At 37.8% G+C, this 57,671-nt stretch carries 56 protein-coding genes and 1 pseudogene (1 of these 57 running past the window's edge); 43 read left to right on the top strand and 14 right to left on the bottom strand.

Annotated features, from left to right (window positions below; genetic code table 11):
- Positions 1-161 precede the first annotated feature (161 nt).
- From ACQKMI_RS23160 to yhaM, 3 genes are read left to right on the top strand one after another with little or no spacing between them, the layout of a single operon-like run.
- Positions 162-1,376 (top strand): metallophosphoesterase family protein, encoded by a 1,215-nt coding sequence (locus ACQKMI_RS23160; protein ID WP_427492764.1) that lies wholly within the window; start codon positions 162-164, stop codon positions 1,374-1,376.
- Positions 1,377-1,381: 5 nt separating this feature from the next.
- Entirely contained in the window at positions 1,382-4,273 is a 2,892-nt protein-coding gene (locus ACQKMI_RS23165; protein ID WP_427492766.1) for an AAA family ATPase, read from the top strand.
- Positions 4,270-5,205 (top strand): 3'-5' exoribonuclease YhaM, encoded by a 936-nt coding sequence (yhaM, locus tag ACQKMI_RS23170; RefSeq protein ID WP_323649874.1) that lies wholly within the window; start codon positions 4,270-4,272, stop codon positions 5,203-5,205. Before ACQKMI_RS23165 ends, yhaM begins: the two co-directional genes overlap by 4 nt.
- Positions 5,206-5,341: 136 nt before the next feature.
- Here yhaM and ACQKMI_RS23175 read toward each other — a convergent pair whose 3' ends face one another.
- A complete protein-coding gene (locus ACQKMI_RS23175; protein WP_427492768.1) occupies positions 5,342-6,313 on the bottom strand; it encodes a peptidylprolyl isomerase in 972 nt (323 codons plus the stop codon).
- A 143-nt stretch (positions 6,314-6,456) separates the two neighbouring features.
- On the opposite strand from ACQKMI_RS23175, the gene ACQKMI_RS23180 reads away from it, so the two are divergent.
- Entirely contained in the window at positions 6,457-6,570 is a 114-nt protein-coding gene (locus ACQKMI_RS23180) for a YjcZ family sporulation protein (protein ID WP_370046387.1), read from the top strand.
- 183 nt (positions 6,571-6,753) lie between these two features.
- Here the strand turns inward: ACQKMI_RS23180 and ACQKMI_RS23185 are convergent, their stop codons facing one another.
- From ACQKMI_RS23185 to ACQKMI_RS23210, 6 genes are all read right to left on the bottom strand, one after another.
- Complete coding sequence (locus ACQKMI_RS23185; RefSeq protein WP_079563331.1) at positions 6,754-6,939, bottom strand: hypothetical protein; 186 nt, start codon at positions 6,937-6,939, stop codon at positions 6,754-6,756.
- Between the two features lie 70 nt (positions 6,940-7,009).
- Complete coding sequence (locus tag ACQKMI_RS23190; RefSeq protein WP_427492770.1) at positions 7,010-7,555, bottom strand: DUF3267 domain-containing protein; 546 nt, start codon at positions 7,553-7,555, stop codon at positions 7,010-7,012.
- Between the two features lie 176 nt (positions 7,556-7,731).
- Complete coding sequence (locus tag ACQKMI_RS23195; RefSeq protein ID WP_323649980.1) at positions 7,732-8,292, bottom strand: HTH-type transcriptional regulator Hpr; 561 nt, start codon at positions 8,290-8,292, stop codon at positions 7,732-7,734.
- A 156-nt stretch (positions 8,293-8,448) separates the two neighbouring features.
- Positions 8,449-8,844 (bottom strand): YtxH domain-containing protein, encoded by a 396-nt coding sequence (locus tag ACQKMI_RS23200; RefSeq protein ID WP_427415566.1) that lies wholly within the window; start codon positions 8,842-8,844, stop codon positions 8,449-8,451.
- A gap of 160 nt (positions 8,845-9,004) precedes the next feature.
- Positions 9,005-9,535, bottom strand: a complete 531-nt coding sequence (locus ACQKMI_RS23205) for a tryptophan transporter (protein ID WP_323649867.1) — start codon at positions 9,533-9,535, stop codon at positions 9,005-9,007.
- 133 nt (positions 9,536-9,668) lie between these two features.
- Complete coding sequence (locus tag ACQKMI_RS23210) at positions 9,669-10,085, bottom strand: HIT family protein (protein ID WP_323649866.1); 417 nt, start codon at positions 10,083-10,085, stop codon at positions 9,669-9,671.
- Positions 10,086-10,336: 251 nt separating this feature from the next.
- On the opposite strand from ACQKMI_RS23210, the gene ACQKMI_RS23215 reads away from it, so the two are divergent.
- Both ACQKMI_RS23215 and ACQKMI_RS23220 read left to right on the top strand, forming a co-directional pair.
- Positions 10,337-11,086, top strand: a complete 750-nt coding sequence (locus ACQKMI_RS23215; RefSeq protein WP_427492773.1) for an ABC transporter ATP-binding protein — start codon at positions 10,337-10,339, stop codon at positions 11,084-11,086.
- The gene (locus tag ACQKMI_RS23220; protein ID WP_427492775.1) at positions 11,070-12,254 is read left to right on the top strand and encodes an ABC transporter permease; all 1,185 of its coding nucleotides are present in this window, start codon (positions 11,070-11,072) and stop codon (positions 12,252-12,254) included. Before ACQKMI_RS23215 ends, ACQKMI_RS23220 begins: the two co-directional genes overlap by 17 nt.
- Positions 12,255-12,509: 255 nt before the next feature.
- Here the strand turns inward: ACQKMI_RS23220 and ACQKMI_RS23225 are convergent, their stop codons facing one another.
- Entirely contained in the window at positions 12,510-13,670 is a 1,161-nt protein-coding gene (locus ACQKMI_RS23225) for an amidohydrolase (protein ID WP_427492777.1), read from the bottom strand.
- 259 nt (positions 13,671-13,929) lie between these two features.
- Positions 13,930-14,448 (bottom strand): antibiotic biosynthesis monooxygenase family protein, encoded by a 519-nt coding sequence (locus ACQKMI_RS23230; protein WP_427492779.1) that lies wholly within the window; start codon positions 14,446-14,448, stop codon positions 13,930-13,932.
- A gap of 233 nt (positions 14,449-14,681) precedes the next feature.
- On the opposite strand from ACQKMI_RS23230, the gene hemE reads away from it, so the two are divergent.
- The 9 genes from hemE to ACQKMI_RS23275 all read left to right on the top strand — a co-directional run bounded on the left by hemE (position 14,682) and on the right by ACQKMI_RS23275 (position 25,259).
- Positions 14,682-15,731: a uroporphyrinogen decarboxylase gene (hemE, locus tag ACQKMI_RS23235; protein ID WP_427492781.1), complete on the top strand. Its 1,050-nt coding sequence runs from the start codon at positions 14,682-14,684 to the stop codon at positions 15,729-15,731.
- Positions 15,732-15,897: 166 nt separating this feature from the next.
- Positions 15,898-16,818 (top strand): ferrochelatase, encoded by a 921-nt coding sequence (hemH, locus tag ACQKMI_RS23240; protein ID WP_427492783.1) that lies wholly within the window; start codon positions 15,898-15,900, stop codon positions 16,816-16,818.
- A gap of 14 nt (positions 16,819-16,832) precedes the next feature.
- Complete coding sequence (gene hemY, locus ACQKMI_RS23245; RefSeq protein ID WP_427492785.1) at positions 16,833-18,257, top strand: protoporphyrinogen oxidase; 1,425 nt, start codon at positions 16,833-16,835, stop codon at positions 18,255-18,257.
- A gap of 409 nt (positions 18,258-18,666) precedes the next feature.
- Positions 18,667-19,632: a YncE family protein gene (locus ACQKMI_RS23250; RefSeq protein WP_427492787.1), complete on the top strand. Its 966-nt coding sequence runs from the start codon at positions 18,667-18,669 to the stop codon at positions 19,630-19,632.
- Positions 19,629-20,312, top strand: coding sequence for a response regulator transcription factor (locus ACQKMI_RS23255; protein WP_427492789.1), 684 nt, complete (start codon positions 19,629-19,631; stop codon positions 20,310-20,312). Before ACQKMI_RS23250 ends, ACQKMI_RS23255 begins: the two co-directional genes overlap by 4 nt.
- On the top strand, positions 20,309-21,697 hold the full coding sequence (locus tag ACQKMI_RS23260; protein WP_427492791.1) for a sensor histidine kinase: 1,389 nt from the start codon (positions 20,309-20,311) through the stop codon (positions 21,695-21,697). The genes ACQKMI_RS23255 and ACQKMI_RS23260 overlap by 4 nt, the downstream gene beginning before the upstream one ends.
- Positions 21,698-21,700: 3 nt before the next feature.
- Positions 21,701-22,234, top strand: coding sequence for a FixH family protein (locus ACQKMI_RS23265; protein ID WP_427492793.1), 534 nt, complete (start codon positions 21,701-21,703; stop codon positions 22,232-22,234).
- A 122-nt stretch (positions 22,235-22,356) separates the two neighbouring features.
- Positions 22,357-22,929 carry a TetR/AcrR family transcriptional regulator gene (locus ACQKMI_RS23270; RefSeq protein WP_323649843.1) on the top strand — a complete coding sequence of 191 codons (573 nt, stop codon included), beginning with the start codon at positions 22,357-22,359 and terminating at the stop codon, positions 22,927-22,929.
- Positions 22,930-23,060: 131 nt separating this feature from the next.
- Entirely contained in the window at positions 23,061-25,259 is a 2,199-nt protein-coding gene (locus ACQKMI_RS23275; protein WP_427492795.1) for a YhgE/Pip family protein, read from the top strand.
- 485 nt (positions 25,260-25,744) lie between these two features.
- Here ACQKMI_RS23275 and yhfH read toward each other — a convergent pair whose 3' ends face one another.
- On the bottom strand, positions 25,745-25,870 hold the full coding sequence (gene yhfH, locus ACQKMI_RS23280) for a protein YhfH (protein ID WP_012292204.1): 126 nt from the start codon (positions 25,868-25,870) through the stop codon (positions 25,745-25,747).
- 144 nt (positions 25,871-26,014) lie between these two features.
- On the opposite strand from yhfH, the gene ACQKMI_RS23285 reads away from it, so the two are divergent.
- The 8 genes from ACQKMI_RS23285 to ACQKMI_RS23320 all read left to right on the top strand — a co-directional run bounded on the left by ACQKMI_RS23285 (position 26,015) and on the right by ACQKMI_RS23320 (position 35,686).
- Positions 26,015-27,007 (top strand): lipoate--protein ligase, encoded by a 993-nt coding sequence (locus ACQKMI_RS23285; RefSeq protein ID WP_427492797.1) that lies wholly within the window; start codon positions 26,015-26,017, stop codon positions 27,005-27,007.
- A gap of 511 nt (positions 27,008-27,518) precedes the next feature.
- Positions 27,519-28,223, top strand: a complete 705-nt coding sequence (locus tag ACQKMI_RS23290) for a response regulator transcription factor (protein ID WP_323649834.1) — start codon at positions 27,519-27,521, stop codon at positions 28,221-28,223.
- Positions 28,223-29,206, top strand: a complete 984-nt coding sequence (locus tag ACQKMI_RS23295) for a sensor histidine kinase (RefSeq protein ID WP_427492800.1) — start codon at positions 28,223-28,225, stop codon at positions 29,204-29,206. The genes ACQKMI_RS23290 and ACQKMI_RS23295 overlap by 1 nt, the downstream gene beginning before the upstream one ends.
- Before the next feature lie 11 nt (positions 29,207-29,217).
- Positions 29,218-29,652 (top strand): hypothetical protein, encoded by a 435-nt coding sequence (locus tag ACQKMI_RS23300; RefSeq protein WP_427492802.1) that lies wholly within the window; start codon positions 29,218-29,220, stop codon positions 29,650-29,652.
- Positions 29,653-29,664: 12 nt separating this feature from the next.
- Positions 29,665-30,441 carry an ABC transporter ATP-binding protein gene (locus ACQKMI_RS23305; protein WP_427492804.1) on the top strand — a complete coding sequence of 259 codons (777 nt, stop codon included), beginning with the start codon at positions 29,665-29,667 and terminating at the stop codon, positions 30,439-30,441.
- Complete coding sequence (locus ACQKMI_RS23310; RefSeq protein ID WP_427492806.1) at positions 30,413-32,347, top strand: FtsX-like permease family protein; 1,935 nt, start codon at positions 30,413-30,415, stop codon at positions 32,345-32,347. Before ACQKMI_RS23305 ends, ACQKMI_RS23310 begins: the two co-directional genes overlap by 29 nt.
- A gap of 330 nt (positions 32,348-32,677) precedes the next feature.
- On the top strand, positions 32,678-34,225 hold the full coding sequence (locus tag ACQKMI_RS23315) for a fatty acid--CoA ligase family protein (protein ID WP_427492808.1): 1,548 nt from the start codon (positions 32,678-32,680) through the stop codon (positions 34,223-34,225).
- Positions 34,226-35,038: 813 nt separating this feature from the next.
- Positions 35,039-35,686: a VTT domain-containing protein gene (locus tag ACQKMI_RS23320; protein WP_427492861.1), complete on the top strand. Its 648-nt coding sequence runs from the start codon at positions 35,039-35,041 to the stop codon at positions 35,684-35,686.
- Between the two features lie 115 nt (positions 35,687-35,801).
- Here ACQKMI_RS23320 and ACQKMI_RS23325 read toward each other — a convergent pair whose 3' ends face one another.
- The 4 genes from ACQKMI_RS23325 to ACQKMI_RS23340 are packed head-to-tail and all read right to left on the bottom strand — an operon-like array spanning position 35,802 to position 38,482.
- Positions 35,802-36,509, bottom strand: coding sequence for a hypothetical protein (locus ACQKMI_RS23325; RefSeq protein WP_427492809.1), 708 nt, complete (start codon positions 36,507-36,509; stop codon positions 35,802-35,804).
- Entirely contained in the window at positions 36,506-37,234 is a 729-nt protein-coding gene (locus ACQKMI_RS23330; protein ID WP_427492810.1) for a hypothetical protein, read from the bottom strand. Before ACQKMI_RS23330 ends, ACQKMI_RS23325 begins: the two co-directional genes overlap by 4 nt.
- Complete coding sequence (locus tag ACQKMI_RS23335; RefSeq protein WP_427492812.1) at positions 37,218-38,111, bottom strand: ATP-binding cassette domain-containing protein; 894 nt, start codon at positions 38,109-38,111, stop codon at positions 37,218-37,220. Before ACQKMI_RS23335 ends, ACQKMI_RS23330 begins: the two co-directional genes overlap by 17 nt.
- Entirely contained in the window at positions 38,108-38,482 is a 375-nt protein-coding gene (locus ACQKMI_RS23340) for a GntR family transcriptional regulator (RefSeq protein ID WP_427492814.1), read from the bottom strand. Before ACQKMI_RS23340 ends, ACQKMI_RS23335 begins: the two co-directional genes overlap by 4 nt.
- 451 nt (positions 38,483-38,933) lie before the next feature.
- Between ACQKMI_RS23340 and ACQKMI_RS23345 the strand changes: the two genes are divergently transcribed.
- The 20 genes and pseudogenes from ACQKMI_RS23345 to whiA form a co-directional block, all read left to right on the top strand.
- Entirely contained in the window at positions 38,934-40,163 is a 1,230-nt protein-coding gene (locus ACQKMI_RS23345) for an EAL and HDOD domain-containing protein (RefSeq protein ID WP_427492816.1), read from the top strand.
- Positions 40,164-40,590: 427 nt separating this feature from the next.
- Positions 40,591-41,102, top strand: a pseudogene (locus tag ACQKMI_RS23350) (YitT family protein); the annotation flags it as partial.
- Between the two features lie 52 nt (positions 41,103-41,154).
- The gene (gene cccB, locus ACQKMI_RS23355) at positions 41,155-41,472 is read left to right on the top strand and encodes a cytochrome c551 (RefSeq protein ID WP_427492818.1); all 318 of its coding nucleotides are present in this window, start codon (positions 41,155-41,157) and stop codon (positions 41,470-41,472) included.
- A 202-nt stretch (positions 41,473-41,674) separates the two neighbouring features.
- A complete protein-coding gene (hprK, locus tag ACQKMI_RS23360) occupies positions 41,675-42,610 on the top strand; it encodes an HPr(Ser) kinase/phosphatase (RefSeq protein WP_323649812.1) in 936 nt (311 codons plus the stop codon).
- A 52-nt stretch (positions 42,611-42,662) separates the two neighbouring features.
- Positions 42,663-43,484: a prolipoprotein diacylglyceryl transferase gene (gene lgt, locus ACQKMI_RS23365; RefSeq protein WP_427492820.1), complete on the top strand. Its 822-nt coding sequence runs from the start codon at positions 42,663-42,665 to the stop codon at positions 43,482-43,484.
- Positions 43,485-43,496: 12 nt separating this feature from the next.
- Entirely contained in the window at positions 43,497-44,138 is a 642-nt protein-coding gene (gene ppaX / locus ACQKMI_RS23370; RefSeq protein WP_427492822.1) for a pyrophosphatase PpaX, read from the top strand.
- Between the two features lie 4 nt (positions 44,139-44,142).
- Positions 44,143-44,685 (top strand): acyltransferase, encoded by a 543-nt coding sequence (locus ACQKMI_RS23375; RefSeq protein ID WP_427492826.1) that lies wholly within the window; start codon positions 44,143-44,145, stop codon positions 44,683-44,685.
- 947 nt (positions 44,686-45,632) lie between these two features.
- Positions 45,633-46,805: an ATP phosphoribosyltransferase regulatory subunit gene (locus ACQKMI_RS23380; protein WP_427492830.1), complete on the top strand. Its 1,173-nt coding sequence runs from the start codon at positions 45,633-45,635 to the stop codon at positions 46,803-46,805.
- A complete protein-coding gene (gene hisG / locus ACQKMI_RS23385; RefSeq protein ID WP_427417014.1) occupies positions 46,798-47,421 on the top strand; it encodes an ATP phosphoribosyltransferase in 624 nt (207 codons plus the stop codon). The genes ACQKMI_RS23380 and hisG overlap by 8 nt, the downstream gene beginning before the upstream one ends.
- A gap of 62 nt (positions 47,422-47,483) precedes the next feature.
- Entirely contained in the window at positions 47,484-48,758 is a 1,275-nt protein-coding gene (gene hisD, locus ACQKMI_RS23390) for a histidinol dehydrogenase (protein WP_427492832.1), read from the top strand.
- Positions 48,759-48,762: 4 nt separating this feature from the next.
- Positions 48,763-49,362, top strand: a complete 600-nt coding sequence (gene hisB, locus ACQKMI_RS23395) for an imidazoleglycerol-phosphate dehydratase HisB (protein WP_427492834.1) — start codon at positions 48,763-48,765, stop codon at positions 49,360-49,362.
- Positions 49,359-49,991: an imidazole glycerol phosphate synthase subunit HisH gene (hisH, locus tag ACQKMI_RS23400; protein WP_427492836.1), complete on the top strand. Its 633-nt coding sequence runs from the start codon at positions 49,359-49,361 to the stop codon at positions 49,989-49,991. The genes hisB and hisH overlap by 4 nt, the downstream gene beginning before the upstream one ends.
- Positions 49,985-50,746: an imidazole glycerol phosphate synthase subunit HisF gene (hisF, locus tag ACQKMI_RS23405; RefSeq protein ID WP_427492837.1), complete on the top strand. Its 762-nt coding sequence runs from the start codon at positions 49,985-49,987 to the stop codon at positions 50,744-50,746. The genes hisH and hisF overlap by 7 nt, the downstream gene beginning before the upstream one ends.
- The gene (hisIE, locus tag ACQKMI_RS23410; protein ID WP_427492839.1) at positions 50,743-51,360 is read left to right on the top strand and encodes a bifunctional phosphoribosyl-AMP cyclohydrolase/phosphoribosyl-ATP diphosphatase HisIE; all 618 of its coding nucleotides are present in this window, start codon (positions 50,743-50,745) and stop codon (positions 51,358-51,360) included. The genes hisF and hisIE overlap by 4 nt, the downstream gene beginning before the upstream one ends.
- A 90-nt stretch (positions 51,361-51,450) precedes the next feature.
- Positions 51,451-52,974, top strand: coding sequence for a tetratricopeptide repeat protein (locus ACQKMI_RS23415; protein ID WP_427492840.1), 1,524 nt, complete (start codon positions 51,451-51,453; stop codon positions 52,972-52,974).
- Positions 52,975-53,141: 167 nt separating this feature from the next.
- Entirely contained in the window at positions 53,142-54,086 is a 945-nt protein-coding gene (trxB, locus tag ACQKMI_RS23420; RefSeq protein WP_427492842.1) for a thioredoxin-disulfide reductase, read from the top strand.
- Between the two features lie 630 nt (positions 54,087-54,716).
- On the top strand, positions 54,717-55,184 hold the full coding sequence (locus tag ACQKMI_RS23425) for an 8-oxo-dGTP diphosphatase (RefSeq protein WP_323649793.1): 468 nt from the start codon (positions 54,717-54,719) through the stop codon (positions 55,182-55,184).
- A gap of 9 nt (positions 55,185-55,193) precedes the next feature.
- Positions 55,194-56,087: an RNase adapter RapZ gene (gene rapZ, locus ACQKMI_RS23430; RefSeq protein WP_323649792.1), complete on the top strand. Its 894-nt coding sequence runs from the start codon at positions 55,194-55,196 to the stop codon at positions 56,085-56,087.
- Positions 56,088-56,091: 4 nt separating this feature from the next.
- Positions 56,092-57,066, top strand: a complete 975-nt coding sequence (locus ACQKMI_RS23435; protein WP_427417024.1) for a gluconeogenesis factor YvcK family protein — start codon at positions 56,092-56,094, stop codon at positions 57,064-57,066.
- 74 nt (positions 57,067-57,140) lie between these two features.
- Positions 57,141-57,671: the 5' portion of a DNA-binding protein WhiA gene (gene whiA / locus ACQKMI_RS23440; RefSeq protein ID WP_323649789.1), read on the top strand. It continues 417 nt past the right edge of the window; only the first 531 of its 948 coding nucleotides appear in the window; the start codon lies at positions 57,141-57,143; the stop codon falls past the right edge of the window.

Raw genomic sequence — 57,671 nt, forward strand, 5'->3', positions numbered from 1 at the left:
ATCCATGCGATAACGGCTAACTGACCTGCATCGGTAAAAACGCCACGTCCTGTGGCATTACCGAAATGACCGACATCGTGTCGGCCCTCGTGCAGACCTAAGCGCAAAGCCGATTCTGACGCAATAATGCCGAGGTATAATTGATTATTTGAGGTGATTGGATGTCAGCAATTCGTTTTTTCCACATGGCGGATTTACATTTAGATAGTCCATTTAAGGGCTTATTTGGTTTACCTGAGCAAAATTTCAAAAAGATTCGAACAAGTACTTTTGAAGCTTTTGATAAAATTATTCAAAAAGCTATTCAGGAGAAACCAGATTTCTTACTGATTGTCGGTGATATATATGATGGAGAAAATCGTAGCTTACAGGCACAAAGACGATTTCAAGAGGCTATGGAAAAACTCTTTCAACATAAGATCCCTGTCATTTTAAGCTATGGTAATCATGATCACTTAAATGGTGCTTGGACACGCTTTGCTTTACCAAGCAATGTTTATGAGTTACCAGCTGAAACTAGTGTTGTGCAATTAAACATACGTGGTCAGCTAGTCAATATTTATGGCTTCAGCTATAGTGATCGTCATATAACGGAATCAATGGTTGATAGTTATCCTGTTGCACAGGACCAGCATGTTATGCATATTGGTATGCTTCACGGTAGTGAGGCTAGCGATACTACACATGCTGTTTACGCTCCTTTCACAAAAGATCAACTTCTTGAAAAAAACTATCATTATTGGGCTTTAGGGCATATTCATAAGCGACAATTTTTACATCAAAATCCACCGATTGTTTATCCGGGCAATATTCAAAGCCGACATCGTAAGGAGCAAGGGATAAAGGGCTTCTATGACGTAACGTTGTCACAAACCTCTACTGATTTGGAATTTGTACCGACATCTGCTGTTGTTTATAACACGGTAGAGGTGGATTGTACAAATGTGTTCCATGCAAATGAACTTCTAAAAAAATGTGAAGAGGCGCTGATGCTTAATCGTCAGGAGTATGGGGCATCTGTTGTCGAACTCCATTTGAAAAATATAGATGAACAATCACAATCTTTATTTGAACATGCTTCAGTTGATGCATGGCTAGAAACTATTCGAGAAGCTGAGGATGGAATTGAACCGATGTGCTGGGTACAAAAGCTCGTGTTACATCAATCGTCAGTATTGTATGAACATACTGCTACGACTGAATCGGTGATGAATTTAATGGAGGAATGGGATATTTCTGAATGGAAGGATATTTTAAAGGAACTGTATCAACATGCTGGTGGTGCAAGGCTAATCGAGCCTTTAACAGAGCAGGACATTAAAAATTTAATGCATAACGCACAAGAATTATTAGCAGAAGAAATTCAAAGGGCGTGAATAACATGCTAACGATACAAAAAATCCAAATTTATGGCTTTGGCAAGCATGAAAACATCACCATTTCTTTGCGTGAAGGGGTTACCATTTTTTATGGTATGAATGAAGCGGGTAAAACGACCATTCAACAGTTTGTTTTACAAATGCTTTTTGGATTTCCTACGAGGCAGCAGGCACAACGTAAATATGAGCCGAAAGTATCGACTAAATTCGGTGGTCAGCTGACGATTTGGCATCCAACGTATGGGCAAGCCACGATCGAACGTATGAAAGGAAAGGCAGCAGGAGATGTCACAGTTTATCTAGAAGACGGGACAATGGGGCATGAGGAACTTTTAGCAAAACTATTATATGGTTATTCAAAAGCCTCCTTTGAGTCCATTTTCTCCTTTTCCTTACATGAGCTACAGGGCATTGAAAAAATGTCAGAGGAAGAGCTAACACATTTGTTACTTGCCTCTGGGACAACTGGGATTCAACAACTATCATCTCTAGAAAAGAAGTTGGACAAAGATGCTAGTGAGCTTTTTAAAAAAGCAGGCAAAGTGCCACTCATTAATCAAAAATTGGAGCAGTTAAAAAAGCTAGAACGTACGATTAAACAAGAGCAAGGTAATATTCAAACCTTCGAGGATAAATTATTACAATTACAGCAGTTCGATCAAAGGTTAGAGGGGTTATATAGTCAGCAAAAAACACAGCAGCAAAATTGGCAGCAGCTCACCATTCTTAAGCAGGCTATGCCACTTTTAAAACAGCAAAAAGCTTTCGAACAGACGCAAAAAGGCTATGAACATGTGCAATTTCCTCCAGAAGGGATCCGACGTTATGAGCAATTAAAGGATCGACTTATGCATGAAACACTACAAATGGAGCAGCTGAAGGAGCAGTTTCAGGGACTACAACAGAAGCTACAATTAACATTGGATGAGCAAATTATTACTGAAATGTCTCGTCTTGTGAACAAGGAAGCAACATGGAATCAGTTAGTTGTAAAGGAACAGAACTTAATGGATGAGCTGTATTTAATCGAGCAAGAAATAGAAGCTCAGTTCCGGTTGTTAGGTGTTCAGGAAAAAACAGCGCAGGATATTTTGCTTGAAGAAACCGTATCATTACAGCAAGAGGAACAATTTCAACAACAGTTAAGCCTATTAGAAGAAGCGGAAGAAGAGCTGAAATTTCATTTGCGTTCTTTGGAGCAACTACATGCAGAATTAGATACAATTGCTCAACTGAAACAACAGCTTCAACAAGAGTCATTAACTACGGAGGAAGAACATATTTTAGCACAGTGGCCACAGCGTAAGCGAAAGCTTGAACAATTGCGTTATGGAAGGTCACAACGCTCGAAACAACAACAACCAAGTATTTTTATATTTATTGTATTAGCCATAAGTGTACTTTCGTGTATCTATGGTGTTATGGAAAAAAATATAGCTGTTATCGTTGTAGGAGCGATTATGTCACTCATCATTATTTTATATTTAAAATTTGCTAGACAAGCTCATGAAGCGCCGAGTAAACAACAGAGTCAGCAAATACGTGAGTTAGAGCAGGAGGAAAATATTGCGCAAGCTATCCTGCTAAAAAAACAGAAACTTGAGGATCGCTTGTTACATGTAAATGAGCAACAGCAAGAAAAAGAACGCCAATATGTGAAACTTGAATATAAAATTCAACGGGCTGAGCAGGTATGTGAAGAGGCCACTCAGTTGCTTCACCATTTTTTAGGGCGCTATAGGCTAGAGGGAAATATACCGAAAACATTATTACCAGAGCTGTTTATGCGTATTCGTGGTGCTCAAGAGTTGGCAGCAAAAAAGAAGAGTACATTTACGCTTCTACAAACAGTACAAGCAGAGAAAACGGAATTACTAGCACAGATACAGCGAGTCTTAAAGACAGAGTATAGTGAGCAAGAAATCTTTATGCATTTACGTACTACATTCCTTACTTTACAGCAGGAGCAACAGATATCCGAACAAACAAAAGAGCAGTTGACTAGTCTTCAGACTAAAATGCAAGGAGTGCAATCGCATATAGATAGCTATGAGTCTGAAATTACTCAGTTATTTAATGCTGCGAATGTAGAAACAGAGAAGGGCTATTATGAAACACATGAACAATTTGAGGAACAACAACAAATAAAAACAGAACTTCAAGCCATTCAGAGTCAGCTAACTTCGCTAAATGTAGACAACAAGCAGTCATTACTAGACGAAGAACAGCTACATGAAAAACTGCTTACTTTAGAAGAAGAGCGAGGCACGATGCAGGTAGCGATCGATCATTGCTTAGAACAACGAGCGACACTGCAAATCCAAAAGGAGAATCTTCTAAATGACGAGAAATATGGCCAGTTGCTTCAACAGTTTGAAGAAGAGAAATCAGTGTTGCAACAGCTGATAGGGCAATGGGCTGCCAAAAAAGCATTGGCTACTGCGATACATGAAACATTGTTCCGCCTAAGAGAAGAAAAACTACCTCATGTTTTAACAGAAGTTAATGCAATATTTAATTTGTTAACAGGTGGGCGTTACGATAAGCTTTTAATTAACGATGAAGGCTATTTTGTTGCACAGGATGTTTCTGGATTACGTTATCAAATGGCAGAATTATCACAGGCTACAAAGGAGCAAGCTTATATTTCGTTGCGTATGGCACTAGCAAAAACGCTAACAACTTCTGCTCCATTTCCATTTATTATGGACGATCCTTTTGTCCATTTTGATCGAAACCGTACAGACAAAATGGTACAATTAATGAAAGAAGTAGGATATGAACGACAAATTTTATATTTTACTTGCCATGAAGCGATGCTCGAACATTGGCAGAAAGACCAAATTGTCGATGTAGGAGCACTAGCAAATGAAAGGGGAGTGGCGTCAACATGAAGGGTATTACGACGCTCCAGGTTGGAGAATCAGTTGATCAATTTTTATTAATTAAACAGGCGACAAAAGGGGTTACCACAGTAGGAAAGCCATTTATGTCACTATTATTACAAGATAAAAGTGGAGATATTGAAGCAAAGCTATGGGATACAAATGAAGATCATGAAAAAATGTATCACGCTGAGGCAATTGTCCGTGTAGGTGGAGAAATTCATGACTATCGTGGCAAAAATCAATTGCGTATCAAGGCAATCCGAGTTGCAAAACCAGAGGAGGGAATTGCTATTAATGATTTAGTTCCTTCCTCAGCAACTCCAAAAGAAGAATTATATGAAGAATTGACGCAATTTTTCTTTGATATTAAAAATCCGAATATATCACGAATTACACGTGCAGCTATTAAAAAACATCAGGATGCTATTTTAGTCTATCCAGCTGCTACGAAAAATCATCATGATTATGCGTCTGGTCTATTAGATCATATGGTGTCTATGTTGAAACTAGGAAAAGCGATTGCTGATTTATATCCTACATTAAATCGAGATCTGTTATATGCAGGGATTATTCTGCATGATATTGGTAAAGTAGTTGAGTTATCAGGACCTGTTGCAACTATGTATACGGTTGAAGGGAACTTGCTTGGTCATATTACTATTATGGTCAATGAAATTGCCAAGATTGCTAGTGAACTAGAAATCGAGGGCGAGGAAGTCATGCTATTGCAACATATGGTACTATCTCACCACGGTAAAGAAGAATGGGGCAGCCCGAAAAAACCGATGATTCAAGAAGCGGAAATCTTACATTATATTGATAATATTGATGCAAAGATGAACATGCTAACTCGAGCATTAGGTAAAACAGAGCCAGGTGAATTTACAGAAAGACTATTTCCGCTTGATAATCGATCGTTTTATAAGCCGACTATTTAGTAAATGTAGATTTGAGGTTCCTTATCAAAGGTTGGGGATTACATTCGTCTTCATTTAGCAGACATTTCTGTATAAAAAGGGTTACGCCTGTAGCGGCGTAACCCTTTTTCATATAGTAAAGTAACAACTAGTAAGATTATTTTTCAGAATCTTTTTCTTTGTCGTCTTTACTTGCTTTTTTAGCTTGTTCCTCAGCTTTTTTAGCTGCTTCTTCAGCAGCCTTAGCTTGCTCCTCACTTGTTGTTGTAAGGGCTTCTATAGCAGGTTTTAATTCTTTATCAGATGTTTTTACATCAGCATCTTTTGCCATTTTGGCAACGATATCTTTAAGAATTTGTTGATCTTGACCTGTTTGCTTTAATTTAGCTAGCATTTGTGTACGGATGTTTTTTTCTTCATCTTTGAATGAGCCAACACCTTTTACATCACGCTTTTCCGTAACTTCAATAACGTGGTAACCAAAGCTTGATTGAACTGGTTCACTTAATGTTTTTAAAGGAAGGGCATAAGCAGCATCGTTAAATTCATCTACCATTGAACCAACAGTGAACCAACCAAGCTCTCCGCCTTTTTCAGCAGAGCCAGTATCAGTTGAGTATTCTTTTGCTACATCTGCAAAAGAAGCGCCACCTTTAATTTTGGCAATGACTTCTTTAGCTGTTTTCTCATCAGCTACTAAAATATGGCGAGCATTTAACTCTGTTTTCATTTGCTCATAATGTTTTTTTACATCTGCTTCTTTAAAAGCTTTATCTTCTAAAGCCTTTTCTGAAAGAAGCTCAACACGTAAAGCATTTTTATAGCCTTCCTCAGTTAAGCCACTTTGAGCAAGTGCGTCGGCAAAGCTATCACCGAATTGTGAAGCAGTTGCGTCGTAGGCCTCTTTGATTTCTTTATCTGATACTTTGTATTTATCAGCTAATACTTTTTCAGTCATCATTTGTTGAAGTATATGAGAACCTGCTAAAGTTTTTGATGTTTTGTTAAAGTCAGCAACTGAAATGTCGCCCACTTTTGAAGTTGCAATTGTTTTGTTGTCTTCTCCGCTACAAGCACCAAGTGCTAATACTGAAGCAGCTAATGTTAAAGATAAAACTGTCTTTTTCATAGTGGATATTCTCTCCTTATATGGTTTCGTCCATTTTTTACTATAACATAAACGATTTAAAAACAAAATGGTTCCCCCTTGAGTATAGCCTATACTTCAAATTTGCAAGCGCATAGGATATAGAAAAGAAAGGGGGTGAAGTTATGAGCAGCGGAGGATACGGTGGCGGCGGTGGCTACGGCTCAGGCTCAGGCTTTGCTTTATTAGTTGTGTTATTTATTTTATTAATTATTGTTGGAGCAGCGTTCCTATACTAATTAATATAAAATGACGAAAAGCTAAGGGTTTAATTTCCTTAGCTTTTTTTAACAATGTAAAGGCATTCGTGCAGCCCGCTTGAGGTCACGTTCCATTAAATATGATTGATCAGATCGCGTGGTCACATAAGGTGTTCAATTTACCTCTGAACGTTGACTGGCGCAGATCACTTTTCTTTTTAACTATACTGCATATAAAACTTCAATATAAAATGAGACAAGTAAAATTGTAATAAGTATATTTATAGTTCGGAATACTTTTGGTTGGTTTTCTTCGGGAATTTCACGTCGCATGCACAGCGCATAAGTCATACGGTTTATTTGAAATAAATAGAATACCGAGAATAGAACTACAATCATTAACAGCAAGTCTATTCCTCCCCTCTTTCAATATTAATAGCATAACAAAAAACGTTAATAAAACACAAGTACAAGCAATTTAGGAAATAGTAGGTGGCACTAAAATTTCATAGCCTTTAGGCGTCTCCTCGATTTGGGAGTCTTTAGGCGAATTCAATAAGTATTTTACATATAGAATATCTATTACACATAGACTGCAATGGTAAGCTAAAAGTAATGTGCCATAATGGGTATACGCAGGGAATAGTAGTGTACCCAATAAAATGCTTGTATTTAGAACAACAAATGGTGTGAGTAAAGCTAAAATATAACGATTTTTCGATAAAGGTTCACGGATACGCATGTGAAGAACAGGAATAACAAAAAATTGTGTACGCACACGCAATTTTAAATGCTGACGTAAATCATATAATGCTAGAAAGTGCAAGCATTTATGAATTGGATAGATTGCAAATATAGCAATAACAAATAGCCAAAACAAACGATCTGTATAGTGCTCATCATTAAATAAATTACATGTCACATAGGAAAGAGAAAAGACAGTAAAAAAAACAAGTATAGACATGATCATAATACGCGTTGTTCCGTAATGATGTTCAAGATTTAATATTTTCCAACAATGCATGATTATCAACTCCGTAATATGAATGGTCTATTTAATTTAAATTGATTTATATTAGAATGCAAGAAAAAGGAGGTATCTCAGAAATATTTCTGAAATACCTCTTTAATTATAAGCTTTTACGGCCATTAGGTTCTAGATTACGAACAACTGACGCTAAAAGCCTAGTAGTTTCACTTTCATCCTTTTACAGTTGGACGTTCTTCAATCGTATCAAAGGAATCACGGAAGTGCTGGAAGGAACGCTCAAAAATGTCGATGAAGTCCTCTCCGTATATATTGCGAATAACAGCCATAACATCTAAAAATTCTGGGAAGCGACCGTATAGGTCTTTTAAAGCTAATGAACCTTCTAGCACAGAATGATACGTATTATGATAATTACTATTCATTTCAACAATAAGTTCTGTACCTGCTTCTGTTAACTCAACATACGTATTACGTTTGTCGTCATCACGCTTTGAAAACTTCAGGAATCCACGCTCTTCTAATTTTTTTGAAAAATTAAATGCAGTGGAGACGTGCATTACCCCAAATTTCGCCACATCAGAAATGGAAGCCCCTTTTAAATGATACGAAATCCATAAAATATGATGTTCGTTAATATTTAAATCGTAGGGTTTAATCCACTGCTGCCAATCTTTTTCAACTGCTTTCCATAAGGCTTTTGATATTTGCGCAATTCTTTGACTATAAAGCATCGCTTCTTTTTGAGTGTATAATTCCTCTGACAAAGCCATCACCTACTGCTTTCTTTAACATTTTAAAAATATTATAGCAATAAAGGAAAAAAGTTTAAAGTTAGAAAAATTAAAAAATTGAAAAGTGGTTAAAAAATAACATTTTATCAATTAGAACTAATAAAAATATAGAAATTTCATTAGTTAAAAAGGACTTTAGTCGCTAACTTTTTCTTGCGGTTTTTTCTTTTTTTCTGTAATTTGTGCAACGTTTTTCTCGATTTCGCTTATTGAATTCTGTAATGCTTCTATTTCTTGTTGTAAGTTATTTTTTGATGGCTCGATTTCTTCAGTGAATGTAGTAATAGTTTGTTTTAAATCATTTATTATTAGTGGTATATTATTTTTTATTTCATCAGTAAGCGAATGAACAGATTGTTTAACTGTACCTACTTGCTGTTTTACATCTAAAAGTTTGTCCTTTGTGCTTTCAGCATTTGATCGCAAATTAGCACGTAATTGTTGTCCTGATTGAGGAGTTGAAAAAAGTACAGCGATTGTACCGCCGATGATACCAGCTCCAAGTCCAAATAAAAATGGTTTTGCTTTCATATCGATTACCTCATTCCTGTAATTATCATGTGATACCTACTATTAAACCATGAAATGCACATATATCAAAAAGAAAAAAGAAACTAAACGAGTGATTTTGAATCACGGTTTAGTTTCTTGTGAAGATAAACGTGCATTTCCTAAATGTATGCACCTTTTATTAAATTGAAATAGCTGTTTGGAATTTAGAGCGCTTCACTAATTTTGCAACAATAGGATAAATAATTGCAAAAGCAATGACATTAAATGCTACAGCAGGTAATACAACCCCTACAAACAGAACAGCGAATGTTGCACCAACATTTGCATTGAATACAAAAAGTGCTACTGCTAAAAAGACAGTTCCAGATAAAATTGTTCCTAAGCCAACTAAGCTTGCAGATACTATAAAATTGCTTGCCAATTTTTTCAGCACAAGTAAGATAGCTAAAAAGACAAAGCCTGTTACTGCTTTATCGATAATATTTGGAACAAGACCTGCTGGAAACGTTGTAAATAATCCTGACAGTACACCGGTTGCTAAAGAAAGTAAGAATGTTTCTTTAACAGTAGGGAACAATAAAATGCCAATAAACATCATTGTTAGCATGAAATCAGGCTTCATGCCATTTACCATACCAGGTGTGACCACATAAAGGGTAGCACCAACACCGACCAAAAGGGCCATTAATACTAAATTCTTTGTATTCATTTCTCATCTCTCCTCGACTATGCTAATCTTTTTGTCTCCTAACGTGTCCTCATGACCGTTAGCGAAACTTATTTGTGATTGTACGATATAAATCTTAAAATTGCAATACAAAATTCTGATAATTTGAGTGACATTATTTAAGGTTAGCTTTAATGCTTTCCGCAACTTCAGTTAATTGCTCTGGTGTGTATTTTTGTGTTTGCCAAATTAAGCCCAAGCCTTCTTTTTCATCGTAACGAGGAATAAAATGTAAGTGATAGTGGAAAACAGTTTGTCCAGCTGCAGCCCCATTATTATTAATCGTATTAAGTCCAATTGGGTTAAAAGCAGCTTTTATAGCGTTCGCAATTTTGGGTGCTGCTGCATATAAATTACGAGCCACGTCCTCAGGCATTTCGAATAGATCCTTACAGTGATGTTTTGGGATTAGTAAGGTATGTCCTTTTGCTACAGGTGAAATGTCAGTAAAGGCATAAACATGTTCGTCTTCATAAATTTTTGTACTTGGAATGGATCCATCAATAATTTTGCAAAATAGGCAATCGCTCATTCGAAAATTCCTCCTTATTTTATATGTAAGTACATTCTATCATACTCATAACTGGATCATCATCAAAATGTGTGGTTGATTTCCGTTCCTCTATCGCTAATCCCCAAGGAGTCGCCCAGTCGTAACGAAGATCAACTTATTTACATAGAAAACGTTTTAACAAAAGTCATACACAACTTTTGGTGATGGACCTCATAACTGTATCATTTGCTAATTTTTGATAAAATATAAACGAGAAGAGGAGTGATGGCATGACGGTATTAGAGGTACAACATGTGACAGGTGGTTATACAAGAAAGCCGGTTATTAAAGATTTATCATTTTCGATTGAAAAAGGTGAGCTTGTTGGCTTAATTGGCTTAAATGGAGCTGGTAAAAGTACAACGATAAAGCATATCATCGGAACGATGCTTCCAAAAGAAGGAGACATACGTTTAAATGGTGTGACGTTAAAGGAAAATACGGACAAGTATCGTACAGCATTTTCTTATATTCCTGAAACACCTGTATTATATGATGAGCTAACATTACGGGAACATTTAGAATTAACCGCGATGGCTTACGGTCTAGATGAAGCAACACTTGCAGCTCGTTCACAATTATTATTAAAAGAATTTCGAATGGAAAAGCGACTGAATTGGTTCCCTTCGCATTTTTCAAAGGGGATGCGTCAAAAGGTTATGATTATGTGTGCCTTTTTAGTCAATCCAAGCCTTTACATTATTGATGAGCCTTTTGTGGGGCTCGATCCACTTGGAATTCAATCATTACTTGATCAGATGGATGAAAAGAAAAAAGAAGGCGCTTCTATCTTAATGTCTACGCACATTTTATCAACCGCTGAAAAGCATTGTGACCGCATCATTTTATTGCATGAAGGACGTGTGCGAGCACAAGGATCAATGGAGGATTTACGCAAGGCATTTGCGATGCCACATGCGACATTGGATGATTTATATATTGCAATGACAAAGGAGCGCGACCATGAAGAACTTGCGTGACGTATGGTCCTCTCGCTTCATGCACTATATAGGTGAAGTGCAAAAATATATGCGATTTATTTTTACAGGGCATTTAGCGATTGTACTAGTATTTCTTATTGGAGCAGGGGGCTATCAGTATAGTGAATGGCTGAAAAGTGTAAAGCCTGATTTTCCAGCAGAGGTATTAATCGCAGTGTTTGTAGGGATTTTACTTGCATTAAGTCGTCCAACTTCACTTTTGAGAGAGCCAGACCAAGTGTATTTATTACCATTAGAATCAAAAATGTCACAGTATTTTAAAAAGGCGTTAGCTTGGACGTTTTGGTCACAAGTTTGGATTGTGGCAATTGTTTATATCGTAAGCATCCCTTTACTAAAGGCTGTTACTGAATTAACAACATCTGAAATTTGGTCAGTGTTTCTACTTATTATTATATTGAAGTATTTGAGCGTTCAAGGTGAATTTAGTTATCGCTATAGTGAACGTGGTCAAATGATTTGGGTAGACAGGCTAATTCGAGCTGTTATCTTTAGTATTACTGTGTACATGGCGCTTCATATGCAGCTAATTTTAGCAATTGTTGCTGCTGCAGTTGGGTGTGTGTATATTGTAGTATTTAGAAAAAAATGTGCAGGTGAGCCTGTTCCGTACGAGCATTTTGTAAAGCTGGAACAAAATCGCATGATGAGTTTCTATCGCTTTGCTAATTATTTCACGGACGTTCCACATTTACGTGGTAGTATCCGTCGTCGTGGTTGGCTAGATTGGCTTTACAAATTTGTGCCATATAAGAAGGACAATGCCCAAAAGTACTTAGTGTTCCGTACATTCGTCCGAACAGATGATCATTTTTATTTATGGCTCCGATTAACAGTGATTTCAGCTGTTATTGCAGCCTTTGTAGATATCCCAGTCGTTACATGGATTATTGCAGGTGCATTGAGCTTTGCTACAACTATTCAATTAAAATCGGCTTTATTATCAAGCGGTGAATTTCGAATGGACATGCTTTATCCTTTACCGGATGAAGCACGTAAGGTAGCAGTCAATCAAATTGTGCGTCTTGCAATGATAACGCAAGCTATTATAGTAGGACTATGTGGTGTCACGCAGCCAATGTTTTATGTAACTTTTATAATCATTTTGGTTGTTAGTGAATTGACTGCTAGGGCCTCAAAATCTTGAATATAGTTAATTTTAGCTTATCGCCAAAGGTTAGAGGCATTTTGTTAAAACGTATGCCATGTGAATAAGTTGATTGGAGTGGAGGCTGGACGCCCCCAGGAAAGCGCCTAGCCGGTACGGAAATCAACCCACGTTATGGTGATCAGCAAATTATAGAAGCTCATTTTTCCAATAATAGAATTGGAGAAATGAGCTTGTTTTTGTTAAAGAAATTATTGAGTTTTAAGTGGTGGAGCGCTTTAGCACATTTGTCTTCTATTCTACTAATTGATAATCTAGTGCTGCTGTTAATAATACCTTTGCAGCAACGAGCATCCCTTTTTCATCTATATCGAATTTTGGATGATGATGTGGTGCATATTTAGCTGGCTTGGCTCCCGTAAAGAAGAATGTACCTGGCTTTTCTTCTAAGTAATAAGCGAAATCTTCAGCCCCCATAGTTGCTTCAATCTCAGTAACATCGCAAATATCCTGTGCGACGTTACGCACAAAGAGTGTTTCCTTCTCATGATTTATTACTGCAGGGTAGCCACGACGATAATTCAGTTCAATTGTACAATCATGCGCAATTTCTGTACCTTGGATAACCCGTTTAAACTCACGTTCCATCGTTTCACGAACATCTTTATTAAACGTTCGAATTGTGCCATTTAAATAGGCTGTATCGGCAATAATATTGTCAGCATTAGATGCCACGAATGAACCAACTGACAAAACAGCCGATTCGGTTGGGGCAATACGACGTGCGACAAGTTGTTGTAAATTTATAACAAGCTGAGAGCCAATAACAATCGCATCCTTTGTTTGATCCGGATGAGCGCCATGACCGCCCTGGCCTTGAATTTTCAGTTCAAAACTATCAACAGCGGCCATTGTTGGTCCTACGCGGTAGCCAATCAGCCCTGTTGGATGGTTAGAAGAAAGATGTGTACCAAAAATAGCATCAACGCCATTCAAAGCCCCAGCCTGTACCATCCCAATTGCTCCACCTGGATCAACCTCTTCAGCATGTTGATGAATTAGTACATATTCTCCTACTAACTCATCACGCATTTCCCACAATAGCTTCCCGACAATTAATAAAGTAGCTGTATGACCATCATGCCCGCAAGCATGCATAACACCAGACACAGTTGATTTGTATGGAACGTCTTTTTCGTCTTGTATAGGAAGAGCATCAAAGTCTGCCCGTAAGGCAATCGTTTTGCCAGGCTTGCTCCCTTTAATCCGCGCAATTAAACCGTGACCACTGACATTAGCTTCCACCGGTACGCCGAGATTCTTATAATATTGAATAATATAATTAGCAGTTTCTTGCTCCTGAAAGCTTAGCTCCGGATGCATATGCAGATGACGGCGAATCGCCACCATTTCGTCAAAGTGAGCATCAATTTTTTCAAGTAGATGTTGGTTCATAGTAAACCTCCTTAAACGGATTATCCTAGATTTTTATTAATAACATAATAGTTTTACAAACTGGATAAACAGAGGGTTAGCGCTACTCATGAAGAATATCCTTGCGAAAAGTAATGAATCTTCGCACGCCCGGGAGAATACCCGCGGAAGGGCAGTGAATACCCGCGCGCCCGGGGGAAATACCCGCGGAAGAGCAGTGAATACCCGCGCGCCCGAGAAGAATACCCGCGGAAGGGCAGCAAATACCCGCGCTCCTCAACTAATCTTCGTTTTCTTCCTTTGGAGCAGCACTATAGGTTGTGACATAGGAAGCTGCTGAGAAAATATTTTGTTGATTCACACCTGTTGGTTCTTTACGTTCAGCATGTGCTGATGCAAAGGCCTTTGAGCTTTTCCATGCTTCAAACGAATGAGGACCGTTCCATTGTGTCATGACAATGTATGCTTCACTATTTAATGGGCGGAGTAGTCGAAATGCTACAAAGCCTGGTTCATCTTCTATAGCACGTGCTCGATTTAAAAAGCGATGTTCAAAAACTGGTCGACCTTCATCTGTAACAGGAATATTGTTGAAAACAAAGAAGCCACGTTCTTCAAGATCATTTACTGAATCTAGCACTTCAAACTTACGAGGTGTGGCAAATACAGATTTTCCTTCGGCTTCATGTATAAGCACAGAGTTTCCCTCTCCGTGTATTAAAATCATCCCCTCGTTTGGATATTTATTCTTTAATTGTTCTAAAAAATCACCTGTACCAGAAGTTAAATAAATATACATAAAAATGCCCTCCTTATGAATTTTCAAAATATAGCGTGATTATTTCCATTTAAGAGTAAGTCTATAGCTTTGTCAAAAAAGAAACCCCTTAGAAAGAACAATTTTATGACATTTCCCTATGAAAACTATACAATAACAGAGGAAGCGTTTACTATTGAAAACGGATATCAATAATAACGGAATAAACAAGAGAATTTTACGATATGAATTTTATTGAGGGGAAGGAACTATTCATGACAACTTTTAATGATACTCTTCTACGTGCTGCACGAGGAGAAAGAACGGAACATACACCAGTATGGTATATGCGACAAGCAGGACGCTCTCAGCCAGAATATCGTGCGATTAAAGAAAAGTATTCTTTAGAGGAAATTACACATCAACCTGAGCTTTGTGCATATGTAACGCGATTACCAGTAGAAAATTACAATGTTGATGCAGCGATTTTATACAAAGATATAGTAACACCACTCCCTGGTATTGGAGTAGATGTAAAAATTAAAGCAGGCGTAGGTCCTGTCATTTCAAATCCTATTCGCTCAGTCGCTGATATAGAAAAACTAGGTGAATTCAATGCGAAAGAACATACACCATTCGTTTTAGAAACGATAAAAATGTTAACAGAAGAACAACTGAATGTGCCTTTAATCTGCTTTGCAGGTGCGCCATTCACTCTCGCAAGCTATATGATTGAAGGAGGTCCTTCAAGAAACTATAATAAAACAAAATCATTTATGGTATCAGAGCCTCAAGCTTGGTTTGCATTAATGGACAAATTAGCTGACATGATTATTTCTGATGTTTCAGCCCAAGTCGAAGCGGGAGCAAAAGCTATCCAAATATTTGACTCATGGGTTGGTGCTTTAAATGTTGAAGACTATCGTGTGTTCATTAAACCGATTATGACACGTATTTTTGCAGAGCTGCAAAAAGAAAATGTGCCACTTATTCAGTTTGGTGTCGGTGCAAGTCATTTAGCGAAAGAATGGAATGATTTACCAATTGATGTTGTTGGTTTAGATTGGCGTTTACCAATTAGAGAAGCCCGTGCTAACGGTATAACTAAGCCAGTACAAGGGAATTTAGATCCATCACTATTACTTGCTGATTGGTCAATTATTGAAAAACGCACGAAAGATATTATCGATCAAGGCTTAGAAATGCCAGGGCATATCTTTAACTTAGGTCATGGTGTTTTCCCAGAGGTAGATCCAGACGTGTTAAAACGTTTAACAGCGCTTATTCATGAGTATAGTGCTCAACAAATCCAAGCACGCTCTTAATATAGATGTGAACAAGATATTAACTTTCATATTTTCTTTTCTATGAATGATATCTCGATTTCATCATAGAAAGGGTGCTGTCCAACCTAATGAATTGGACAGCTTATTTTTGTCACATACTGTACGATAAAGATATATTTAACTATTATTTAGAGGTGAAAAGGTAATGAAAGAAGTTAAAGGCTTATTAGTTATGGCATATGGAACACCCTATAAAGAAGAAGACATCGAACCTTACTATACGCATATTCGCCACGGTCGCAAACCATCAGAAGAGCATTTAGAAGATTTACGCAGCCGTTATGAAGCAATCGGTGGTTTATCACCGCTTGCTGCTGCTACAAAGGCGCAGGCTGAAGCTTTATGTGCACGTTTAAATGAAGTGCAAGATGATGTGGAATATAAATTATTTATTGGTTTAAAGCATATCCACCCATTCATTGAAGATGCTGTAGAAGGAATGGTAGCAGAAGGTATTAAAGAAGCGGTTTCTATCGTATTAGCTCCTCACTTCTCAACGTTCTCCATTAAGTCATATAATGGTCGTGCAGCAGAAACAGCTGGAGATCGATTAACAATTACTTCTGTAGAATCATGGTATGATGAACCGAAGTTCATTGAATATTGGAAAAACAAAGTGAATGAAACATTTAATGCAATGTCTGAAGAAGAACGTGAAAAAGCATGTCTAATCGTGTCTGCACATTCACTTCCAGAGAAAATTAAAGAGTTGGGCGATCCATATGAAGATCAATTAATTGAGACGGCTCGACTAATCAAAGAAGCAACGGGTGTCAATAATGTAGAAGTTGGCTGGCAATCAGCAGGACAAACACCAGAGCCATGGATTGGTCCAGATGTTCAGGACTTAACACGTGAACTTTACGAGCAAAAGGGCTTCCGTTCATTCGTATATACGCCAGTTGGCTTTGTAACAGAACATTTAGAAGTTTTATATGACAACGATTATGAATGTAAAGTTGTTTGTGATGAACTTGGCGCGAAATATTATCGTCCAGCAATGCCAAATACACACCCATTATTTATCGATGCAATGGTCGATGCCATTCATAAAAAATTAAGCTAAGCGAAAAGAAAGTGATGATGTTGGTGACTCAGAAAAGACGAAAGGTAGTTGTTGTAGGCGGTGGCATTACTGGCCTCACAGCTGCGTTCTATTTGCAAAAAGAAGCAAGCGCAAAAGATTTGCCGTTAGATATCGTACTTGTCGAGTCGTCATTACGTCTTGGCGGAAAAATACAAACACTGAGAAAAGATAGTTGTATTATCGAGCGCGGGCCAGAATCTTTTTTTGATCGTGAGAACTATGTATATGCTTTGGCAAAGGATTTAGGCATTGAACAGGAAATGATTACAAGCAATACAGGACCGACTTACGTTGCTGTTGGTAGTCAATTATATCCAATCCCTAGTAATCTTTTGTCTGGGGCAACACCACATGTCTCGTCATTTATTACATCAGGTTTGTTTTCACTTAGCGGGAAAGTTCGTGCAGCAGGGGATTTTTTCATCCCTCGCTCTGCACAGGATGATGACCAACCATTGGGGCAATTTTTTAGAAGAAGATTCGGTGCTGAGATTGTAGAAAATTTAGTAGAGCCATTACTTGCAGGAACATTTGCTGGTGATATTGAGCAATTAAGTATGCGTTCAACATTTCCACAGCTCTATGGATTAGAGCAAAAATATCGTAGCCTACTTATTGGTATGAAAAAGTCTGGTACGAATTTTTTAAGTAACGATCTTACTACGAAAGATAAGGGCATTTTTCAAACATTTACTAATGGTCTTGAGACACTTATCGAAAAACTTGAAGAATCACTGCTTCCTGGTACAGTTATGAAGGGTGTTAAGGTCGAGGAAATTGAGCATGGTAAGGATAGTACTGTCCAAGTTGTGTTAAACAATTTTACACAATTAAAAGCAGATGCTGTTATTATTGCTACACCGTTTAATGTGGTAAGAAAAATGTTCAGCAAACACCAGTTATTAACTGAATTGAGTACGATGAAGGCAGCAACTATTGCTACTGTGACAATGGCGTTTAAAAAAGATCAGTTAGGTGATCTAGATGCGTTATCATTTTTTGTTTCTCGAAATAGTGATTTTTCAATAACTTCTTGTACTTGGATGAATCGAAAGTGGCCTGGCACAACACCAGATGATTACGTGCTGTTACGTAGTTATATTGGTCGAGTGGGAGACGAGGCAATTGTAGCGTTATCCGATACTGAAATTGAAAAGACCGTATTGCAGGATTTAATGAAAACAATTGGTGTAGATGGAGAACCGTTAATGACGGTAGTTTCCCGCTGGAAAAATGCCATGCCGCAATATACCGTAGGACATGAAGCGAAAGTAGAGCGAGTAAAACAAGAATTACGTGAACATTTTCCGACTGTAAAACTCTCTGGGAGTTCCTTCGAAGGAATATCAATACCTGAGTGCGTTGAGCAAGGTAAAAATGTTGCTGACGAAATACTAACGGGAATGTTTGTGGATTAAATAGTTATTAGAAGTAGGACAAACTTGAAAATCAATGTTTGTCCTACTTTTTTATTGCTTTTCCCCAGTAGCTCCAGTACTTCCTGTAGGACCAGTTATTCCAGGTTTAACAGGCCAAAAAGGACAGCTTGGAGCAATCCTTTTACAGATGCTAGACATCTACCAATGACATCTTTTTCATTTTTCACTATCATACATAAGCTAATGGACGCCATAAAGTGGATTCCTCCTTAGCGTAATCTATGTAGTATATGAGCTACTATATGTTTTGGTTTGGATAAATGCTCGTAGATGTAGTATTACATAGTAATAATCGTGAAATTTGCTTGTTTTCTTTGTCATAAATTTACCTCTCAAGTTTCACGCGAATTTCACAATTGTGAAGTATAGTTAAGAAACAGAGGTGATGATGTTGAAAAAATGGGTATTCTTCATTTTTTCTTTAGTACAGCTTATATGGCTAGCAGGGTGTACGGAGAAATCGTTTGATCCTATTGAACGCGATCAGAATTTTATTGCGTCCTTAAATATACAAGAGCCTTCGCTAGATTTTATAGATGGACAAGGGAATTTGATGGCAACATGGTTATTTGACAAAGCTTACTCAGGGGCAATACTGCTTGAAAATGATCGTGTGTTATTGTACGGTCATCAATTAAATGAAATAGACGTCTATACGTTATCAACCGGAAAGAAGCTCTATTCCAAAAAAGTACAGCTTGGTACAACGAATGTGTATTATGCTGAAAATAAAAAACAGTTTTTTATTGCGAATAGTAAAACAAATACAGTGACAAGCTTTGATGAGAAGGGCAACGAACTGGCAACGCAGAAGCTAGGTAATTATCCTATGTCGATGGCAGCTTATAAAGATAAGCTATATGTGATTAATTATAAAGATACGAAATTATCGGTGTTAAATATAGAAAATCTAAAGGTTGAGCAAGAGTGGCCGATTCAAAAATCATCACATGGAATAACCATTCTCGAAGAGACAGATGAACTTTGGATAGGTGGTCATGGAGAAGGAAGTAAACCGAATAACTCTGTTAAAAAATATGATCTTATGACAGGCGTTAAAAAAGGGGAGATAAAAATGCCTTTAATGCCTGTCGGATTAACTAAAACAAAGGATGCTATCCTCGTTGTTAGTCATGGCCATAATAAATTATATGTTACTGACTTTGATGGAAATGTGAAATGGCAGCAAGAGGTAGGAGCTAATCCGTTTGCCGTAAATCAGTTTAAAGATTATATTGTTGTCGCTGGCTATGATGACCATACTTTGTATTTCATAAAAGAAGGTCAGGTGAAAAAAACAGTTGATGTGGGGAAAGGTGCATTTCAACTGTTAGTGAGGGAGGAAAAAATGTGACAACTGTATTAATTGTTGATGATGAGCAAGATATGCGTAATTTAATAGAAATGATGCTCAATAATTCTAAATTTGAGACCTTAACGGCAGCAAGTGGTACAGAAGCCTATGATATTATTGTGCGCGAAAAAATTGATTTAGTTTTACTTGATGTGATGATGCCGCATGAAGATGGCTTTGCGGTTTGTCAAAGTATACGTGCGATGTCGAATATACCAATTATTTTCCTGACAGCACGCGATGCCAATGAGGATAAAGTGAAAGGCCTAACAATTGGCGGAGATGATTATATTGTAAAACCTTTTACAAACGATGAGTTAGTTGCGCGAATTCATGCTGTGTTAAGAAGAAGTGGTACTAATATTGAAGAATTACAGCAAAAATATGTGGTGTTTGGACCTATTAAAATAGATGAGACTGCACGCAAGGTATCTGTAGATGGAAAAAGTATTCCGCTTACATTAAAGGAATTTGAACTATTACATTTATTTATGAATAACCCTGGAAATGCGTATACAAGGGAGCAATTACTAGAACGCATTTGGGATATTGATTATGTAGGGGGAACAAGAACTGTTGACACTCATATAAAAACCTTACGTATAAAGCTTGGAAAGGAAGCGGCGGAGCATATTCAAACCGTCTGGGGAGTGGGCTATCGCTTTGATCCTGGCGAATGAAAAAGATTTCAACACGCATTTGGCTATTAATCTTTGCGTTTTTAATTATTACCGTTGTCTTCATGTATGTCCTGACTGATTATTTATATGAACGACTTTATGTAGAAGACACGGAAGAGATGATGGTAGAAGTAGGGTCAAAGCTACAAACGATGTATACCGGTAGTAAAGTAACGGATGAGTTTATTGCAGACATTGAACATTATGCTAATTATTCGAATTTGAATATTTTCGCTGTAAGAAACCCGCGAGAACTAAGTGCCTGTGTGCCGTTTGATATTGATTTCGAAACATTAATTGGTCCAGAAGAGCGACAGCAATTACTGGCAGGTGAATATGTACAAAAAATTGGGTATGAACCTCGATTTGATAGACAGTTAATTTCTGTAGTACTTCCGTTAGTAGATCAAAATAGGCTTGAAGGGATTATCTATATTTACTTCCCTTTAGCAAAAATTAGTGAGTTAGCGAATAATGAAGTCATTTTCTTATTTGTCAGTGCCTTTATATTTTTAATTGTCATCAGCTATTTAATTTATAAAGGAATTTGTCAGATTATGCGACCACTAAGTAATTTGCAAAGAGCTGTTGAGCAAATGTCATACGGAAACTATGGAACACGCGTACGAGTTCATTCAAAAGATGAAATAGGAAGATTATCTAGCACCTTTAATAAAATGGCAGAGTCAATCCAACAAGAGGACGAGGCTCAAAAAACATTTTTAGCTACAGTCTCGCATGAACTAAGGACACCCATTAGCTATGTAAAAGGATATAGTGAAGCGATGCAAAAGGGCATTATTCCAGAAAGTCAAAAAGAGGAAACAATCCAGCTAATTGTACGTGAGGCAAATCGTATGGAACGTTTAACGAATGAATTACTTCAACTAGCTCGTATGGAAAATGAACAGGCGGAAATTACTTTATATCCAATCCCTCTTGCCGAAACATTACGTGAGGTTCAAAAAATATTAATCCATCAGGCAGAGAAGAAGAGCATTGCACTCCATTTGGATGCTGATGATGCATTAATCATCAAAGCTGATGAAATAAAACTTAAACAAGTTTTTATTAATATAATTGAAAATGCTATTAATTACTCGTATGAGCAGTCAAAGATTGAAATTACTGCTTTTGAGGATAATGGGAATGCACAAATTACCGTAAAGGATTATGGAATTGGTATTCCTCAGGAGGATTTAGCACATGTAACTGAACGCTTTTATCGTGTTAACAAAGCACGTAGCCGAGCAGATGGTGGCAGTGGACTAGGCTTGTCGATTGTTGAACAATTGTTGAAGCAGTTACAGGGCAAGATAGAGATTAAAAGTGAAATTGAAAAGGGCACAATTGTAAAAATTACATTGCCGTTAATGGAGGAATAAAACATGAAAAAATGGTTATTGGCATTAGTTGCAGTACCTGCATTATTAGTAGGTTGCGGAGAAAAAAAAGAATCAACTGCTTTACCAGAACCACAAGAGCCACAAATGTTGGAAGTTCAAATTTTAACACCAAAAGAAGTAGCAATAAATGAAACAGTTGAGCTTGCTGCGCAAGTTGAACAAGGTGGTAAAAATATCGATGATGCAGATGTGAAATTTGAAGTGTGGGAATCTGGTAAACGAGATGAAGGGCAAATGCTTGAGGGTAAATTAGAGAAAGATGGCGTTTATAAAGCGAAGACTACGTTTGACCACGATGGCGTATATTATATGTATGCTCATACGACAGCTAATGGCATTCATAATATGCCGAAGCAACAAATTACTGCTGGAAGCCCGGATATGACGCAAGTTTTACCAGAGGATGAAAAAGCAAATAACAACAGCATGGATCATAACATGATGGATCATGGTAATGATAAATCAGAGGGTGCTGAGCATAGTGATCACGAAAAAAGTGAAAAAAATCACCATTAAATGCTTGCATTATTTTCAAAATAGGAATATGATAATGACCAGATGACCGAAACGGTTTTCTGGTCATTATCATTTTCGTGTACAAAGGCATGTACATAATATAACAGGAAAGGATGTTACTAATGGATCGTAGGCAGGAAATTCTTGAAGCAGCTACAAAATCCTTTACATTGTTTGGGTACAAGGCGACAACAATGGAGCAAGTAGCTAAAATTGCGAATGTCGGTAAAGGGACGATTTACACATTCTTTGCAAATAAAGAAATTTTATTTCAAGAGATAGCTATGTCACTTGTACGAGAGATGCAAGCAGAAGCGGATGCAGTGTTGGATGCATCAGCTAGCTTTATGGACAATGCGCACAATGCTTTAATGAAAATGCTACAGTTCCGTGAAAAACATCTTTTATTTGTAAAGTTATTAGACGAGGAAAAGGAATTACGAACACCGGCAGTTAAACAAGTTTTAGTTCGCATTGAGACTGAAATTTTATCCTACGTTACTGAATTAATTCAAAGACGTATCGTTATAGGAGAAATTAGAGACTGTGATGCAGAATTAGTAAGCTTTCTGTTGCTAAAGGCGTATCTAGCATTTATCGTTGATTGGCATGAGCTACATGGCGAAATTATTCCAGAAGAAAAGATACTAAATCTTTTCAAGGAAACAATTTTCCGTGGGCTAATTTTAACTTGATTCGGCTGTGTTAAAGTGTGAATCAATGACAGTCTAGGTGATTTAAACCCTCTGAAGATTTAGCTTTTTTTTTGAATAAAAATGACCGACTTATGTTTTCGGTCAAATATTAATAGGAGTGAAGAAAACTTATGATTAAAGCTGAGTGGCTGAAAATCCTTAAAACAAGAAAAATGCTTGTTTCAATAATTGCTGTATTATTTATCCCAGTCATGTACGCAGGCATGTTCTTATGGGCGTTCTGGGATCCATATAAAGGCCTGCCGAATTTGCCAGTAGCCGTTGTCAACCAAGATAAGGGCGCTGAAATGGAAGGCGTTAAATTAGATTTGGGGAACGATTTAGTCGATAAGCTTGTCGAGAGTAACGACTTTAAGTTTATTGAAGTATCCAAAGAAGAAGCTGAAAAAGGCCTAAATGGCCGAGATTATTATATGACTCTAGAAATTCCATCAAATTTCTCTGAGCATGCGACTACGTTATTAGATGACAAACCTTCTAAATTAGTCATGAATTATATTCCAAATGAAGGATTAAACTTCCTTAGTGCACAAATTGGTGAAACAGCAATGGAAAAAATACGTGCGGAAGTGAATAAACAAGTTTCAACTACTTATGCTGAAAAAATATTTGATTCTATTACAACAATGGGAGATGGCTTTACGGAGGCTGCAGATGGCTCAAGTAAGCTAGATGAAGGTGCTAAAACTTTAGCTAATGGTGCAAAAGATTTAAAAGGTTATCTTGAGCAACTAGCTTCAAGTACAGTTGAATTGTCAAATGGTGCAGATAAAATTACTAAAGGTGCAGGAGACGCTGCAAAAGGTGCAAATGACTTAACTACTGGCTTAGTAAAATTACAAGACGGCACTGTACAGTTACAAACAGGTGCACAGCAAGCAGCATCTGGAGCAACATCTCTTTCACAAGGTGTATCACAATATACACAAGGTGTAGCGCAAGTTCAAGCAGGTTTAGCTACGATTAGCAATAATCAACCACAAATCACTGCAGGCGCAGCACAAATTGCTGATGGTGCAGGTCAATTAAATGGTGCAGCAGGCCAATTAGCAGGTGGTTCTGCTGAAGTAACAGCAGGTATCGATGCCTTATCTGAAAAATTGGAAGTCATGATGGCTTCATCGCCTGAAGAGCAAAAAGCAGTATTAAATCAAATAAATCAATCATTAAACCAGCTACGTGCAGGAAACGAAAAAGTGCATGCTGGATTAGGTGTTTTATCAGATAAAACAACCGAATTACAAGCTGGTGCTAACAAATTAAATTCTGGTGCATCGCAAATTGCAGCAGGTCAATCACAAGTGTTAGCAGGTGCTAATGAGTTAACATCAAAAAGTGGTGCATTAATCGAAGGAGCAAAAGGTCTTCAAGCTGGTAATGCAACCCTTTCTCAAAAATTAGGTGAGTTAAATGCTGGTGTTAAGACAGCCGTAACAGGTTCTAAAACATTGGCTACAGGTTTAAATGAGCTAGCAAGTGGTTCAACAACATTGAATCAGGGTACATCAACACTTGCCTCTAAATCAGGTGAATTAGTAGAAGGTTCTGCAACGCTTGCTGATGGTTCAACTGAACTGGCAGATGGTACATCAACTTTATCTGGCAAACTAGGTGAAGCAAGTGAAAAAGCAAAAGAAGTTCATGCAAGCAAGGACACATATGATATGGTAGGTAGCCCAGTTGAGGTTGATAAAGAATCTGTTAACCATGTACCTAACTATGGAACAGGTTTCGCACCATACTTTATTTCCCTTGGCTTATTCGTTGGTGCGTTATTAATCTCTATCGTTTTCCCACTTGTGGAACCAGCGATTCGTCCAAAAAATGGAGCAACTTGGTTTACAAGTAAAGCTTCAGTTTTAGCAATAGTCGGCTTAATTCAAACTATATTAACAGTGGTTATTGTAAAATGGGGCTTAGGCCTTGAAGTAAACAATTTGGGATACTTCTTCCTAACAGCATTATTAACAAGTTATGTTTTCTTAGCTTTAATTCAAATGTTAGTATCTATTTTCGGTGATCCAGGACGCTTCATGGCGATTGTTGTATTAATTTTACAACTTACAACAAGTGCGGGTACATTCCCACTTGAGTTAATCCCATCACCATTACAAGTATTTAATAAACTATTACCAATGACATATACTGTTTCAGCATTTAAAGCTAGTATTTCAACTGGTGATACATCATTCTTAATGCAAAACTACGGAATTCTAGCAGGCTTCCTAGTAGCATTCTTAGCTATTACTTTCGGTTATTTCATGTTACTACACACAAAACGTTACTCAAAAGTAGCCGAAGAAAACTAAAAAAGGAATTTTTTACGCCCACCGATATTGGTGGGTGTTTTTTTTATGGTTGAATGATTGTCTGACAAGGGCTCGGTAGCGGGGAGAACTGATCGGGTGGCTTCGAAAACTGATCAGGTAGGGAGTGAATGTGCTCGGGTAGATTCGAAAACTGATCAGGTGGCGAGAGAATGTGATCGGTAGGTTCGAAAACTGATCAGGTGGCGAGGGAATGTGCTCGGGTAGGTTCGAAAACTGATCAGGTGGCGAGAGAATGTGCTCGGATGGCTTCGGGAACTGTTCAAGTACCGGGAATAACGGCTCGACTTCAACAAAACAGCACATATGCAAAAAAATCATACAAAAAACAGCAGCTGATATGAGCGTATCGGCTGCTGTTTTTAAGTGTAAGAGATTTAATTAAGGGTTCATCAAAATTATGATGAGGGGTGTCATTATTAGTACGTGTGGGGCACGTATATGACTAATACAGAATAGGCAAATGCTTATAGGTGGTTACATTTTTCACAAGTGTTGCTGTAGCATTCACTTTGTTCTTCAATTTTTTCACCGCATTCTGTACATTGCTTTGCAGGTAGGTTCTTGAAAAATTCAACTACATTTTCTAACATTGTGGACTCCTCCTTTAAGTTCATCTGTACTATTACTGTTTTGATATTTTATAGTGTATTATAACAGATGCTTTTCGTCAACACAAAATGCCTAATTTGCGTTAAAATAAATATGGATATTTTGTGAAGGAGGAAACGTAATTTATGATATTCGTTGATAATAAAGGGATTCATGATCCACGCATTAACCTTGCCATTGAGGAGTATTTATTGAAAACGATGGATGTAGAAAAAGAGCCAGTGCTACTTTTTTACATAAATCAGCCTTCAATCATCATTGGTAAAAATCAAAATACTATCGAAGAGATTAATACAGATTATGTAGAGGATAATGGCATAATTGTTGTACGACGCCTTTCTGGTGGCGGTGCAGTGTATCATGATTTAGGGAACCTAAACTACAGTTTTATTACTAAAGACGATGGCGATAGCTTTATGAATTATAAAAAATTCACGCAGCCTGTTGTCGATGCACTTGCAAAAATGGGCGTTCATGCGGAGCTTTCAGGACGCAACGACATTTTAGCGGAAGGACGTAAGGTTTCCGGGAACGCGCAGTTTTCTACAAAGGGCCGTATGTATAGCCACGGTACATTAATGTTTGATACAGAAATTGATGCTGTTGTATCTGCATTAAAGGTGAAAAAAGATAAAATTGAATCAAAGGGCATTAAATCGATTCGTTCAAGAGTAGCTAATATTTCTGAGTTCTTAAAGGATAAAATGACAGTCGAAGAATTCCGTCTAGAAATTTTAAAATCCATTTTCGGTGGTGAAGAAAATATTCGCTATTATGAGCTAACAGAGGAAGACTGGACAAATATCCACAAGCTATCTGCAGAGCGTTATCAAACATGGGAATGGAACTATGGGAAATCACCACGCTTTAATATTCAAAAAACACATCGCTTCCCAACAGGGGGCATTGATATTCGCTTAGAGGTGAATCACGGAATTATTGAAGAAGCACATATTTTTGGTGATTTCTTCGGTGTGGGTGACATGACAGATGTGGAACAACGATTAGTGGGGACAAACTATGATCGAACTGCAATTGCTAATGCGTTAGCGGATATTGATATACCAACATACTTTGGTGGAATTGCGACAGAAGAGTTTTTACAATTAATTTATTAAGAGAAGCTTATGAAGAAATTGGCAAATGTCCTTATTAAGGGTTCAATATCAAAAGAAGAGGATGACATTTGTTACACATATGCGATGTTTAAATGTTGATTGGAGTGAAGGCTGGACGCCCCTAGGAAAGTGCCCAGCCGGAACGGAAATCAACCCCATGTTTTGGTATGAGCTATGCAAGCGATTTTCCAATATATTTTGGTCCATCATCGGAAATTAGGGATGACATTTTGTTAAAACATATGCCATGCAAATTAGTTGATTGAAGTGGAGGGTGGCGACTCCTTGGGGATTAGCGTCACAGATGAGACCCTGCAGCGAAGCGAAGCGGCTCATCGGACGCCCCCAGGAAAGCGCCAACCGGAACGGAAATCAACCTCACGCTTTGATGATAAGCTACAAATGATTTCTAATAAATCGATTCGTGTTAACTTTTGCTACAAAAGGTTCGCTGACAGTTATGTCAGTGGGCCTTTTTTTGATACAATATAAGATAGAAAGGAGTGTTGGTATGGAGAAGCATCGAATATTTATTGTCGAAGATGATGTAAAGATTGCATCATTGCTCGCAGAAACGCTTAGAAAATATCAATACGAAGTGGAAACGATCAAAGAGTTTGATCATCTCGTTGAAGAATTTACAGCATTTAATCCACACATGGTGTTGCTTGATATAAATTTACCTTCGTACGATGGCTACTATTGGTGTCGTCAACTACGTCAACATACAACTTGTCCCATTATTTTTATTTCCGCTCGTTCTGGGGAAATGGATCAAATTTTTGCGCTAGAAAATGGGGGCGACGATTTCATTACGAAGCCATTTAATTATGAGATTGTGCTGGCTAAAATCCGTAGTCACTTGCGTCGTACATATGGTGAATACGCAACAAGACAAGAAGAACGGACAATTAAACAAGGACAGCTTGTTCTTCATTTAGAAAGAATGGAGCTTCATAAACATGATTTAGAGATCCCACTTCAGAAAAAAGAATGTATCATTTTAGAACTGTTAATGGGGAATGCTCCAAAAGTAGTGACGCGTGAGCAACTGTTAGAAGAGCTTTGGGACGATCAGGCATTTGTCGATGAGAATACGTTGAACGTCAATATGACACGAGTGCGCAAAAAGCTAGCTGATTATCAAATTATGTCTTCTATAGAAACGGTACGTGGAGCAGGTTATCGCTTTATTTTAAGTGCAGGTGAGTTATAGTGGGCTGGAAATTATTTTTGCGTGATTACGCATCGTTCATTGTATTCCAGTTCTTATTAGTCGGTTTTATTATGGTCTTGTATTGGTTGGACGGCTTTCGAAATGTTGATACTGCTATATATTCCTTCTGTATTAGTTTAGTGTTACTAGCCTCGTTTTTACTTATCCGCTATTTAATGCGTCAACGTTATTTAATTAAAATATCGCAGCTTCCTAAAACAATGGAGGATGTATTGCAAAAAAATGCTAAAACACCTGAGGCGATACAGGCTGAAAAATATATGCATGAATTATATCGACTGTATAAGCACGAGCTTCAATCGTTATATGCTGGTCAAAAACGACATGATCAGTTTATAAATCAATGGGTACATCAGATGAAAACACCAATTTCTGTTATTGAACTCTTATTACAGGATGAACGTCCTCTCGATAAAAAGAATGTACAGGAGGAAATTGACCGCTTGCGTACGGGCTTGGATATGGTGTTAGTGAATGCTCGATTAGAAAATTTCGAAGAAGATATGCAAGTAGAACAGATTGCTTTAAAAACGATTGTTACTGCAACTGTAAATGAAAATAAACGTTTATTTATTACGAAGCGTGTCTTCCCAGAAATTCATATTGAGGATGATATTATCGTAGCAAGTGATTCAAAATGGCTTCGTTTTATTATCGGGCAATTCGTCACCAATGCGGTTAAATATACATTTGAGGCAAATAAAAAAATAATGGTTTCTGCCATTAAAAAGGATGACCACGTACAATTAGCCATTTGTGATGAAGGTATTGGTATTCCTGCTTCCGATCTTTCTCGTGTCACGAAAGCCTTCTTTACTGGTGAGAATGGGCGTAAAACTGGGGAATCCACAGGGATGGGCTTATATTTAGCGAAAGAAATCTGTGAAAAACTCGGTCACGAACTAAACATTACATCAGAGGTAGGGAAAGGAACAATTGTTACAGTGACGTTTACGAATTAGGGGGATCCGGAATGGTAGAAGTACTTATAGATGAGTGGGTTTTAAATGTAGAGTCTGAAAAAACAGTGGCATTATACGAATCGCATATCAATGTTTGTGATTGTTTATCCTGCAAAAATTTCCGTAAGGCTAGTCTTTTTCTTAATGAAGAAGTCATGCATTTTTCGAATAAGCTTGGGCTAGACTTATATAAACCAACTTTACTTAACGCTTTTCCTGTAGAAGGTGACCAAGTGATGTACAGTGGACATTATACGATTTGTGGAGAAGTAATTGAAGGTGAAATGGATGCCTGGGATATAATTGTTGGTTCGCATTGCTTTAGTCTAGTGGAGGAGGATGGTAATAAGTCAGCTGAATGTTTAACGGAGCCGCATTTTCAAATTGGCTTTGAGGTAGTATTGCAGTGGCTTTTACCAGAATCTATGGAATTAATGAAGAAATAAGGTGAACAAGATATGCCTATTTTACAAATAAAAGACGTAACGAAGGTGTATGAAGGAAAAGTAACCCATCGTGCGTTAAATCAACTAAGCTTTGAGGTGGAGGAAGGCGAGTTTTTAGCAGTCATGGGTCCATCAGGAAGTGGAAAAACAACATTATTAAATATCATTTCTACGATTGATGAACCAACGAGTGGAGAAATCATTTTAGATGGCATGAACCCTCATACGCTGAAAGCAACTGAGTTAGCCTACTTTAGAAGAAGGCAGCTTGGTTTTGTCTTTCAGGATTTTAATCTTTTGCATATGCTCACAGTGGAAGAGAATATTGTGTTACCACTGACATTAGACCAACAGCCATTAGAAGTAATGGAGGAGCGTCTTGCAAGCATTGTAGAAAAGCTCGATTTAACTTCATTCTTGCATAAACGCCCAAATGAAATATCAGGTGGACAAGCGCAAAGAACGGCCATTGGTCGGGCACTTATTCATAATCCAAGTCTCATTTTAGCAGATGAGCCGACCGGAAATTTGGATTCGAATTCTTCGCGTGATGTACTTGAACTTTTAACAAAAATCAATCAGGAAAAACGAACAACGATTGTCATGGTAACACATGATCCAATTGCTGCTAGCTACTGTGATCGCGTGTTATTTATTAAGGATGGGGAATTTTTTAATGAAATTTACAAAGATGACCGTCGTCAAATGTTTTTCCAGCGAATATTAAATGTGTTGAGCTTACTAGGAGGAGGACAAGTAGGTGACCTTTCGACAATTCGCTTACCGTAATGTCGTACGGAACAGCCGTATATACGGTGCCTTTTTCATGGCAAGCTTTTTTTCTGTGGCTGTGTTTTTTATCTATTCAATGCTCATGTTTCATCCTGATATTGAACGTGGGATTTTAGGAGAGGCATCGTTAATTGGGATGGTTGGTGCGGAAATCGTACTCGTCCTTTTTACATTATTCTTTTTATATTATTCGATGAGTGCTTTTTTAGAGGCAAGATCACATGAGTTTGCAATTTTATTACATTTAGGAATGGAAAAGCGCCAGATGAATAAGCTTGTCTTTTTGGAGACAATGATTATTGGATCTGGTTCTATTTTTGTCGGGATACTATTTGGTTTCTCGTTTTCGAAGTTCTTTTTCATGATTGTTCGGGAAATTTTACATTTAGATAGTTTACCCTTATATGTTTCATGGCAGCCTTTTGTGCTGACGATTGGTGTCTTCACAAGTGCTTTTGTAGTCATTTCTTTTATTAGTGTATATTTTACACGTGAAAGAAAATTGCGCGATCTCCTAAAGGGAAATGACTATTTAAATAGTGTTTCAACCTATTCAAAAATTCGTGCTGTATTTGGTATTACCCTTATTTTATCAACATACGTACTATCAATTATCGTAGCGAAAACATCTTTGATTGGTTTAATATTAGTAATCCCGTTTTTAGCAACCTTTGGAACATATTATTTTTTCAGAGATTCATTACCTTGCTTTTTAGATAAAGCACGGGGTAAACGGAAATTTCATTGGCAACGCTATCGCCTTCTTTCGTTAGCCGAGCAAACTCATATTATGATGGATAATGTGAAAATGTTTTTTGTAGTAACGATGGTGTCAACAATGGCCTTTTTATCAGTCGGTGTTTTAGCAACGATGTCATCATATACAATACAATATGATCGTTTAAATCCACTAGGGCTTGTCTATAAGGGAGATGTCGACAATCCATATGAGCGAAATCATATCGCCTCTTTACGAATTGAATTAGAGGAAAAGGGCTTGTCCTATCATCTATCTCGCTTTGTTGTTATCAAGCAAACTTCTTCATATACGCACAATGAGGTTGAGGTGTTTAGAGAATCAGATATGAATGTATTGCTTTCTTCCTATAGTTACCCATTACTTGATATGGCTCCAGGAGAGGCAGTGTTTATTCCATATTCGGAAGAGTCTCTAAACAAACTAAAAAATAAAGTTGTGCATACAGTATTAGAGGAAAATTCTATCCCGATAACCATTGATAGCGTATATCCTAAAATAGTATTCCCTGGGTCTATTGTTAGTGTTAATTCTATAGTGATAAGCGATGAGGATTTTGTAAAGCTCAAAAAGCCGATTACCGATAAAAACGTTGAGCAGCCAATCTATCATTTATTTACTTTCTATATTCCTCAGTGGATAGAAACGAAAGATATCGGCAAGGACATAAATGCGTTAGAAGCGTCTCAATATTTTTATAAGAAGAATAGATTTAGCCCATTTTACTTTGAAAATGCAGGATTAAATTATTCTTATATATTAGCTACTTATTCTTTATTCACATTAGTAGGGGTTTTAGTAGCAACGGTATTTTTATTAGCAGCAGGTAGCTTCGTTTACTTTAAACTGCATACTTCTCTTGAAAGAGAAAAGCGTAAATTCGATGTCTTAAAGCGAATGGGTTTAACAGATACGGAGCTCAAAAAGCTTGTGAATCGTCATTTATTCCCACAATTTTTCTTGCCATGGGGTGTTGCAATGATGCATAGTCTCTTTGCTTTTCTTATGGTTCAAGGTATTTTGAAGGATATTGCTAATATTTCCATTGTAAAAGAAGTTGTCTTATCTTTTAGCTTTTTTGTTTTAATACAAGTAGTCTATTTTTACTTGATTCGTTGGCGGTACATCTCGCATATTCGTTCATAACAAGATGTGTAAAAGAGAAAAAAATGAATTATTTGACGTAATTTACGACATGAGATAAAAAGTTTCGTTGTTTTTTAGATATATTTCTTATATAATATTACTGAATAATGATTCATTTTATCTTCATTCAGTAGTAGACTCCTACCTCTGAGGTGGTGTGATGGATTTGGGTGTGATTCCTTTTTAAGGGATGTCCATACATCTACTGAATGAAGATAAAGCCTCCGGCGGATGCCACGGATTTTAAAAGGAATGAAATGTGCAGGCACAATTCAAAATCCGGACGCAATTACGCCAAGGCGAAATTGATACGATAAGGGGATGGTGTAATTGAATTTAGTTTCAAGTGTTCGTCAACAAGCATTAGAGCAACCGGATAAGATTGCGTATCATTTTATGGGGAAAGATACTACGTACGGTGAGTTTGAACAGACAGTTGGTCGCTTTGCAAAGGGCTTACAAGAATTAGGGGTAGAAAAAGGGGACCATGTGGCGTTTTTACTCGGCAATACACCACATTATTTAATTTCGTTATATGCAACTATGAGTATAGGGGCAACGGCAATTCCGATTAATCCAATCTATACACCGGATGAAATTTCGTATATTTTGCATAATGGTGATGTAAAAGCTGTTATTGCACTTGATGCACTTCTTCCATTAGTAGAAATGGGTGTACATGCTTTTCCAAAAGTAAAAACATTTGTTGTTTGTGAAACAACGGCAGATGTTGCTGATAAAGTCACTACTTTATCCGATGAGGCAAAGGCAAAAATTCATTTATTTTCACAAGTAATTGCTAGTGTATCAGACTCTTGCCAACCAGTAGAAGTAGCTGACGAAGATATTGCAATTATTCTATATACTTCAGGAACGACAGGTACTCCAAAGGGTGCAATGCTGACGCATGGCAATATCTATTCGAATGCACGAGATGTTGCGCATTATTTAGGCTATAAAGCTGATGATCGTGTTATTGCTACTTTGCCAGTTTTCCATGTATTTGCGTTAACTGTCGTCGTCAATGCACCTTTATTGAGTGGAGCAACAATTCTACTTGTACCACGTTTTAGTCCAACAGAAATCTTTAAATTTACGAAGGAACAAAAAGCAACAGTCTTCGCTGGTGTACCAACTATGTATAATTTCTTGTATCAATTACCTGAAGGCAACCCTGAAGATTTCTCAACAGTACGCTTAGCGATTTCAGGGGGTTCATCTTTACCTGTAGCACTACTACATAATTTCGAGAAGAAATTTAATGTGCGTGTTTCAGAAGGGTATGGCTTATCAGAAGCTTCACCGGTAACGTGCTTCAACCCATTGAATCGTGAGCGTAAAGCAGGTTCTATTGGGGCATCCATTTCCAATGTTGAAAATAAAGTGGTCGATGTTAATGGACAAGAAGTGCCAGTTGGCGAAGTAGGGGAGCTAATTGTACGAGGGCCAAACGTTATGAAGGGCTATTATAAATTACCTGAAGAAACTGCTATGGTTATACGTGATGGCTGGTTATACACAGGGGATTTAGCTAAAGTTGACGAGGAAGGGTACTTCTACATCGTTGACCGTAAAAAAGATATGATTATTGTAGGCGGCTTTAACGTGTATCCAAGAGAGGTTGAAGAAGTACTCTTTGCACATAATAATATCGTTGAAGCGGCAGTTGTAGGTTTCCCAGATCCTAATTTAGGTGAGGCAGTTCATGCATATGTTGTCTTAAAAGATGAAGATGCAACTTCTACAGAAGATCTTCTCGCATACTGTGCAAAACATATGGTGAAATACAAGGTTCCTAAAGTAATTGAGATTCTGGATGAATTACCGAAAAATACGACAGGAAAAATTTTGCGTCGTTCATTAAAAGAAAAAGTATAAAATAAATGCTCATCACTATAACGTGTGGTTGATTTCCGTTCCGACTGGGCGCTTTGTTGTTGCTGTCGCTACGCTTTCGCACAGATAAAACAATTGCTGAGGCTTCGCTTTCGCACAGATAAAACATTTGCCGCTGACGCTTCGCTTTCGCGCAGAGCAGAGCATCCAATCAACTTATATACATGGCATGCATTTTAACCAATGTCATCTCAAACTTTTGGTGATGAATCCAATAAAGAAGCTACTATTTGGTAGCTTTTTTTTTATGATTGTAAAAAATTTTTGTGGGAGCTAAGATAATTCTTTCAGGCGTGTTGATTAGGGAAAAATAGGTTTATTATTAAGCAATAAATCTATTTTTTGTGCTGTTTGCTAATATATCCCCATTTTAACTGATTGTAGCGTAGGGCTACTCGACTCCCGCGGGAAAGCGAGGCAGACGAGACCCTGCACGGAGCGCAGCGGAGGAAGCGGCTCGACGCTCGCCCGCAGGAAAGCGAGTAGCCCGTAGCGGAAATCAGCCGCTTCGAATTTATTCGAATGTATAAAAATGCTTAATCAACACACCTGTAATTCTTATTACTACATCATTACAGCAATGTAAAAAAGTATGACCACTTTATTTAAATAGTTGAGTGTAGATGTCTGTAAGTGATAAAATCAAACTTATGAAATCTACATACTTTTTAAAGGCTTGTCATATAGTGAGGGAGAAGTAATACTACAGACCGTCAAGAAGAATGGAACCCTTTGATGTCTAGCTACGTCAAAGCCTTTAGAAAATTAAATTGAAAGAGAGCATATGGAAAAATGATAGAACTCATCAAAGAGTTAATTAGTTTTATTATGCATATTGATGTGCATTTAGAAGAGATCATTCGTGAGTTTGGTAATTTGAGTTATTTCGTTTTATTTGCAATCGTTTTTGTTGAAACAGGTGTCGTAATTTTCCCATTCCTACCAGGCGATTCCTTGCTTTTTGCAAGTGGTACATTGGCAGCAGCAATGGGCGCGTTTAACATGTGGATATTAATCCCTGTATTTTTAGCAGCTGCAATTTTAGGGGATACGATGAACTATCATATTGGTCATAAAGTAGGGACATCCATTCCACCAAAGAGCTTCCTTGGTAGAGTCGTTAAAAAAGAACGTATGGAAGCTGCAGAAAAGTTCTTTAATAAGCACGGTGGAAAAACGATTGTCATCGCACGTTTTATGCCTTTCATTCGTACATTCATACCATTTGTTGCAGGGGCTAGTAAAATGAAGTATGGCTACTTCATTATGTATAATGTTTTAGGTGCAGTGTTATGGGTATTCAGCTGTACATTACTAGGTTATTTCTTTGGTAATATTCCAATTATTAAAGATAACTTCTCAACGGTTCTTATATTAATTATTTTAATTTCAGTTGTACCAGCTGTTATTGGTGCTATTAAATCAAAAACAAGTAGAAAATAAAAGGGCAGTCCAAAAGTGATAAAAAATCACTTAGGACTGTCTTTTTTTGCTCATCACGATAACGAGGGTTGATTGTGTCGCTGATATCATACTATTGGTGTTTATCCATTTTTTACTATTCAATATATTGCACAAGGCCTTGGGTATCTTTTAGTTCTGTACTCCTTGGTATGTCGATTACTAAGATATTTGAATAGGAATAGTCCATTTCGTCCCGTTCTCGTCCTACCTCTCGAATAAAATCTAAGGTACCTAATGTTGCTTTTATACGATAATAATTTACTTGTTGTTTAGAAAGAGATTCAATAAATAACTGATTTTGTGCCACGTATACGTCAGGTAATGGTACTTCGTCTGAAAGATCGATACCATTTATGATGAAAGGAAATTGATAATAGGTAACAAGAGCTTTCCACGATTCAATAGTGTCATTATAACGTTGTCGAACCTTCAAGCTTAAATTATTGTCATCATTTATTACAACAGGTAATGTATTTCCTTCAAAGTTAATTTCCCATGTTTTCTTTTTGTAATCTGAAGTTAAATAGGAAGAATTGTATTCTTGATCATACTTCTGGATTTGATCAAATTTTTTCTCAACTTGTTTAAGCTCAGAAGGAGAAAGAACTGGTATTTTTGACTCTGAAAAAAAGGTAATATAAATGAAGGCAGTGAGTCCAAGTACGATATAGCAGGTAATGCAAATCATAATACGCTTAGGTGTCCAAATATTTTTAGCTTTTTTACCTAATTTACCTAGTATTAAAAAAATAGCAATTACGAGTAGTATTTGAGTAAAATAGAATATTGTTGTCGCTATCATTTGCGAGACACCTCCGATTTATTAGCAATCCAAATAGTGAGGCTAAAGCATAGTAGAGCCGCAAGCAAATAAAGAACACTAATCATAAGATTTGGTAACATCATTAGCGGACTAATGTTAATAGAATTTAGTGCCATAAAAATGTATATAAAGCTAAACAGTATAAAAGTAGATAAAAATATTTTTATAACTACGGGACCCTTAAAGCTAGTACCAAATAGTAAGCCGATTGCGCTAAATAAACAAATGGAACTGAAACATAATATGAATGTTGATGGTGAAATAAATAGACTATCTATTACAAAAGATTTCTTTTCCACTAACAATATCCCTAATACTTGTAAATAGTAAGTCGAAATCATAATGAAGACTGCAATAAAACTGTATATAATCATGACCAATATATTTGCAATGGTGCTTGATATCCGACTTGAAATAACAGATAAATCATCAATACGATATGCTTTTGTTGTAAAAAGAAGCCCTACTATAAATGCCCAAATGGCTGAAACAATAAGAAACATATCGAGTGAATAAGTAGAGAATCGAACATCTAAATTTCCCCGTAAAAGACCAGTAGTACTACTCCCAGATCTAGAGAGTAAAACGCCAAAAATGATTTGTATAATAACTAAGGAACTAAGGGCAGAAATATATAATTGAGCTTTCCATTTCACCTGTTTTTTTACAATAGTTTTCAGTGAAATATTAGTCAAAGATTGCATCAATATCACTTCCTTTTTTATTTGTTAAATACATGCAAACTTCACTTGCAGAAAGGGCTGATACTTTGATGCCTTTTGTTCGAAGTATTTCTTCTGAGACGAATAGTTTACTAGTATCTACTATTGCTGAGGTCATTCCTGCCACAACCTTTTGAGCGTAAACTTCCGTCTCAGATAGCAGATCCGCAAGTGCATCACTTGGTCCGATAAGTGATATGAGCTGTTCCTTAAATTCATCCAATGGCGCGTGGGCGATGACAGAGCCTTCATCTATTAATAAAATTTCTTCTAAAATAGATTCCATCTCTTGTAAATGGTGACTAGTAATTAAAAATGTTCGTGGAAATGCTAGGTATTCCTTTAAAATCGCTCTGTAAAAATCTGTACGAATCGCTTCGTCCATACCATTCATCGGCTCATCTAAAATGGTTAGTGCACAGCGACTTACTAATCCGTAAACAAGGTTAAAGGTTGCTAATTGACCCTTAGATAGTTGCTGATGTTTTGCTGTGAGATCTATACCCGCATAATCGAGCATGCGATAAGCTAACTCATTTTGCCAATTTGGATAAAAATCAGCCCCCATCTTCAGAATATCCTCGAGCGACAAGTAATCAGAGAAGCTTAATCGATCATCGATAAAAATCATATTGGCAGCTGTTTTAATATTATTAAAGGGATTTTCATCAAACACTTTACATGAACCAGTCGTAGGCTTTAGGTAGCCTGCAATAATATTCAGCAATGTCGACTTACCTGCACCGTTGCGACCAATAATGCCGATAATTTTTTCTGCATCAATAGCGCAGGATACGAGTTGCAGTGCATGACGACGTCCAAAGCTTTTAGATAACTCCTCACATTGAATAATATTCATTCCAATCCCTCCTGCGTTTTTCGAATGAGCACTAGCAATTCTTCATCAGATACAAGTAAACGTTTTGCCTCTAATACGATCTCTTGTGCCATTTTGGTCAATATTTCGTTTCGACGTTTCAATAAAATTCGTTCCTTTGCATCAGTAGTGACAAACATGCCTAATCCACGTTTTTTATATAAAAGTTGCTCTTCTAGTAAAATTGTCAATCCTTTACCAGCTGTGGCGGGATTTATATTGAATAACTCAGCTAGCTGGTATTGTGAATAGACTTTCTGGTCTGTCTGTAATCGATCGGCAATGATTTCGTGCTGTAGCCATTCAGCAATTTGCATATAAATCGGTGTTGTACCATCTAGATGAACGTGCATCGAAAAACCCCCTTTCGTTGCTACAAAATATAGTGCATTAGTGTTGTAATGTACTATACATTGAAAAATGGTAAAAGTCCACTTGGAAAGAAAATAACTTACAAATCTATTTAAGGAAGGATTGAGTGAATTTGAAAAAGATAGATTGGAAAAGGGAAGAGTATTTTATATGAGTAATTTGGAGTTTTGGGTAACGATTTTTTAGAAAGTCATTAATGAGGATAGGTTGATTGGAGTGGAGAATAGGCGACTCCTTGGGGATAGCGTCATGGTGGCTCATCGGATGCCTTCAGCCGGAACGAAAATCCACCATGCTATGTGGCGATTACCTTATTGTATATAATGTTAATTATTGTTAGTCATTTTTTAGACAATTACTTGAATGAGAAGCAGATAGTACTGAAAAATGCTATAATAATACTACTAAAAATGGAGAAATGGGGGCGATGAAATGGAAGTATTTATCGGCAGACAGCCAATTTTTAACCTTCATGAACAAATCGTTGCATATGAATTATTATATCGCAGCAAAAACGAGAATGCTTTTCCAATGGTCGATTCAGATGCTGCCACAATTGATGTACTAGTAAACTCATTTCTTTTAATTGGCATTGAAGAGGTAACAAAAGGAAAACCTAGTTTTGTTAATTTTACAGAAAACTTGCTTATGAGTCCTATAAATGAATACATAAATCCATCGCAAGTTGTTATTGAGATTTTAGAGGATGTCCCTATTACACCTCAGTTAGTTGAGAGAGTTATGGAGCTAAAATCCTATGGGTTTAAAATTGCATTAGATGATTTTATTTTGGATAATAAAGTACAAGTTTATGATGAGTTATTTACTTATATCGATTATATAAAAGTTGACTTTCTATTTTCACCATTACTTGAGCGAATGGAAATTGAAAATAAAGTGAAAGAAAATTTCCCTCACATAAAATTGCTCGCTGAGAAGGTTGAGACACGTAAGCAATTTGAAGTGGCGAAGCATTCTGGCTATGAATTGTTTCAAGGCTATTTTTTTGAACAACCTCAAATAATTACAGCAACCGATATACCTGCTAATACGATTCAATATTTATATATTATTACGCTGTTAAAAGAAGAGGAACCTAATATACAGTTATTAGCAGATAATATTGAGCGTGATATTTCATTAACGTATAAATTATTGCATATGGTTAATAATTCAGAGATGCGTTCTAAATCCAAGGTGCGTTCGATAAAACAAGCGATTATATTACTCGGAGTTCCAAATTTACGAAAGTGGATTTATTTATTGGCGATGAGAGAAATTGATAGGAATGCTGATAATGATATTTTTAAAGAAGTCATGCGTACATCTTTATTTAGGGCAAAAGTTTGTGAGAAATTAGCCAAGCTTTCTTATAAGAAAAACTTCTCTGAATATTTTTTAGTTGGGATGTTTTCATTAATAGACACTATGTTGCAAAGACCGGTGAATGTTATTTTACAGCAACTACCTTTTTCAGAAGACATTACAGCAACGCTTTTAGGTAATCAGACTGAAATGACACCTTATTTGGAATTCAGTACTGCGTTAGGCAAGTTAGATTGGTCTACATTAGAGAAATTAGCTCCTCAGCTCAATATTGATTTATCAAACATTGATCTTTTATACAATGAAGCCATGGAGTGGGCAGAAAAGTCTTTATAAAATAAGAATTCATAAACTGTTTTTGTTTAGTGGAATAAGCCGTTAAGTATATATTTTAGTGAAAAGTCAAAAATAAGCTATCTTAAAATTCTTTTTAAGGTAGCTTTTTTTATGCTTTTAATAGGCTCATCATTACGTAGTAATACATTTGAAAGTTTTCTATTTATTTAGTTGATTGAAGTGGAGACTGGGCGACTCCTCGGGGATCAGTAATAGAGGAACGAAGGCTAAAATCATCACATCCTGTGATAACGCCTTCGTGACCAACATCATGTTGGCCCGAGACCCTGCAGCGAAGTGAAGCGGCTCATCGGACACCCCCAGGAAGCTTTGCTCTGTGCGAAAGCGAAGCGGCAGCAACAAAGCGCCCAGTCGGAACGGAAATCAACCACACGTCGTTATGGTGATTATTAATACATAATGCGAACTATTTGGGGGGATTGTGGTCGGTTTAGGAATAGGACTTGTTTTTAAGGGGAATGCTTCTACTGGTGGCACTGATTTACTAGCGCAAATTATTACAAAGTATACCGGAATAACGCTTGGTACAAGTGTACTTTTAATTGATGGGATTATCGCAATTAGTGCAGCAATTGTTTTTGACTTAGAGAAAGGTTTGTATGCCCTGATTGGACTTTATGTCACGATAAAAACGATTGATATTATTCAGCTCGGCTTTAGTCAGTCTAAAATGGTTTACATTATTACGATGAAACAAGATGAGGTACGTGATGCTATTTTGCCGAGATCAATCGAGGAGTGACAAAGTTGCCTGCAATGGGTGGCTATACAGGGGAAGCGCGACCAGTTCTGATGGTAGTGGTTTACCAAACAGAATTCACAAAGCTAAAACAACTCATTAAAAACGTTGGCCCATCAGCGTTTGTGATCGTTTCTAATGCTTATGAGGTGTTAGGAGAAGGTTTCAAACGTGCATAATTTTGGTATAATGTCGGGGAAAGATACTTATTTACTTTGAGGAGGGGCCCTAATGAAAAAGGCAATGTTAACATTAGCGATTGGTTCAGCAATCTTCTTAGCTGCTTGTGGCGGAGGTAAAACTACAAATGAAGGTTCAAAAACTGCTACTCCAGACGGAGAAACAATTGCTATGAAATCTTGTATTACTTGTCATGGTGGTGAACTACAAGGTCAAGGAAATGCACCCAAAATTAGCGATATAGGCTCTCGTTTAACAGAAAAAGAAATTTTAGATGTTATTGAAAATGGTAAAGGTTCAATGCCTCCTGGTGTTGTTAAAGGTGCAGATGCAGAAGCAGTTGCCAAATGGTTAGCTACTAAAAAATAACAATAATGAAACTAGCGGGCTGGAGAACCGCTAGTTTTTTTATATTTTGTAGAAAATTTTAGCCAGGTAGACAGAGTGTAAATGCATTTCTTTTATACATAGACATGCTAAAATAAGGTGAAACGGCGATCATTATGCTGATTGCTAGTTAACACGGGACAAAACAACATATTCGATTCCTTTGAATGGAGGCTACTAAACATTGGTCGTAGTATTAACAAGAGACGTTATGGAGAAATTTAAGTTAGATCTATTAGCTGGTGAGGAAGGAATAGGAAGAACGATTGTTACGAGTGATATTTCAAGACCTGGGCTTGAGATGGCGGGATATTTTACGCATTATCCTGCAAATCGAGTACAATTGCTTGGAAAAACAGAACTTTCATTTTTTGAAATGCTACCTGCAAATGTGAAACTGGAGCGTATGCGTCTACTATGTTCGCAAGATACTCCAGCTATTATTATTTCCCGGGATTTAGAGGTACCGAAGGAACTTATACAGGCGTCCAATGAAAAACATGTACCTGTATTTAAAACACATATGACAACAACGAAATTTTCGAGTAGGCTAACTAACTATTTAGAAGGTCGCTTAGCACCAATGACTGCTGCTCATGGAGTTTTGGTGGATATATATGGCATCGGTGTACTCATTATCGGAAAAAGTGGTGTAGGGAAAAGTGAAACAGCACTTGAGCTTGTCAAGAAGGGGCACCGTTTAGTGGCTGATGATTGTGTAGAAATCCGTCAGGAGTCAGAGAATTTTTTAATTGGAAGTCCACCACCACTTTTAGAACATTTACTCGAAATTCGAGGCATTGGTATTATCGATATTATGACCCTCTTTGGAGCAAGTGCGGTACGGCCATATAAACGTATTACATTGGTAATCGAACTAGAAATATGGGATCCAGAAAAAGTCTATGATCGTCTAGGATTAGAGGAAGAAAAAATGAAAATCATAGATACGGAATTAACGAAGTTAACGATTCCTGTAAGACCTGGACGAAATGTGTCAGTCATTATTGAAGTAGCAGCAATGAATTATCGTTTGAAAAAGATGGGTGTTAATGCAGCCGAAGAGTTTTCTAGACGATTAGACGAGGTGATCTCATCAGCGGATGAATTAGATGATTAATTGTTCATTAATAGGATACAATAGCCTATATAAAAGATGAGAGGAGTTTAAGATGGATTTATTATTACTAGAAATTAATCCGATTGCTTTCCATTTAGGGCCTATCCCTGTTCGTTGGTATGGGTTACTGATTGTATCGGGTATTATATTAGCTTATATTGTAGGACAAAGAGAGGCTGTTAAGAGGGGCCTACCGGAGGATTTTCTTGCGGATTTATTACTATGGGCTGTTCCTATATCCATCATATGTGCACGTATTTACTATGTAACGATGCGTTGGGATTATTATAGTGAAAACCCGGGGAGGATTATTGAAATTTGGAATGGTGGTATCGCTATTCACGGTGCACTTATTGGGGCATTTTTGACAGGTTACATATTTACTCGTAGAAGAAATATAAGCTTTTTACAAGTAGCAGATATTGCGGCACCGAGTATTTTAATTGGACAAATCATTGGACGCTGGGGAAATTTTATGAACCAGGAGGCTTATGGTGGTCCAGTATCACGTGAATTTTTAGAACATCTAATGCTACCAGATTGGATTATTAATCAAATGTATATTGAAGAATTAGGAACATACGTACATCCTACTTTTTTATATGAATCCGTCTGGAACTTCATTGGGCTAATTATTTTACTAGTATTACGCAAAGTAAATTTAAACCGCGGAGAAATATTCTTCAGCTATTTAGTTTGGTATTCAATCGGTCGCTTCTATATAGAAGGCATGCGTACAGATAGCCTGTATTTAGTAGGGGATTTACGCTCAGCTCAGGTTGTTTCAATAATAGGCATTGTAGCAGGTCTTGGTGCGATTATTTACCGACGTTTAAAAGTAAAACCCGCAGTGAAATATTTAGATAGCAAATAGGGGGTTCGGAGAGTGGCTATAAAGGCATTACTATTTGATTTTGATGGTACATTACTCAATACAAATGATTTAATCATTCAAACATTTATGCATGTTTTAAATGAGCGATTTCCCGGGCAATATTCGCCAAAAGATTGCCTGAAATTCCTTGGTCCGTCCCTAAAACAGACATTTAGTGACATTGCTCCTGGTGAAGAGGAAGCAATGATTGCAAAATATCGTGAATATAATGAAGTGCATCACGATGAGCTTGTTACTCAATATCCTGATGTGGTATCAACTTTAAAGCAATTAAAGGATATGGGGATCAAATTAGCGATTGTGTCTACAAAGCGTAATGGGATGATTGACCGTGGTCTATCTGTACTAGGCGCAAGTCATTTATTTGATATCCGTATTGGCACGGATGATGTGAAAAATGTAAAGCCTGATCCAGAGCCAGTTTTGCTTGCGCTTGAACGCCTTGGAGTAAACAAGGAAGAGGCCATTATGATTGGTGACAATTCCCACGATATTGAGGCGGGGCACAACGCTGGAGTTAGAGCGGCTGGTGTCGCATGGGCATTTAAAGGTGAGGAATACTTACAACAATTCAAACCGGAATATATGTTGCATCATATGACGGATTTATTTGAAATTGTGAAAGTGGGGTAAGTAAATGGCACGTAAAACAGAACGCTACCGTGTCGAAGGAGCAAACTCGCTTTGGAATATTTATGATACGGTGTCCTTTTGGAAGGTGATGAAGTGTTTCATTGTCATTCAAATTGGACGCTTCACACCATTTTTACGTGTGAAAAACTGGTTGTATAGAACTTTTTTAAAAATGGACATTGGTGAACAAACTTCCATAGCTTTAATGGTCATGCCAGATACAATGTTTCCAGAACGTATTCACATCGGTAACAATACCGTTATAGGCTTTAGTACGACTATTTTGGCGCATGAATATTTAATAGAGGAATATCGTCTAGGAGATGTTCATATTGGCAATGAAGTAATGGTTGGTGCTAATTCAACGATACTACCAGGTGTAACGATAGGTGACGGTGCGATTGTGTCAGCTGCAACCCTTGTACATAAGGATGTCCCAGCAGGCTGTCTAGCAGGTGGTAATCCTATGCAAATTATTTATTCAGCTGAACAAATGGCGGAACGCAAACGCAATGAAGTAGTAGAATGGTGCACGCCAAAAAAATAATAATATCGAAACTGTGCGAGCTTTGCTGTGCACAGTTTTTTTCTTTTGAGAAGCTATTGTGACAATGAAGTTAATGTATCACATATTAAATAAATTATAGCTCTTCGGCAAAATGAGGGGTTGATTTCCGTTCCGACTGGGCGCTTTCCTGGGGGCGTCCGATGAGCCGCTTCGCTTCGCTGCAGGGTCTCGGGCCAACACGATGTTGGTCACGAAGGCGTTATCACAGGATGTGATGGTCTTAGCCTTCGTTCCTCTATCGCTGATCCCCGAGGAGTCGCCCAGTCTCCACTACAATCAACCTCAGCAACAAGTGTTTTCTGTGCGAAAGCGAAGCTACAGCAACAAATGTTTAATATATGAAAACATAGTGGCAGTAACAACAAATGTACAATCAACACTATTCTGTTCGTTTAAGGTGAGTAGTCAAAGCGTGTTCACTTCTTAAATGAATAAAATTTATAAAGGTTCTACGCTATCATTATTGGAGTGGAAGGCTACTCGACTCCCGTTGGAAAGCGAGACAGGCGAGACCCTGCACGGAAGCGAATGTTTTCCGTGCGAAAGCGTAGTGCCAACGTAGCGGCAGCAACGTATCGGAGGAAGCGGCTCGACGCTCGCCCACAGGAAAGCGAGTAGCCTGGAACGGAAATCACTCGCCACAACATTCACAAAGATTTCCTTGACCATTTCTTTTTTCAACACTATGCACAATGTTTTTTTAAATTTTAATGTTTTACTGATTTAAGAAGGAAAAAGCTCAATCGGTTGAATAAAGTTTAAATTTTTTTATTTTTAAGTATAATTAACAGAATAATCAGTGTTGAAATTATTCGATAATTTCGTGTAGTTGCATTGACGGAAAAGAAGAAATAAGTTAGAATTCTTTCATAATCTAATTCTCTAACACTCTAGTGAGTTAAAGTGAAACGCGAGGAAGTGTCAAAATGTCGTCGATTAAAATGTTTGAGAAACCACTTGGAATGCGCGATACATTCCCACAAATATTTGAAAAGGTAGAGACTGTTCGAAATACTGGACGAGACTTTTTATGCAGAAGAGGCTATGAATTTATTAAAACGCCTGCAGTAGAGTATTTTGATACAGTCGGTAAAGCTTCTGCAATAGCTGATGCGCATTTATTTAAATTAGTAGATAGCCAGGGCAACACGTTAGTATTACGACCTGATATGACAACACCAATTGCACGTGTGGCAACCTCAAAATTATTAAAAGAGATGATCCCAGTACGTCTCGCTTATTTTGCTAGCGTCTTTCGCGCACAGGAAGCAGAAGGTGGTCGTCCAGCAGAATTTGATCAGATGGGGATCGAGTTAATTGGAGACAATTCTGTATTTGCTGATGCTGAGGTTATTGTAACGGCAATGGAGTTATTAAAGCAATATGGCTTAGTAAAATTTAAAGTGACGATCGGTCATGCAGGTATATTAAATTGTATTTTACAAGATTATACAGAAAGCGTTGAACAACAAAATATACTGCGGACACTCCTTGTACAACGCAATTATGTAGGATTTGAAGAAGCGGTAGAATCATTTGATTTACCTAAAACAAAATCCGATGCCTTATTGCAATTTATTGAAGAAGCTATGAATGTTAAAGAAATTCAAGATATTGAAAAATACGTGCGGAAAAATGACGCATTAGAATATATGCAGCAGCTTGCTAAACTACTTGAAATTGCAGACTTAGCGGATTATGTAGCCTTTGATTTTACGCTTTCTAGTCACATGAGCTATTACACAGGCATGTTATTCGAAGTGTTTGCTGCCGGCAGTGGCTTTCCATTAGGCAATGGGGGACGCTATGACGGATTGCTGGAGGTATTTGGCTCAAAAGTAGGCGCTACAGGATTTAGTATTCGTGTTGATCGCTTACTAGAAACACTAGATGGGCAATCTAATGAACGACAAGAAGCTACAGTCGTGTTATTTGAGGAAGCACAATTTGAAGATGCGATTGCAAAGGTACAGACGCTACGAGCAGCTGGTAAACAGGCTACCTTACAGTTAAGGAGTAGCCTTGTCGATGAAGCAAGTTTTTTAGCACACTTTACAGAAGTAGTTGTTGTGGGACAGGAGGACGTTGACGGTGAATGAATTAACGATTGCCATGCCGAAGGGACGCATTTTTGACGAGGCATACCAGATGCTTTTAGAAGCCGGCTTTAATTTACCAGAAGAAGTCGAAATGTCCCGTAAATTAATGCTAGAAATTCCAGAAGAGAAAATTCGTTTTATATTAGCAAAGCCAATGGATGTTCCTGTATATGTTGAACATGGTGTAGCGGATATTGGTATTGCTGGGAAGGATGTTTTGTTAGAGCAGCAACGCGAAGTGCATGAGTTACTGGATCTGAAAATAAGTACTTGTTATATCGCATCGGCGGGCTTACCTAATACGACGATGAATGAAATAGCACCAAGAATAGCGACAAAATATCCTAATATTGCAATGAAATATTATAAGGGTATTGGCGAGCAGGTTGAAATTATTGAGCTAAATGGATCGATTGAATTGGCGCCCATGATTAGCTTAGCAGATCGAATTGTCGACATTGTTTCAACAGGCCGTACGCTAAAAGAAAATGGCTTAGTGGAGTACGAATTTATTACAGACGTATCATCACGATTAATTGCCAACCCTGTAAGCTATCGCATGAAGAGTGACCGTATTATCGATCTCGTGAAACGTTTGAAAAAATGTGTTAAATAAATCAAGCCTCCTGTTGAAAGAGGCGCCTACACGAATACCTAGATTTAAAGGAGATTAATCCTATGAAAATATCAAAGTTAGAAAAAGGTATTTCCTTAAAACGACCACTGGAAGGTGGAAATGAAGAACAGTTAAAGGTTGTACGTCAAGTATTGAAAGATGTTCGTGCACAAGGTGACGCAGCCATTCGTTTTTATACAGAAAAATGGGATGGCTTTGCCCCTGACTATTTACGCGTAACGAAGGAAGAGGTAGAAGAGGGCGCTAATACAATTGATCAACAGCTTTATGCTGATTTAACAGAAGCCGCTCAAAATATTCGCCTTTATCATGAGCAGCAAAAACGTTCAGGCTATCGCTTGGAGCTTACAGATGGTTCATGGCTAGGACAACGAATTACTGCTCTCGATGCAGTAGGTCTGTATGTTCCTGGCGGTACAGCAGCATACCCATCTTCAGTCTTGATGAATGTTATTCCTGCACAAGTTGCTGGTGTCAAGCGCATTGTTATGACATCTCCAGCAGGTCGCGATGGAAACTTACCTCCAGGTGTACTTGCTGCAGCGCATATTTTAGGGGTAGAAGAAATATACAAAATCGGTGGAGCTCAGGCGATTGCGGCTCTTGCATATGGCACAGAAACAATTTCTCCAGTTGATAAAATTACAGGTCCAGGAAATATTTTTGTAGCATTAGCAAAACGTGAAGTATTTGGTGAGGTAGCTATTGATATGATTGCAGGTCCAAGTGAAATTGCCGTGTTAGCAGATGACACAGCATTTGCTGATGAAATCGCGGCCGATCTTTTATCACAGGCGGAGCATGATAAATTGGCTTGTGCCATTTTAGTAACGACTTCTGAGCAATTGGCTAAAAAAGTAGCTGATGAGGTGGAGAAGCAATTAACGACTTTACCGCGTGAAGAGGTAGCGCGTGCATCGATAGAAAACTTTGGTGCCATTTATGTGGCTGAAACGATGGCAGATGCCATAGATGCCATTAATTCATTAGCACCTGAGCATTTAGAAATTGTCACAAAAAATGCTGAGGCTGTAGCTGAACAAGTACGACATGCAGGTGGTATTTTCATCGGTCGTTATAGCTCAGAACCAGTTGGCGATTACTTTGCAGGGACAAACCATGTGCTGCCAACGAATAGCACGGCACGCTTTGCAAGTGGATTAAACGTCGATGATTTTGTAAAAAAATCGAGCGTCGTCTTTTATAGTGAAAAAACTTGGGCAGAAAATGCACCGAAAATTGCACGTCTAGCACGTATGGAAGGCTTAGAGGGCCATGCGCGTGCGGTCGAATCGCGTGGATGGGAAAAGGAGTAATACTATGACTGAAAAGAAACGATACGCAAAAGTTGAACGTATAACAAATGAAACACAAATTTCGGTAGCTATCAATTTAGATGGCGAAGGAAAGGCGGATATTGAAACGGGTGTTGGCTTTATGGATCACATGCTTGATTTATTTATCAAACATGGTCTTTTTGATGGGACGATACAAGCGAACGGTGATACCTATATAGACGATCACCATACAACAGAAGACCTCGGAATTGTATTAGGCCAAGCTATTCGTGAAGCGCTCGGTGATAAAAAAGGAATAAAGCGTTACGGGACAGCATTTGTGCCAATGGATGATGCGCTTGCACAGGTCGTTGTGGATTGCTCGAATCGCCCGCACTTAGAATATCGTGTGCCACAGTTGAAGGAAAAGGTCGGTAGTTTTGATACTGAATTAGTACATGAATTTTTGTGGAAGTTTGCACTTGAGGCACGGATGAATGTTCATGTCATCGTACCTTATGGACAAAATACACATCATATTATCGAAGCTATTTTTAAAGCGTTAGCACGTGCCATTGACGCAGCAGTGGAAATTGATCCACGTGTGAAAGGTGTACCATCGACTAAGGGGCTGTTAACGTGAAAATAGGTGTTATTGATTATGGTATGGGGAATTTGTTTAGTGTTGAACAAGCCTTAAAACGACTTGGCTGTGAGGTTGTTGTCACGTCTAACGAAAAAGTGCTAGATACAACAGATGCTCTGTTGCTTCCTGGTGTTGGGGCCTTTCCAGATGCCATCAAACGTTTAGCTGAAACGAATTTAGATCGATATTTACAAAAGGTGAAAGCTGAAAATCGACCACTTCTCGGAATTTGCTTAGGAATGCAATTATTATTTGAGCAAAGTGAAGAAGTGACGACTACGAAGGGTTTGGGCTTTTTTAAAGGAAGTATTAAACGATTTAGTGGTGACAACGCAGGGCAGAAGTACCGAGTACCTCATATGGGATGGAATGAGCTCGTAGTAACAAAGCCTCCTTCATGGTTAAAAGGTGAAGTAACGGCAAAGCATGTTTATTTTGTGCACTCATTTTATGCAACCGATATTGATGAAACGGAGCTCGTCGCTTATGCGGATTACCATGGTATTAACGTTCCTGGCATAGTTGCAAATGGCTCTATTACGGGCATGCAGTTCCATCCTGAAAAGTCGGGTGAACTAGGTGTGTATTTATTAGAGCAGTGGTTGAAGGGGGTGGCATCATGTTAACAAAGCGCATTATTCCATGTCTTGATGTGCAAGAGGGACGTGTTGTAAAAGGTGTACAGTTTGTGTCATTACGGGATGCGGGTGACCCAGTAGAGCTTGCTAGATTTTATGATGAGCAAGGGGCAGATGAGCTTGTGTTTCTAGATATCTCAGCATCACATGAAGGACGTGAAACAATGATTGATGTCGTCCGGCAAACTGCAGCTACATTAGCCATTCCATTCACAGTAGGTGGTGGAATTCGTACATTAGATGATATGAAACGCATTTTACGTGCAGGTGCCGATAAAGTATCCGTGAATACTTCTGCTCTAGAGCGACCGGAGCTGATTAAAGAAGGTTCTGACTACTTTGGTGCACAATGTATTGTTGTAGCTATTGATGCCCGCTTTAGCGAGGAAGATGCCACATGGATGGTTTATACGCATGGAGGCCGAAACAAAACAACATGGCAGGTAACTGAGTGGGCGAAGGAAGCGGTTCGCTTAGGTGCTGGTGAAATTTTATTAACGAGTATGAATCAGGACGGCGAGAAATCAGGTTTTGATTTAGCCTTAACAAAAGCTGTGAGAGAAGCTGTGACAGTTCCGGTTATTGCAAGTGGCGGTGCAGGAAATGCCGAACATTTTTACGAGGTATTAGCTGAAGATGTCGATGCAGATGCAGCACTTGCCGCATCCATCTTCCATTACAAAGAAACGAGCGTAGCACAAGTAAAAGAATACTTACGTGAAAAAGGAGTGGCAGTAAGATGATGGATAGCATTAAATTTGATGAAAAAGGTCTTGTCACTGCAGTTGTACAAGATGCGAATACAAAAGAAGTACTAACTGTAGCGTATATGAATAAAGAATCTCTAGAAAAAACACTTGAATCGGGAGAAACATGGTTCTTCTCACGTTCACGTCAAGAGCTCTGGCACAAAGGGGCAACAAGTGGTCATACACAAAAAATTGTGTCAATCAAAGCGGACTGTGACGGTGATGCATTAGTCGTGGAAGTAATTCCTGCTGGTCCAGCTTGTCATAATGGAACAACTTCTTGCTTTACAGAGATTATTCAGCAAAATGCCAAGGTTGGATCTGTCGAGATACTTTCTAAACTTGTCAATGTCATTGCGAAACGTGAGCAAGAAATGCCGGTAGGGGCGTATACTACATATTTATTCGATAAAGGAATCGATAAGATTTGTAAAAAAGTTGGAGAAGAAGCAACTGAGGTTGTTATAGGTGCAAAAAATCGCGATACAGAAGAAGTAAAATGGGAAGCGGCCGATTTAATGTATCATCTACTAGTGTTACTACAAGAGCAAAAAGTAAGTATTTATGACGTGTTACAGGTGTTGGAAAAACGTCATGAGGAGAAATAACGGCATATTGCTTATTGTATGTTATAATAGAAGTTACTGTGTAAAGGAACGTATCATACGTTCCTTATTTCTTGTTTCGGAGGAAATATATTGGAAAAGAAACGTCAAAAAGAGAATCAAACGAATATAGTGTCGTTCATTCCAACAGGCGACTATTATTATAAAAAATCAATTCAAGCAATGAATAGCGGACAAATGAATAAAGCCTATAAATATTTACAGCGAGCAGTTGATTTAAGTCCTGATGATCCAATGATTTTATTGCAATTAGCGATAGTAGAGTTAGAGGGTCAACGTTTCGAGGAAGCGTATGATCTTCTTCATCGTGCCTATCAGATAGATAAAGACAATCCAGAAATTATTTTTTACATGGCAGAGATTTCAGGATGTATCGGTATCATACATGATGCTAAACGCTTTGCAGAGCAATATTTACAAATAGAGCCAGAGGGCGCTTATGCTGATGAAGCTGCTGAAATATTAGACTTTGTTGATTTTGAGCAGGATGATTTTGAGGAGCTTGAAGGTTCTGCTGAAGATTTATATCGGCAGGAGCAAGCGAGACGTTGTATGGAAAAGGGAGATTTCCCTGAAGCTATTAATATGCTAGAAGAGTTAATTGAAGATAGACCAGATTTTTGGTCAGCTTATAACAACTTAGCCCTTGCCTATTTTTATATTGGTGAAGCAGAACAGGCAAAGGCGCTTCTAAATAAGGTATTACGTGAAAATAAGGGGAATTTACATGCACTATGTAATTTAACGGTTATCGCGTACTACGAAAAAAATGAAGAAGATTTAAAGGATCTTTTAGAAGTACTTGTGAAAATTCAGCCATACTTATGGGAACATCGCTATAAGTTGGGTGCAACATTAGCCCTCGTTGGACAATATGAATTAGCATTTAAATGGTTGCGTAGCATGCAAAAAAGAGGCTATGTAGGCGATGCTGGCTTTTACTTTTGGTTATCACATGCGGCTTATTTCTCAGGACATGAGGAAATATCAAAGAGTGCATGGGAGCAGCTACTTGAGCTAGATCCGGAAAAAGAAGGCTTCGAACCTTGGCGTCAAGAAGAAAACACGTATTCACTGGATGCACTAGAACATGACCGTGATTATATTGTGGAGAAGCTGGAGAGCGATTATACAAGTGAACGTATATTTGGTTTATTTTTACTAAGTTGTACAGCACATAAACAGGAAATTATCGCACATCCCAAATGGATAGATGTCGAACAATGTAATGCGTATGAAAAGCTATTCCTAGCTTATGCACTAGGACATCAATTTGATATGAAAAACAAAGTAGAGGCTAGCTTTATACGAGCAATAAGTGTGCCAGAAATTTTACTTGAACAGTATGGTAAGCTTACGACATTAATTGCACCAATGTTCCAAATGTGGTTTGTGCTTTGTGAGCAAGCATTGATAAACAATTATCGTTTCACAAATCCAGCGGCTATTGCAGGAGCAAATGACTATTTATTCCGCTCTTCTCGTAATCTCAAGGTGACAAAAAAAGAGATAGCTCAGCAATATGGAATATCCGTGTCTACTTTATCGAAGTATATTGATGAAATTTTAATGTTTTTACCAAGCACGAATAATTAGACTGTGAGCAACATAGTTGAATAACTTTTTACTTTCACATACGATGAACTTACTGAAGTTATTATCAATTTCGTCTTGGCTGCGTCCGAGGCATTATCTACATTCAGTAGGTGTTTGCGCACCTACTGAATGTAGATAAAAAAGTATTTGTTTAGGGGGAAGTATTTATGTCAGAAGAAAAAATTTATGATGTTGTAATAATTGGTGCAGGTCCGGCTGGTATGACTGCGGCTGTTTATACATCACGTGCCAACCTTTCAACTTTAATGATTGAACGTGGGATCCCTGGCGGACAAATGGCAAATACAGAAGAAGTAGAAAACTATCCTGGATTTGATACAATTTTAGGGCCTGAGCTGTCGACAAAAATGTTCGACCATGCAAAGAAATTTGGTGCAGAGTATGCGTATGGCGATGTAACTGAAATTATTGATGGTGAAGAATATAAAACAATAAAATCAGGTGCTAAAGAATATAAAACACGAGCAATTATTGTATCTACAGGTGCGGAGTATAAAAAAATGGGCGTACCTGGCGAAAAAGAACTTGGCGGCCGTGGTGTCAGCTATTGTGCAGTATGTGATGGTGCATTCTTCAAACAAAAAAATCTTGTTGTCGTAGGTGGCGGAGATTCTGCTGTTGAAGAAGGCGTTTATTTAACTCGCTTTGCTGATAAAGTAACAATTGTGCACCGTCGTGATAAATTACGCGCACAAAAAATTCTCCAAGATCGTGCCTTTGCTAACGAAAAAATTGATTTCATTTGGAATGCAACAGTCAAAGAAATTAATGAGGCTGATGGTAAAGTTGGAAGTGTAACATTGCAATCAACTGTAGATGGTACAGAATCTGATTTTGCTACTAATGGCGTATTTATTTACATTGGAATGCTACCATTAACAAAACCATTTGAGTCTCTAGGTATTTTAAATGATGCTGGTTATATTTTGACTAATGAAAATATGGAAACAACAGTACCAGGTATCTTCGCAGCTGGTGATGTACGTGAAAAATCACTTCGTCAAATCGTTACAGCGACAGGTGACGGAAGTATTGCAGCACAAGCGGTACAGCATTATGTGGAAGAATTATTAGAGAAAATTAATGCTTAAAATAGACCAAGATTAAAATCTGTTTTGATTGATTCATCACCAAAAGATGTGGATGACATTTGTTAAAACTTTTGCCATATATTTAAGTTGATTGGAGTGGAGGCTGGGCGACTCCTCGGGGATCAGCGTCACAGATGAGACCCTGGAGCGAGCATCGCGAGTGAAGCGGCTCATCGGACGCCCCCAGGAAGCTCTGCTCTGCGCGAAAGCGAAGCGTCAGCGGCAAAGCGCCCAGCCGGAACGGAAATCAACCCCACGTTATGGGTATGATCCTCTTGGTTGGATTTTAAGGAAAAAAATACAATTTTAATACGGTCTTAATATAGTTGTAACTTGAATGACATATAAAAGGTGTAAGATAAAAAGTGTAATTAGCAATCCCCCTTTTATTTTGTTGAGTAGGTTGTTTCCACCAAATAGGTGGAGCAACCTATTTTTGTTGTAAACGGAAATTTTTGAATTTTTTTGTGGCGGCGTTTCATATGCTTAAATAGAGGTTAAACACAAGTTTCCCCGCTTGTATCGGTGAAGTTAAAATTGCAATGCGCCTAAAGTTTAGAATTGAGGACAAACCTTGTTTAGTCTTGCTATAATAAAAGGAAGAACGTAAAAGTGATTAGAGGTGTGCCTATGCAAAGAATTGCAAATTTAATAGCCGTAAAAGACGGTCAAGTATTATTACTTCAGAAGCCTAGACGTGGCTGGTACGTAGCTCCTGGCGGTAAAATGGAGCGCGGTGAGTCGATTTATGAGGCTGCTGTACGTGAGTTTAAAGAAGAAACAAATGTCACACCTATAAATGCTCATTTAAAGGGTGTTTATACGATGATTATTAAAGAAAATAATGAGGTAGTGGACGAATGGATGCTTTATACATTTGTTGCAAAGGATATAGAAGGCGTACCGTTTAAAGAAACTAGAGAAGGCAAACTCGCATGGCACCCAGTAGAGGATTTGAAACATTTGCCTATGGCTGAAGGTGATCGAACAAACTTACAATTTGCTATCTCACAATCAGGCATTCAGTACGGTACATTTGAATATACGACTGATTTTGAATTACTTCATGAGAAAATACAAATATCAATAGAACAATAAAGGAGCTGCATGACAGTGGTGGTTGAAGACCTAAAAGGTACACATGAATTGGTTATTATTACAGGAATGTCTGGAGCTGGGAAAACAGTAGCTATTCAAAGCTTTGAAGATTTAGGGTATTACTGTATTGATAATTTACCACCAGCGTTACTTACAACATTTTTAACCCTACTAAGGGATTCGGGTAAAAATATTACACGTATAGCAGCTGTCATGGATATGCGTGGCGGCGACTTTTTTGATTCTCTTATTGGCGCCCTCGACCATATACTAAAAGAAGGCGATATAGCTGCACGAATTTTATTTTTAGATGCAGATGATGCAACGTTAGTTAGACGTTATAAGGAAACAAGACGTGCACATCCATTGGCTGTAAATGGGTTACTATTAAATGGCATTAAACAAGAACGCAATCTTTTATCGGAAGTAAAGGGGCGGGCTAAATATGTTTATAATACATCTAATATGAAGCCTAAAGAGCTACGTGAAAAAATCGCAAAAGATTTTGCAAATGATGCCAATAATATATTCTCAGTAAATATCATGTCTTTTGGATTTAAGCATGGTATGCCGATTGATGCCGACTTAGTGTTTGATGTCCGTTTTTTAAAAAATCCATATTATGTAGAGGAGTTACGTCATAAAACAGGTTTACAAACCGAGGTATCTTCTTATGTTCTGGCACTTGAGGATACGCAAACACTCATTCAAAAACTTACGGATTTGTTTGAATTTATGATTCCTCTTTATAGACAAGAGGGCAAATCGCAACTTGTCATTGCTTTTGGATGTACTGGAGGACAGCATCGCTCGGTAACATTAGCGGAATATTTCGGGGCATATTTAGCTGGGAAAGAAAATACCGTTATTACGCATCGTGACATCAATCGTAGAAAGGATTGAGTGAATGGGAAAGAAGCGAACAAAGCTTGTTGTAATAGGTGGTGGCACAGGGCTTTCTACCTTACTACGAGGACTCAAGCACCACCCATTTGATATTACTGCAATTGTGACAGTAGCAGATGATGGTGGTTCTTCAGGACGCTTACGAGATGACTATGATATTCCACCACCTGGTGATGTCCGTAATGTTATCGCAGCGTTATCGGATGTTGAGCCGCTTGTAGAGCAAATGTTTCAATATCGATTTTTAGCATCGGAAGATTTAAATGGTCATTCATTAGGTAATTTAATGCTGACGGCTTTAACAGATATTACTGGTGACTTTAACCATGCTATTAGTGAAATGGGAAAGGTTTTAAAGGTGCATGGCCGCGTCATACCAGCAGCGAATAAAAAGATAAATTTACATGCTGAACTTGAGGACGGTTCTATCATTGAAGGTGAATCGAAAATTCCCTTGGCTAAAAAACGAATTAGTCGAGTTTTTTTAGTGCCTGAAAACGTGCAACCGCTACCAGAGGCTATTCGAGCAATCAATCGTGCTGACTATATTTTAATTGGTCCGGGAAGTTTATATACAAGTATAATTCCAAACCTTCTTGTAAAAGAAATTGGGGAAGCGGTTGTAAAGGCTAAAGGAAGAAAAATTTATGTTTGTAATTTAATGACTCAAAAAGGTGAAACCATTTCCTATACAGCTGGTGATCATGTTAAAGCTTTATATGATCATGTTGGAGACACCTTCATTGATTCTATTTTAGTAAATGATGAGAAACTTCCTCATCCTGTAAAAGAGCTTTATAAGGAAGAGAGTGCTGAGCCAGTAATGTTCGACGTGGCAAAGCTCGAAAGTATGCGATTAGAGGTTATTCAACGAGATATTGCCACGATTCGTCCAGATGGAACGGTTCGTCATAATGCGGCAAACGTTGCAAAATGGCTTGTAGATTATGCAAAAATCTATGAGGCAAAAAGTTAGGGAATTATAAAGCGCTTATTGTATATGATAAGATGGCATATACATAGAACAAAAGGTTGAAAGGAGGGCGTGATATGTCTTTTGCTTCTGAAACGAAAAAGGAATTAACTCAAATAGAAGCGGACGATCATTGTATGAAAGCAGAAGTATCTGCCCTAATTCGTATGAATGGTTCATTATCCTTTGCTAATAAACAGTTAAGCTTAGACGTACAAACAGAAAACGCTGCAATCGCAAGAAGACTTTATACGATTATGAAAAAGCTATATCCATATAATGTAGAGTTACTTGTTAGAAAAAAAATGCGTTTGAAAAAAAATAACGTATACATTTGCCGTGTTAGAGACGGTGCGCGTGAGCTACTAATTGACTTAGAAATCATCTCAGACGACTTTCAATTTAATCATACTATTTCTCGGGAGCTCATTAAAAAGAGTGGCCAAAAAAGAGCGTATTTACGAGGAGCATTTTTAGCTGGGGGCTCTGTCAACAATCCAGAAACATCCGCCTACCATTTAGAAGTTTATTCATTATATAAAGAGCATGGCGAGGCTTTAATGGATTTGATGAATGAATTTGAGCTAAACGCAAAAACAATTGAACGA

It is taken from the genome of Lysinibacillus sp. NPDC097214, assembly GCF_050277945.1.
GTDB classification, from domain to species: Bacteria; Bacillota; Bacilli; order Bacillales_A; family Planococcaceae; genus Lysinibacillus; species Lysinibacillus xylanilyticus_B.

Bases quoted from the DNA above. Each gene is read 5' to 3' on its own strand.
- ACQKMI_RS23160 (WP_427492764.1), top strand. From the start codon at position 162: ATGTCAGCAATTCGTTTTTTCCACATGGCGGATTTACATTTAGATAGT.
- ACQKMI_RS23435 (WP_427417024.1), top strand. From the start codon at position 56,092: ATGGGAAAGAAGCGAACAAAGCTTGTTGTAATAGGTGGTGGCACAGGG.
- ACQKMI_RS23330 (WP_427492810.1), bottom strand. From the start codon at position 37,234: ATGCAATCTTTGACTAATATTTCACTGAAAACTATTGTAAAAAAACAG.
- ACQKMI_RS23200 (WP_427415566.1), bottom strand. From the start codon at position 8,844: ATGAAAGCAAAACCATTTTTATTTGGACTTGGAGCTGGTATCATCGGC.
- ACQKMI_RS23250 (WP_427492787.1), top strand. From the start codon at position 18,667: ATGTTGAAAAAATGGGTATTCTTCATTTTTTCTTTAGTACAGCTTATA.
- yhaM (WP_323649874.1), top strand. From the start codon at position 4,270: ATGAAGGGTATTACGACGCTCCAGGTTGGAGAATCAGTTGATCAATTT.
- ACQKMI_RS23265 (WP_427492793.1), top strand. From the start codon at position 21,701: ATGAAAAAATGGTTATTGGCATTAGTTGCAGTACCTGCATTATTAGTA.
- ACQKMI_RS23210 (WP_323649866.1), bottom strand. From the start codon at position 10,085: ATGAGCGATTGCCTATTTTGCAAAATTATTGATGGATCCATTCCAAGT.
- ACQKMI_RS23300 (WP_427492802.1), top strand. From the start codon at position 29,218: ATGGTAGAAGTACTTATAGATGAGTGGGTTTTAAATGTAGAGTCTGAA.
- yhfH (WP_012292204.1), bottom strand. From the start codon at position 25,870: ATGTTAGAAAATGTAGTTGAATTTTTCAAGAACCTACCTGCAAAGCAA.
- ACQKMI_RS23290 (WP_323649834.1), top strand. From the start codon at position 27,519: ATGGAGAAGCATCGAATATTTATTGTCGAAGATGATGTAAAGATTGCA.
- ACQKMI_RS23195 (WP_323649980.1), bottom strand. From the start codon at position 8,292: ATGGCTTTGTCAGAGGAATTATACACTCAAAAAGAAGCGATGCTTTAT.
- hisIE (WP_427492839.1), top strand. From the start codon at position 50,743: ATGATGGATAGCATTAAATTTGATGAAAAAGGTCTTGTCACTGCAGTT.
- hemY (WP_427492785.1), top strand. From the start codon at position 16,833: ATGATGTTGGTGACTCAGAAAAGACGAAAGGTAGTTGTTGTAGGCGGT.
- ACQKMI_RS23335 (WP_427492812.1), bottom strand. From the start codon at position 38,111: ATGAATATTATTCAATGTGAGGAGTTATCTAAAAGCTTTGGACGTCGT.
- ACQKMI_RS23180 (WP_370046387.1), top strand. From the start codon at position 6,457: ATGAGCAGCGGAGGATACGGTGGCGGCGGTGGCTACGGCTCAGGCTCA.
- ACQKMI_RS23425 (WP_323649793.1), top strand. From the start codon at position 54,717: ATGCAAAGAATTGCAAATTTAATAGCCGTAAAAGACGGTCAAGTATTA.
- ACQKMI_RS23270 (WP_323649843.1), top strand. From the start codon at position 22,357: ATGGATCGTAGGCAGGAAATTCTTGAAGCAGCTACAAAATCCTTTACA.
- hemE (WP_427492781.1), top strand. From the start codon at position 14,682: ATGACAACTTTTAATGATACTCTTCTACGTGCTGCACGAGGAGAAAGA.
- ACQKMI_RS23325 (WP_427492809.1), bottom strand. From the start codon at position 36,509: ATGATAGCGACAACAATATTCTATTTTACTCAAATACTACTCGTAATT.
- hisF (WP_427492837.1), top strand. From the start codon at position 49,985: ATGTTAACAAAGCGCATTATTCCATGTCTTGATGTGCAAGAGGGACGT.
- ACQKMI_RS23380 (WP_427492830.1), top strand. From the start codon at position 45,633: ATGTCGTCGATTAAAATGTTTGAGAAACCACTTGGAATGCGCGATACA.
- ACQKMI_RS23375 (WP_427492826.1), top strand. From the start codon at position 44,143: ATGGCACGTAAAACAGAACGCTACCGTGTCGAAGGAGCAAACTCGCTT.
- ACQKMI_RS23215 (WP_427492773.1), top strand. From the start codon at position 10,337: ATGACGGTATTAGAGGTACAACATGTGACAGGTGGTTATACAAGAAAG.
- rapZ (WP_323649792.1), top strand. From the start codon at position 55,194: ATGACAGTGGTGGTTGAAGACCTAAAAGGTACACATGAATTGGTTATT.
- cccB (WP_427492818.1), top strand. From the start codon at position 41,155: ATGAAAAAGGCAATGTTAACATTAGCGATTGGTTCAGCAATCTTCTTA.
- ACQKMI_RS23230 (WP_427492779.1), bottom strand. From the start codon at position 14,448: ATGTATATTTATTTAACTTCTGGTACAGGTGATTTTTTAGAACAATTA.
- ACQKMI_RS23205 (WP_323649867.1), bottom strand. From the start codon at position 9,535: ATGAATACAAAGAATTTAGTATTAATGGCCCTTTTGGTCGGTGTTGGT.
- ACQKMI_RS23305 (WP_427492804.1), top strand. From the start codon at position 29,665: ATGCCTATTTTACAAATAAAAGACGTAACGAAGGTGTATGAAGGAAAA.
- ACQKMI_RS23190 (WP_427492770.1), bottom strand. From the start codon at position 7,555: ATGCATTGTTGGAAAATATTAAATCTTGAACATCATTACGGAACAACG.
- ACQKMI_RS23175 (WP_427492768.1), bottom strand. From the start codon at position 6,313: ATGAAAAAGACAGTTTTATCTTTAACATTAGCTGCTTCAGTATTAGCA.
- trxB (WP_427492842.1), top strand. From the start codon at position 53,142: ATGTCAGAAGAAAAAATTTATGATGTTGTAATAATTGGTGCAGGTCCG.
- ACQKMI_RS23260 (WP_427492791.1), top strand. From the start codon at position 20,309: ATGAAAAAGATTTCAACACGCATTTGGCTATTAATCTTTGCGTTTTTA.
- hisB (WP_427492834.1), top strand. From the start codon at position 48,763: ATGACTGAAAAGAAACGATACGCAAAAGTTGAACGTATAACAAATGAA.
- ACQKMI_RS23285 (WP_427492797.1), top strand. From the start codon at position 26,015: ATGATATTCGTTGATAATAAAGGGATTCATGATCCACGCATTAACCTT.
- ACQKMI_RS23340 (WP_427492814.1), bottom strand. From the start codon at position 38,482: ATGCACGTTCATCTAGATGGTACAACACCGATTTATATGCAAATTGCT.
- ACQKMI_RS23165 (WP_427492766.1), top strand. From the start codon at position 1,382: ATGCTAACGATACAAAAAATCCAAATTTATGGCTTTGGCAAGCATGAA.
- ACQKMI_RS23225 (WP_427492777.1), bottom strand. From the start codon at position 13,670: ATGAACCAACATCTACTTGAAAAAATTGATGCTCACTTTGACGAAATG.
- hemH (WP_427492783.1), top strand. From the start codon at position 15,898: ATGAAAGAAGTTAAAGGCTTATTAGTTATGGCATATGGAACACCCTAT.
- ACQKMI_RS23275 (WP_427492795.1), top strand. From the start codon at position 23,061: ATGATTAAAGCTGAGTGGCTGAAAATCCTTAAAACAAGAAAAATGCTT.
- ACQKMI_RS23345 (WP_427492816.1), top strand. From the start codon at position 38,934: ATGGAAGTATTTATCGGCAGACAGCCAATTTTTAACCTTCATGAACAA.
- ACQKMI_RS23220 (WP_427492775.1), top strand. From the start codon at position 11,070: ATGAAGAACTTGCGTGACGTATGGTCCTCTCGCTTCATGCACTATATA.
- hisD (WP_427492832.1), top strand. From the start codon at position 47,484: ATGAAAATATCAAAGTTAGAAAAAGGTATTTCCTTAAAACGACCACTG.
- lgt (WP_427492820.1), top strand. From the start codon at position 42,663: ATGGATTTATTATTACTAGAAATTAATCCGATTGCTTTCCATTTAGGG.